The organism is Microbacterium oleivorans, assembly GCF_001691565.1.
GTDB lineage: Bacteria > Actinomycetota > Actinomycetes > Actinomycetales > Microbacteriaceae > Microbacterium > Microbacterium oleivorans_B.
Map to the genome: position 1 here is coordinate 624,029 of NZ_MAYO01000003.1, position 55,022 is coordinate 679,050.

General features: G+C 69.2%; 53 protein-coding genes, 3 tRNA genes and 1 pseudogene (2 of these 57 running past the window's edge). 19 read left to right on the plus strand and 38 right to left on the minus strand.

Annotation, left to right across the window (positions count from 1 at the left end):
* On the minus strand, positions 1 to 1,153 hold the 5' portion of the coding sequence (locus BBA86_RS05805) for a bifunctional folylpolyglutamate synthase/dihydrofolate synthase (RefSeq protein ID WP_065570698.1). 200 nt of this gene lie to the left of the window's left edge; 1,153 of the gene's 1,353 nt are visible here — the first part of the coding sequence; its start codon is at positions 1,151 to 1,153; the stop codon falls past the left edge of the window.
* Positions 1,150 to 4,524: an isoleucine--tRNA ligase gene (ileS, locus tag BBA86_RS05810; protein WP_065572198.1), complete on the minus strand. Its 3,375-nt coding sequence runs from the start codon at positions 4,522 to 4,524 to the stop codon at positions 1,150 to 1,152. Before ileS ends, BBA86_RS05805 begins: the two co-directional genes overlap by 4 nt.
* A 221-nt stretch (positions 4,525 to 4,745) precedes the next feature.
* Between ileS and BBA86_RS05815 the strand changes: the two genes are divergently transcribed.
* Positions 4,746 to 5,408 carry a hypothetical protein gene (locus tag BBA86_RS05815; RefSeq protein WP_065570699.1) on the plus strand — a complete coding sequence of 221 codons (663 nt, stop codon included), beginning with the start codon at positions 4,746 to 4,748 and terminating at the stop codon, positions 5,406 to 5,408.
* The gene (locus BBA86_RS05820) at positions 5,405 to 5,917 is read left to right on the plus strand and encodes a GNAT family N-acetyltransferase (RefSeq protein ID WP_065570700.1); all 513 of its coding nucleotides are present in this window, start codon (positions 5,405 to 5,407) and stop codon (positions 5,915 to 5,917) included. The genes BBA86_RS05815 and BBA86_RS05820 overlap by 4 nt, the downstream gene beginning before the upstream one ends.
* Here BBA86_RS05820 and BBA86_RS05825 read toward each other — a convergent pair.
* The gene (locus BBA86_RS05825; RefSeq protein WP_065570701.1) at positions 5,914 to 6,327 is read right to left on the minus strand and encodes an OsmC family protein; all 414 of its coding nucleotides are present in this window, start codon (positions 6,325 to 6,327) and stop codon (positions 5,914 to 5,916) included. The genes BBA86_RS05820 and BBA86_RS05825 overlap by 4 nt on opposite strands.
* Positions 6,328 to 6,375: 48 nt before the next feature.
* Here BBA86_RS05825 and BBA86_RS05830 point away from each other — a divergent pair, with 48 nt between their 5' ends.
* The 3 genes from BBA86_RS05830 to BBA86_RS05840 are packed head-to-tail and all read left to right on the plus strand — an operon-like array spanning position 6,376 to position 8,662.
* Entirely contained in the window at positions 6,376 to 7,119 is a 744-nt protein-coding gene (locus BBA86_RS05830) for a methionine ABC transporter ATP-binding protein (protein WP_065570702.1), read from the plus strand.
* Positions 7,116 to 7,808, plus strand: a complete 693-nt coding sequence (locus BBA86_RS05835; RefSeq protein ID WP_065570703.1) for a methionine ABC transporter permease — start codon at positions 7,116 to 7,118, stop codon at positions 7,806 to 7,808. The genes BBA86_RS05830 and BBA86_RS05835 overlap by 4 nt, the downstream gene beginning before the upstream one ends.
* A 44-nt stretch (positions 7,809 to 7,852) precedes the next feature.
* Complete coding sequence (locus tag BBA86_RS05840; RefSeq protein ID WP_065570704.1) at positions 7,853 to 8,662, plus strand: MetQ/NlpA family ABC transporter substrate-binding protein; 810 nt, start codon at positions 7,853 to 7,855, stop codon at positions 8,660 to 8,662.
* A gap of 91 nt (positions 8,663 to 8,753) precedes the next feature.
* Here the strand turns inward: BBA86_RS05840 and BBA86_RS14265 are convergent, their stop codons facing one another.
* Complete coding sequence (locus BBA86_RS14265) at positions 8,754 to 9,587, minus strand: type IV toxin-antitoxin system AbiEi family antitoxin domain-containing protein (protein ID WP_141677838.1); 834 nt, start codon at positions 9,585 to 9,587, stop codon at positions 8,754 to 8,756.
* Positions 9,588 to 9,867: 280 nt separating this feature from the next.
* On the opposite strand from BBA86_RS14265, the gene valS reads away from it, so the two are divergent.
* Together valS and BBA86_RS05855 are read left to right on the plus strand one after the other, a co-directional pair.
* Positions 9,868 to 12,444, plus strand: a complete 2,577-nt coding sequence (valS, locus tag BBA86_RS05850; RefSeq protein ID WP_065570705.1) for a valine--tRNA ligase — start codon at positions 9,868 to 9,870, stop codon at positions 12,442 to 12,444.
* A 1-nt stretch (position 12,445) separates the two neighbouring features.
* Positions 12,446 to 12,694, plus strand: coding sequence for a hypothetical protein (locus tag BBA86_RS05855; protein ID WP_065570706.1), 249 nt, complete (start codon positions 12,446 to 12,448; stop codon positions 12,692 to 12,694).
* 7 nt (positions 12,695 to 12,701) lie between these two features.
* Here the strand turns inward: BBA86_RS05855 and BBA86_RS05860 are convergent, their stop codons facing one another.
* Complete coding sequence (locus tag BBA86_RS05860; RefSeq protein ID WP_065570707.1) at positions 12,702 to 12,917, minus strand: hypothetical protein; 216 nt, start codon at positions 12,915 to 12,917, stop codon at positions 12,702 to 12,704.
* Entirely contained in the window at positions 12,914 to 13,516 is a 603-nt protein-coding gene (locus BBA86_RS05865; RefSeq protein WP_065570708.1) for a winged helix-turn-helix domain-containing protein, read from the minus strand. Before BBA86_RS05865 ends, BBA86_RS05860 begins: the two co-directional genes overlap by 4 nt.
* Before the next feature lie 94 nt (positions 13,517 to 13,610).
* Here BBA86_RS05865 and BBA86_RS05870 point away from each other — a divergent pair, with 94 nt between their 5' ends.
* Positions 13,611 to 15,668 (plus strand): M3 family metallopeptidase, encoded by a 2,058-nt coding sequence (locus BBA86_RS05870; RefSeq protein WP_065570709.1) that lies wholly within the window; start codon positions 13,611 to 13,613, stop codon positions 15,666 to 15,668.
* A gap of 12 nt (positions 15,669 to 15,680) precedes the next feature.
* On the opposite strand, the gene BBA86_RS05875 is transcribed toward BBA86_RS05870, so the two are convergent.
* From BBA86_RS05875 to BBA86_RS05900, 6 genes and pseudogenes are all read right to left on the minus strand, one after another.
* Positions 15,681 to 16,178: a hypothetical protein gene (locus BBA86_RS05875; protein ID WP_065570710.1), complete on the minus strand. Its 498-nt coding sequence runs from the start codon at positions 16,176 to 16,178 to the stop codon at positions 15,681 to 15,683.
* Between the two features lie 17 nt (positions 16,179 to 16,195).
* Positions 16,196 to 17,464 carry an ATP-dependent Clp protease ATP-binding subunit ClpX gene (gene clpX / locus BBA86_RS05880; RefSeq protein ID WP_065570711.1) on the minus strand — a complete coding sequence of 423 codons (1,269 nt, stop codon included), beginning with the start codon at positions 17,462 to 17,464 and terminating at the stop codon, positions 16,196 to 16,198.
* A 130-nt stretch (positions 17,465 to 17,594) separates the two neighbouring features.
* Entirely contained in the window at positions 17,595 to 18,260 is a 666-nt protein-coding gene (locus BBA86_RS05885) for an ATP-dependent Clp protease proteolytic subunit (RefSeq protein WP_065570712.1), read from the minus strand.
* A gap of 17 nt (positions 18,261 to 18,277) precedes the next feature.
* Positions 18,278 to 18,874: pseudogene (locus BBA86_RS05890) on the minus strand (ATP-dependent Clp protease proteolytic subunit); the annotation flags it as partial.
* Between the two features lie 165 nt (positions 18,875 to 19,039).
* Positions 19,040 to 20,575, minus strand: a complete 1,536-nt coding sequence (gene tig / locus BBA86_RS05895; RefSeq protein WP_065570713.1) for a trigger factor — start codon at positions 20,573 to 20,575, stop codon at positions 19,040 to 19,042.
* 70 nt (positions 20,576 to 20,645) lie between these two features.
* A tRNA-Pro gene (locus tag BBA86_RS05900) sits at positions 20,646 to 20,719 on the minus strand.
* Between the two features lie 94 nt (positions 20,720 to 20,813).
* Here BBA86_RS05900 and BBA86_RS05905 point away from each other — a divergent pair.
* A tRNA-Gly gene (locus BBA86_RS05905) sits at positions 20,814 to 20,887 on the plus strand.
* A gap of 16 nt (positions 20,888 to 20,903) precedes the next feature.
* Here the strand turns inward: BBA86_RS05905 and BBA86_RS05910 are convergent.
* The 8 genes from BBA86_RS05910 to BBA86_RS05945 form a co-directional block, all read right to left on the minus strand.
* Positions 20,904 to 23,363, minus strand: coding sequence for a DEAD/DEAH box helicase (locus BBA86_RS05910; protein WP_065570714.1), 2,460 nt, complete (start codon positions 23,361 to 23,363; stop codon positions 20,904 to 20,906).
* Positions 23,360 to 24,115 (minus strand): twin-arginine translocase subunit TatC, encoded by a 756-nt coding sequence (gene tatC, locus BBA86_RS05915; protein ID WP_065572200.1) that lies wholly within the window; start codon positions 24,113 to 24,115, stop codon positions 23,360 to 23,362. Before tatC ends, BBA86_RS05910 begins: the two co-directional genes overlap by 4 nt.
* A gap of 61 nt (positions 24,116 to 24,176) precedes the next feature.
* Positions 24,177 to 24,434 carry a Sec-independent protein translocase subunit TatA gene (tatA, locus tag BBA86_RS05920; protein WP_065570715.1) on the minus strand — a complete coding sequence of 86 codons (258 nt, stop codon included), beginning with the start codon at positions 24,432 to 24,434 and terminating at the stop codon, positions 24,177 to 24,179.
* Positions 24,435 to 24,495: 61 nt separating this feature from the next.
* Positions 24,496 to 25,455: a helix-turn-helix transcriptional regulator gene (locus BBA86_RS05925; RefSeq protein ID WP_065570716.1), complete on the minus strand. Its 960-nt coding sequence runs from the start codon at positions 25,453 to 25,455 to the stop codon at positions 24,496 to 24,498.
* Positions 25,452 to 26,450 (minus strand): helix-turn-helix transcriptional regulator, encoded by a 999-nt coding sequence (locus BBA86_RS05930; protein ID WP_065570717.1) that lies wholly within the window; start codon positions 26,448 to 26,450, stop codon positions 25,452 to 25,454. Before BBA86_RS05930 ends, BBA86_RS05925 begins: the two co-directional genes overlap by 4 nt.
* Positions 26,451 to 26,494: 44 nt before the next feature.
* The gene (locus BBA86_RS05935; RefSeq protein ID WP_065570718.1) at positions 26,495 to 27,460 is read right to left on the minus strand and encodes an FKBP-type peptidyl-prolyl cis-trans isomerase; all 966 of its coding nucleotides are present in this window, start codon (positions 27,458 to 27,460) and stop codon (positions 26,495 to 26,497) included.
* 4 nt (positions 27,461 to 27,464) lie between these two features.
* Entirely contained in the window at positions 27,465 to 28,478 is a 1,014-nt protein-coding gene (locus BBA86_RS05940; RefSeq protein WP_065570719.1) for a tRNA (adenine-N1)-methyltransferase, read from the minus strand.
* A complete protein-coding gene (locus tag BBA86_RS05945; protein WP_065570720.1) occupies positions 28,475 to 29,155 on the minus strand; it encodes an HAD family hydrolase in 681 nt (226 codons plus the stop codon). Before BBA86_RS05945 ends, BBA86_RS05940 begins: the two co-directional genes overlap by 4 nt.
* Positions 29,156 to 29,233: 78 nt before the next feature.
* On the opposite strand from BBA86_RS05945, the gene BBA86_RS05950 reads away from it, so the two are divergent.
* Positions 29,234 to 30,097, plus strand: coding sequence for a PAC2 family protein (locus tag BBA86_RS05950; protein WP_065570721.1), 864 nt, complete (start codon positions 29,234 to 29,236; stop codon positions 30,095 to 30,097).
* A 10-nt stretch (positions 30,098 to 30,107) separates the two neighbouring features.
* Here the strand turns inward: BBA86_RS05950 and BBA86_RS05955 are convergent, their stop codons facing one another.
* From BBA86_RS05955 to BBA86_RS05985, 7 genes are all read right to left on the minus strand, one after another.
* Positions 30,108 to 30,941, minus strand: a complete 834-nt coding sequence (locus BBA86_RS05955) for an undecaprenyl-diphosphate phosphatase (protein ID WP_065570722.1) — start codon at positions 30,939 to 30,941, stop codon at positions 30,108 to 30,110.
* A 9-nt stretch (positions 30,942 to 30,950) separates the two neighbouring features.
* A complete protein-coding gene (locus tag BBA86_RS05960; RefSeq protein ID WP_065570723.1) occupies positions 30,951 to 32,249 on the minus strand; it encodes a M20/M25/M40 family metallo-hydrolase in 1,299 nt (432 codons plus the stop codon).
* A 42-nt stretch (positions 32,250 to 32,291) separates the two neighbouring features.
* Positions 32,292 to 33,320: an ABC transporter permease gene (locus BBA86_RS05965; RefSeq protein ID WP_223247035.1), complete on the minus strand. Its 1,029-nt coding sequence runs from the start codon at positions 33,318 to 33,320 to the stop codon at positions 32,292 to 32,294.
* On the minus strand, positions 33,313 to 34,299 hold the full coding sequence (locus BBA86_RS05970; protein WP_020097476.1) for an ABC transporter ATP-binding protein: 987 nt from the start codon (positions 34,297 to 34,299) through the stop codon (positions 33,313 to 33,315). Before BBA86_RS05970 ends, BBA86_RS05965 begins: the two co-directional genes overlap by 8 nt.
* A gap of 147 nt (positions 34,300 to 34,446) precedes the next feature.
* A tRNA-Leu gene (locus BBA86_RS05975) sits at positions 34,447 to 34,531 on the minus strand.
* Positions 34,532 to 34,636: 105 nt separating this feature from the next.
* A complete protein-coding gene (locus tag BBA86_RS05980) occupies positions 34,637 to 35,740 on the minus strand; it encodes a VIT1/CCC1 transporter family protein (protein ID WP_065570725.1) in 1,104 nt (367 codons plus the stop codon).
* A gap of 80 nt (positions 35,741 to 35,820) precedes the next feature.
* Positions 35,821 to 37,665, minus strand: coding sequence for a DEAD/DEAH box helicase (locus tag BBA86_RS05985; protein WP_065570726.1), 1,845 nt, complete (start codon positions 37,663 to 37,665; stop codon positions 35,821 to 35,823).
* A 99-nt stretch (positions 37,666 to 37,764) separates the two neighbouring features.
* Here BBA86_RS05985 and BBA86_RS05990 point away from each other — a divergent pair, with 99 nt between their 5' ends.
* Entirely contained in the window at positions 37,765 to 38,607 is an 843-nt protein-coding gene (locus tag BBA86_RS05990) for an SGNH/GDSL hydrolase family protein (RefSeq protein WP_065570727.1), read from the plus strand.
* A gap of 2 nt (positions 38,608 to 38,609) precedes the next feature.
* Here BBA86_RS05990 and BBA86_RS05995 read toward each other — a convergent pair whose 3' ends face one another.
* Positions 38,610 to 39,401 carry a TrmH family RNA methyltransferase gene (locus BBA86_RS05995; protein WP_065570728.1) on the minus strand — a complete coding sequence of 264 codons (792 nt, stop codon included), beginning with the start codon at positions 39,399 to 39,401 and terminating at the stop codon, positions 38,610 to 38,612.
* Positions 39,402 to 39,477: 76 nt separating this feature from the next.
* On the opposite strand from BBA86_RS05995, the gene BBA86_RS06000 reads away from it, so the two are divergent.
* Both BBA86_RS06000 and BBA86_RS06005 read left to right on the plus strand, forming a co-directional pair.
* On the plus strand, positions 39,478 to 40,323 hold the full coding sequence (locus BBA86_RS06000; protein ID WP_065570729.1) for a Sir2 family NAD-dependent protein deacetylase: 846 nt from the start codon (positions 39,478 to 39,480) through the stop codon (positions 40,321 to 40,323).
* Positions 40,324 to 40,351: 28 nt separating this feature from the next.
* Positions 40,352 to 40,957, plus strand: a complete 606-nt coding sequence (locus BBA86_RS06005) for a histidine phosphatase family protein (protein WP_065570730.1) — start codon at positions 40,352 to 40,354, stop codon at positions 40,955 to 40,957.
* 15 nt (positions 40,958 to 40,972) lie between these two features.
* Here the strand turns inward: BBA86_RS06005 and BBA86_RS06010 are convergent, their stop codons facing one another.
* From BBA86_RS06010 to pdhA, 4 genes are read right to left on the minus strand one after another with little or no spacing between them, the layout of a single operon-like run.
* Positions 40,973 to 42,127 carry an acyl-CoA dehydrogenase family protein gene (locus BBA86_RS06010; RefSeq protein ID WP_083199629.1) on the minus strand — a complete coding sequence of 385 codons (1,155 nt, stop codon included), beginning with the start codon at positions 42,125 to 42,127 and terminating at the stop codon, positions 40,973 to 40,975.
* An 8-nt stretch (positions 42,128 to 42,135) separates the two neighbouring features.
* Entirely contained in the window at positions 42,136 to 43,467 is a 1,332-nt protein-coding gene (locus BBA86_RS06015; RefSeq protein WP_065570732.1) for a dihydrolipoamide acetyltransferase family protein, read from the minus strand.
* Complete coding sequence (locus BBA86_RS06020; protein ID WP_065570733.1) at positions 43,464 to 44,474, minus strand: alpha-ketoacid dehydrogenase subunit beta; 1,011 nt, start codon at positions 44,472 to 44,474, stop codon at positions 43,464 to 43,466. Before BBA86_RS06020 ends, BBA86_RS06015 begins: the two co-directional genes overlap by 4 nt.
* A complete protein-coding gene (gene pdhA, locus BBA86_RS06025) occupies positions 44,471 to 45,592 on the minus strand; it encodes a pyruvate dehydrogenase (acetyl-transferring) E1 component subunit alpha (RefSeq protein ID WP_065572201.1) in 1,122 nt (373 codons plus the stop codon). The genes BBA86_RS06020 and pdhA overlap by 4 nt, the downstream gene beginning before the upstream one ends.
* Positions 45,593 to 45,769: 177 nt before the next feature.
* Between pdhA and BBA86_RS06030 the strand changes: the two genes are divergently transcribed.
* Positions 45,770 to 46,243: an Lrp/AsnC family transcriptional regulator gene (locus BBA86_RS06030; RefSeq protein WP_065570734.1), complete on the plus strand. Its 474-nt coding sequence runs from the start codon at positions 45,770 to 45,772 to the stop codon at positions 46,241 to 46,243.
* Here the strand turns inward: BBA86_RS06030 and BBA86_RS06035 are convergent.
* Positions 46,191 to 47,192, minus strand: a complete 1,002-nt coding sequence (locus BBA86_RS06035; RefSeq protein WP_065570735.1) for an EamA family transporter — start codon at positions 47,190 to 47,192, stop codon at positions 46,191 to 46,193. The genes BBA86_RS06030 and BBA86_RS06035 overlap by 53 nt on opposite strands.
* A gap of 91 nt (positions 47,193 to 47,283) precedes the next feature.
* Between BBA86_RS06035 and BBA86_RS06040 the strand changes: the two genes are divergently transcribed.
* Positions 47,284 to 47,841, plus strand: coding sequence for a CGNR zinc finger domain-containing protein (locus tag BBA86_RS06040; protein WP_065570736.1), 558 nt, complete (start codon positions 47,284 to 47,286; stop codon positions 47,839 to 47,841).
* Here the strand turns inward: BBA86_RS06040 and BBA86_RS06045 are convergent.
* Positions 47,801 to 48,697 carry an alpha/beta fold hydrolase gene (locus BBA86_RS06045; RefSeq protein ID WP_065570737.1) on the minus strand — a complete coding sequence of 299 codons (897 nt, stop codon included), beginning with the start codon at positions 48,695 to 48,697 and terminating at the stop codon, positions 47,801 to 47,803. The genes BBA86_RS06040 and BBA86_RS06045 overlap by 41 nt on opposite strands.
* A gap of 87 nt (positions 48,698 to 48,784) precedes the next feature.
* On the opposite strand from BBA86_RS06045, the gene BBA86_RS06050 reads away from it, so the two are divergent.
* Positions 48,785 to 49,606 (plus strand): exonuclease domain-containing protein, encoded by an 822-nt coding sequence (locus BBA86_RS06050; protein ID WP_065570738.1) that lies wholly within the window; start codon positions 48,785 to 48,787, stop codon positions 49,604 to 49,606.
* Between the two features lie 61 nt (positions 49,607 to 49,667).
* Here the strand turns inward: BBA86_RS06050 and BBA86_RS06055 are convergent, their stop codons facing one another.
* The 3 genes from BBA86_RS06055 to glgA form a co-directional block, all read right to left on the minus strand.
* The gene (locus BBA86_RS06055; protein WP_018186539.1) at positions 49,668 to 49,919 is read right to left on the minus strand and encodes a type B 50S ribosomal protein L31; all 252 of its coding nucleotides are present in this window, start codon (positions 49,917 to 49,919) and stop codon (positions 49,668 to 49,670) included.
* A gap of 80 nt (positions 49,920 to 49,999) precedes the next feature.
* Positions 50,000 to 50,785 carry an ABC transporter ATP-binding protein gene (locus BBA86_RS06060; RefSeq protein ID WP_065570739.1) on the minus strand — a complete coding sequence of 262 codons (786 nt, stop codon included), beginning with the start codon at positions 50,783 to 50,785 and terminating at the stop codon, positions 50,000 to 50,002.
* Between the two features lie 39 nt (positions 50,786 to 50,824).
* Complete coding sequence (glgA, locus tag BBA86_RS06065; protein ID WP_065570740.1) at positions 50,825 to 52,018, minus strand: glycogen synthase; 1,194 nt, start codon at positions 52,016 to 52,018, stop codon at positions 50,825 to 50,827.
* Positions 52,019 to 52,094: 76 nt separating this feature from the next.
* Between glgA and glgC the strand changes: the two genes are divergently transcribed.
* Genes glgC through BBA86_RS06080 form a run of 3 tightly spaced genes read left to right on the plus strand, consistent with a single transcriptional unit; the run spans position 52,095 to position 54,739 of the window.
* A complete protein-coding gene (gene glgC, locus BBA86_RS06070) occupies positions 52,095 to 53,339 on the plus strand; it encodes a glucose-1-phosphate adenylyltransferase (protein ID WP_065570741.1) in 1,245 nt (414 codons plus the stop codon).
* Positions 53,340 to 53,379: 40 nt separating this feature from the next.
* Complete coding sequence (gene serB, locus BBA86_RS06075; protein ID WP_065570742.1) at positions 53,380 to 54,015, plus strand: phosphoserine phosphatase SerB; 636 nt, start codon at positions 53,380 to 53,382, stop codon at positions 54,013 to 54,015.
* Positions 54,016 to 54,055: 40 nt separating this feature from the next.
* Positions 54,056 to 54,739, plus strand: a complete 684-nt coding sequence (locus BBA86_RS06080) for an alpha/beta fold hydrolase (RefSeq protein ID WP_065570743.1) — start codon at positions 54,056 to 54,058, stop codon at positions 54,737 to 54,739.
* A 6-nt stretch (positions 54,740 to 54,745) separates the two neighbouring features.
* Here BBA86_RS06080 and fabG read toward each other — a convergent pair whose 3' ends face one another.
* Positions 54,746 to 55,022, minus strand: the final stretch of a protein-coding gene (fabG, locus tag BBA86_RS06085; RefSeq protein WP_065570744.1) for a 3-oxoacyl-ACP reductase FabG. The gene runs 434 nt beyond the window's last position; the window shows 277 of its 711 coding nt (coding positions 435-711); its start codon lies beyond the right edge, outside the window — the gene reads right to left on this strand; it ends in the stop codon at positions 54,746 to 54,748.

The window sequence follows — 55,022 nt, forward strand, 5'->3', positions numbered from 1 at the left end:
CCGGCTCTTCAGCCCGGTCGGACTCGGGCGCCGTCGCGAACACGTGCGCGACCGCCGGGGCGAGGGCCCCGACGATTCCGGCCACGTCCTTGTCGGCGAAGGCCCCGAGCACGAGACCCCACTCGTCGAAGTCGAACGAGTCGCCGAGCGCAGCCACCAGCGCGCGGGCGCCGTGCGGGTTGTGCGCGCTGTCGACGATCACCGTCGGGGCGATGCCGACGAGCTGGAGCCGCCCCGGGGACGTCACGTTGCCGAGGCCGTCGGCGAGGACGTCCGCCGCGATCGGCTGCGTGCCGCCGCCGATCAGCGATTCGACCGCGGTGATCGCCAGCGCCGCGTTGTGCCCCTGGTGCGCGCCGTAGAGCGGCAGGTAGAGCTCCTCGTAGGTCGCCGCCAGACCGCGCAGGGTGAACAGTTGACCACCCACGGCGAGCTTCTGATCGAGCAAGCCGAACTGCTCCCCCTCCACCGCGAGCGAAGCGCCCTGAGCGCGAGCCGCCGAGGCGAGCACGCTCGCCGCAGCGGGCGTCTGCGAGGCGGAGACGGCGGCAGCTCCCTGCTTGATGATCCCGGCCTTGACGGTCGCGATCTCTCCGATGGTGTCGCCGAGCTTGTCGGCGTGGTCGATGTCGATCGGCGCGAACACGGCGACGTCGCCGTCGGCGGTGTTCGTGGCATCCCACGATCCCCCCATGCCGACTTCGATCACCGCGACGTCGACCGGAGCGTCGGCGAACGAAACGAACGCGAGAACCGTGAGCAGCTCGAAGAACGTGAGCGGCGGCTCATCCTTCTGCTCGAGCTCGTCGTCGACGAGCGCGACGATGGGGGCGATCTCATCCCAGGCGTCGGCGATCGCGGCGTCGGCGATCGGCTCGCCGTCGACCATGATCCGTTCGGTGAAGCGCTGCAGGTGCGGGCTGGTGAACAGCCCGGTCCGCAGCCCGTGGGCCCGGACGATCGACTCGGCGATCCGGCTCGTCGAGGTCTTCCCGTTCGTGCCCGTCACATGGATGACGCGGTACGTCCGCTGCGGGTCGCCGAGGAGCTCGAGGGCGCGCCGCGTGCGCTCGACGCGCGGCTCGACCCAGCGCTCCCCCTGGCGTTCCAGGAGCGCCGCGTAGACGGCATCCGCTCGTGTCCGGTCGCTCATGAGGTCGCTCCGATCCGGCGCACGCCGATCGTGAAGGAGTCGGCATTCGCGTACGTGCCGGCGGGGACGGATGCCGTGTGCTCGGGGGCCGAGCGCAGGGCCTCGCCGCGGAGGGTGGCGCCGTCCGCGGTGGCGACGAGGTCGGCCACCGCGAGGGTCTCTCCCGCGACGTCGGCCACGTCGAACGCGAACGCGACCGCCTCAGCGTCGCCGGCGTCGTCGAACGTGAGCTGCAGCGCGATGCGGTCGCTCACCTCGAACCCGGCCGCCTTGCGGGCGTCCTGCACGGCGCGGATGACGTCGCGCGCGAGACCCTCGGCCTCGAGCTCGGGCGTCGTCGTGGTGTCGAGCAGCACGAACCCGCCGCGCGGCAGGAGCGCGATCGCGGTGCCTTCGGCGACGCCGCCCGCCTCGAGCGTCAGGTCGTACTCCCCCGGCTCGAGCGCGATGCCGTCGACGACGACCACGCCGTCCTCCTCACTCCACAGGCCCGCCTTGGCGCCCTTGATGACGTGCTGCACCTGCTTGCCCAGGCGCGGACCTGCGGCGCGTGCGTTGACGGCGAGGCGCTGGCTGATGCCGTATTGCTCGGCCAGGCCGTCGGTGAGCTCGACGACCTCGACCGCCTTGACGTTGAGCTCGTCGCGCACGATGTCCTCGAACTGCGCGAGTGCGTCGGCACCGCCCACCGCGACTGTGAGGTTCGCGAGGGGCAGACGCACGCGCTTGCCCTCCTTCTTGCGCAGCGCGTTCGCGACGGACGAGACCTCGCGTACGGTGTCCATCGCTTCACGGATGTCGGATGCCGGGGCGAACTCGTCGGCGTCCGGCCAGTCCTCGAGGTGGACGCTGCGCCCGCCGGTGAGTCCCTGCCAGATGCGCTCGGACACGAGCGGGATGAGCGGAGCCGCGACGCGGGTGAGCGTCTCGAGCACTGTGTAGAGCGTGTCGAACGCCTCGGTCGTGGTCGGGTCGGCGGCATCCACCCCCACCCAGAACCGGTCGCGCGAGCGCCGGATATACCAGTTGGTCAGCGCCTCGGCGAACTCGCGGAGCTTCGCCGCCGCCATCGTGGAGTCCAGCGCCTCGAGGTCGGTGGCGACGTCCCGGACGAGATCGCCCGTGAGCGCCAGGATGTGGCGGTCGAGCACGTTCGTGGAGTCGGTCCGTCGCGTCGCCTCATATCCGGAGCCGTCCTGCCCGCCCGCCGCGTTCGCGTACGTCGAGAAGAAGTACCACGCGTTCCACAGCGGCAGCAGGAACTCGCGGACGCCGGAGCGGATGCCCTCCTCGGTGACGACGAGGTTGCCGCCGCGGAGGACCGACGAGCTCATGAGGAACCAGCGCATCGCATCGGAGCCGTCGCGGTCGAAGACCTCGCTGACGTCCGGGTAGTTCCGGAGCGACTTCGACATCTTCTGACCGTCACTGCCGAGCACGATGCCGTGGCAGGCGACGCCCGAGAACGCCGGGCGGTCGAAGAGCGCACCCGAGAGCACGTGCATGACGTAGAACCAGCCGCGGGTCTGGCCGATGTACTCGACGATGAAGTCGGCGGGTGCGTGCTCGTCGAACCACTCGCGGTTCTCGAACGGGTAGTGCACCTGCGCGTACGGCATCGAGCCGGAGTCGAACCACACGTCGAAGACGTCCTCGATGCGGCGCATCGTGGAGTTGCCGGTCGGGTCGTCGGGGTTCGGACGGGTGAGGTCGTCGATGAACGGGCGGTGGAGGTCCACCTCGCCCGCCTCGTTCACCGGGAGCCGGCCGAAGTCGCGCTCGAGGTCCGCGAGCGAGCCGTAGACGTCGACGCGGGGGTACTCGGGGTCGTCGCTCTTCCACACCGGGATCGGCGAACCCCAGAACCGGTTGCGGCTGATCGACCAGTCGCGCGCGCCCTCGAGCCACTTGCCGAACTGGCCGTGCTTAACGTTCTCGGGCGCCCACGTGATCTGCTCGTTGAGCTCGACGAGGCGGTCCTTGATGGACGTGACCCGCACGAACCAGCTCGAGACGGCCTTGTAGATGAGGGGGTTCCGGCAGCGCCAGCAGTGCGGGTACGAGTGCTCGTACGACGCCTCACGCAGGAGCCGGCCCTCTGCCTTCAGCAGGCGGATGAGGGGACGGTTGGCGTCCATCCACAGTTCGCCGGCGACGTCGGTCACCTGCGGCAGGAAGCGTCCGCCGTCGTCGAGGCTCATGATGAGCGGGATGCCGGCGGCCCCCGTCACGCGCTGGTCGTCCTCACCGTAGGCCGGGGCCTGGTGGACGATGCCGGTGCCGTCGGTCGTGGTGACGTAGTCGTCGACGAGGATGCGCCAGGCGTTCTGCGTGCCCCAGGTCTCCTCGTCGGCGTAGTAGTCGAAGAGCCGGTCGTACGCGACGTCGGCGAGATCCGCGCCGCGGACGGTCTGATCGACCGCCTCGCGTGCGTCGTCGGCGGAGGCGTAGCCGAGGTCCTTCGCGTAGTTCGCGAGCAGGTCGGAGGCCAGCAGGTAGCGGTGCGACTGACCCTCGAGGGCATCCTCGTGGACGTCGGCAGCCCCCGCGGGGCCGCCCGGCAGGACGACGTACTCGATGTCGGGACCGACGGCGAGCGCGAGGTTGGTCGGGAGCGTCCACGGGGTCGTCGTCCAGGCGAGGGCGCGGACCGCGGTGAGCCCGAGTGCCTCGGCCTTGGCGCCGACCAGGGGGAAGGTCACCGTCACGGACGGGTCCTGACGCATCTTGTAGACGTCGTCGTCCATGCGCAGCTCGTGGTTCGAGAGGGGGGTCTCGTCGCGCCAGCAGTACGGCAGCACGCGGTGGCCCTCGTACGCGAGGTCCTTGTCGTACAGCTCCTTGAAGGCCCAGAGGACGGATTCCATGTACCCGGTGTCGAGCGTCTTGTAGCCGCGCTCGAAGTCGACCCACCGCGCCTGGCGGGTGACGTAGTTCTCCCACTCCTGCGTGTACTCGAGGACGGATGAGCGCGCCTTCGCGTTGAAGGCGGCGATCCCCATCTCCTCGATCTCGCTCTTCTCGGTGATCCCGAGCTGCTTCATCGCCTCGAGTTCGGCGGGCAGCCCGTGCGTGTCCCAGCCGAAGACGCGGTCGACCTTCTTGCCGCGCATCGTCTGGAAGCGCGGGAAGAGGTCCTTCGCGTAGCCGGTGAGGAGGTGGCCGTAGTGCGGCAGGCCGTTGGCGAACGGCGGGCCGTCGTAGAACACCCACTCGTCGGCGCCGTCGCGCTGCGCGATCGACGCGCGGAACGTGTCGTCCTCCTCCCAGAAGGCGAGGACGTCGCGCTCGAGGTCGGGGAAGCGCGGGCTCGGCACGACGGCCGTGGGGGCGGCGGCGGGGCCGAAGGCGGAAGGTCGGGGGTAGGTCATGTCGCTCCTGCAGGTCTGCTCCTGCGAGGACGATCCGGAGACCGCGGTACCACCCCGCTTGATGCGACCCGGATCCGGGTGCACCCACTCACCTGCGGCGTTGACGGGCCTGCCCCGCTCGGTTCTACTGGGCGGCGGACCGCTGTTCTTCCGAGAGCTCCCCGGTGATGGCCGGATCGGTGCTGATGCAGACGATCATACCGTCGGCATAGCCTGGCGTCATGGCCCGCTCCCGCATCCGTCCCGAGCCGCCCCGGATCCCGGAGCCGGATCTCCCCCGCGAGCTCTCGTCCGCGACGCTCCGCCGGGCGGGCGAGGCGTCCGAAGCGCGCATCGACCTCGACCCCGGGACGACCGATGCCGCGCACACCCGCATCAGCGAGAGCGTCGTGGCCCCGGCATCCGTTCAGACCGTGGATGTGAGCGGCGCGATCCTCGCCGACGTCGTCCTCGACGCCGTGTCGACGGCCGAGCTGATCGCCCGAGAGGGAACGTGGCGGACGGTAGTAGTCCGCGGCGGGCGGATCGGGACCCTCGACCTGTCCCGCGCGCGCTGCGACGGTCTCGTCCTGGACGGCGTGCGGATCGACTACCTGACGGCCAGCGGTGCGACGCTCCGAGACGTCGCGGTGACCGGATGCCGCATCGGCACCCTCGACCTCCCCGGCGCTCGCGTCGAGCGGATGCGGATCGCGGAGTCGTCGGTGGACGAGATGGACGTCCGGGAGTGGCAGGCGAGCGACGTCGACCTGCGCGGCGCCGACGTGCTGTCCTTCACGGACGTCCGGATGCTGCGGGGCGTCACCCTGACCGCCGAGCAGGCGACCTCGCACGCGCTCGCACTCGCGGCATCCCTCGGCATCGACGTGAGGACGGACGCGTGACGCTGCGGACGGCTCGGCTCGTCCTCCGCGACATGGGCGAGGACGATCTGCCCGCGCTTCGCGCGATCCTCACCGACCCCGTCGCGATGACCGCCTATGAGGGGGCATTCACCGACGCGGAGTGCCGGGCGTGGCTCGAGCGCAATCTCCAGCGCTATGCGGAGGACGGGTTCGGGCTCTGGGCCGTCGAGCTCGCCGACGTGCCGGGCGAGATGATCGGGCAGTGCGGCATCACCCGGCAGCGCATCGACGACGACGAGGTCATGGAGGTCGGGTACCTCTTCCACCCGGCGCACTGGCACCGGGGGTACGCGACCGAGGCCGCCGCGGCATCCCGCGACTGGGCGTTCCGGAAGCTGGATGCGCCGATCGTCTGGGCCAAGGTCCGCGACACGAACATCGCGTCGATGAACGTCGCCATCCGAATCGGGATGACGGTTCGTCGCCGCTTCGTCACGCACTACCGAGGCGTCGACATGCCGCACCTCGGATTCGCCGTCGACCGCTAAGAGGCCCACTCCTCTGCACGGATGCCGACGGTCGCCGCGCCCTGCAGCAGGCGCGAGATGGGGCAACGATCGTGCGCGGCCGCGACGAGCTCCTCCGTCTCGGGCATCGTGCGTCCCTCGGCGGAGACGAAAGCCGTGGCGTGGAACTCGTACCCGCCGCGCTCCGGGGAATCGTGGAGCTCGACCTCGACGCGGACTCGCGTGTGGTGCGCGCCCGTCACGATCGCCTGCAGGGTGGCGTCGAGGCAGGTGGCCCAGGCAAGGGCGAGCAGTTGCTCGGGATTGCTGCGAGACAGGTCCGCGTCGGGGCTCAGCGGGTTCGAGACCGCGACCTCCAGGCCGCCCGCGATCCGGCTGACACCGGTCCCGCCGTCGTCGTTGATCGCCTCGGTCCGGTACCTGATGCTCATGGCAGAACTATAGTTGGACGGCATCCAACAACGTTCTGAGGTCCTTCCGTGCTGCCCCCGTCGCCCGTCGAGCTCGCTCGCGTGGGCGTGGCGTACCCCGGCGGCGTGCAGGGACTCGCCGAGGTGGACCTGACCGTGGACGACCGCGAGATCCTCGGCGTCATCGGCGAGAGCGGTGCGGGCAAGAGCACACTCCTGAACCTCCTCACCGGCGAGGTCGCCGCGACCTCGGGGTCCGTCACGGTGCTGGGCGCCGACATCGGGCGCCTCGACCGCGCCGGTCTCCGCCGTCTAAGGCGCGAGATCGGCGTCGTCTTCCAAGGGGTCCACCTGCTGTCGAACCGGACGGTCCGGCAGAACGTCGAGGTGGCCCTCTCGCTGCGCCCCCGACGGGAGCGGACGGCGAGCGCCGTCGACGAGGTGCTGCGCTTCGTGGGGCTCGATCACCGCGCCGATTCGTACCCGGCGCAGCTCAGCGGCGGACAGCGGCAGCGCGTCGGGATCGCCCGGGCGCTGGTGAGCCGCCCCCGGCTGCTGCTGTGCGACGAGCCCACCTCGGCCCTCGATGCGGCGACGGCGGGCGAGGTGCTCGATCTGCTCCGCGATGCGCGGGACCGCTTCGGGACGACGGTCGTCGTCGTCACCCACGACCTCGACGTCGTGCGCAGCGTCTGCGACCGGGTCGCCCTGTTCGAGGACGGCAGGCTCGTCGATGTTCTGACGGTCGCGCCCTCGGCACGCGGCCAGCGCGAGACCTACCTCGATCGCGCGCGGCGGGAGCTCGGCGCATGACCGGCGTCGAGGACGTCTTCGCCTCGTTGGGGGCGTCGCTCGCCGAGCGCGGAGACGACCTCCTCGACGCCCTCGGTGAGACCGGCTACATGCTCGGCGTCTCGCTCGCGGCCGCGGTGGTGTTCGGCCTGCCCCTCGGGGCAGCTGTCTACCTCACCCGTCCCAGTGGGATCCTCCCTCAGCGCATCGTCTGGTCGGTCGCGAACTTCCTGATCAACGTCATCCGCTCGTTCCCGTTCCTGCTGCTCGTCGTCTTCCTCGTCCCCGTGACGCGGGCCGTCTACGGCACGACCTTCGGGACACCCGCGGCGACGTTCTCGCTCTGCGTCGTCGCGGTGGCCGTCTACGGACGACTGGTGGAGCAGATCCTCCGCGAGGTGAGCCCCGGCATCCCCCGTGTCGCGCAGACCCTCGGCGCGACCGTCCCGCAGACGGTCTGGCGCTTCCTGCTGCCCGAAGCCCTGCCGGGTCTCGTCTACGCGCTGACCTCGGCGAGCATCAGCCTGCTCTCGTACTCGACCGTCCTCGGAGTCGTCGGCGGGGGCGGCATCGGCGACTTCGCGCTGCGCTACGGGTACCAGGAGTACGACGACGTGCTCATGTACTTCACGATCCTCGTCATCCTCGTCATCGTCCTGGTCATCCAGGCGGTCGGCCAACGGATCTCGGTCCGCCTCGACCACCGCTGAGTCCGGCTCACCGCCGGCATCCGTCCCCATCCACAAGGAGCACCATGTCCCCGCGCCGCCTCACCCTCGCCGCAGCTCTCACCGCCGCCGCCGTCGCCCTCCTGGCCGGCTGCGCCTCCCCCGCAGGTCAGGGCGGCGCCGACGTCCAGACCATCCGGGTCGGCGCCGTCACCTCACCGATGACCGACATCGTCGACGCCGCCGCAGACGAGATCGAGGACGGCTACGAGATCAAGCTCGTCGAGGTCGCCGACTACGTCACGATCAACAAGATGCTCGCTGCGGGCGACATCGACGCGAACTTCTCGCAGCACAAGCCCTACATGGAGGAGTTCAACGCCGCCAACGACGCGGATCTCACCGCCGTGCAGCCGATCTACAACTTCACGATCGCGTTCTACTCGAAGACCCTCGACGACATCGCCGACCTCCCGCAGGGCGCCACCGTCGCGATCCCCAACGACGCGTCCAACACCGGGCGCGCGCTGAAGATGCTCGCCGACGCGAAGATCATCACCCTCGCCGAGGGCGTCGACCCGTACGCCGCGACGGTGGACGACATCGCCGAGAACCCGAAGGACCTGCAGTTCCTCGAGCTGCAGATCAACCAGCTCAACACCGCCTACGACGAGGCCGACCTCGTCTTCCAGTGGCCCTCGCACATCGCCGCGCTCGGCCTCACCCCTCAGGACGACGGCCTGCTGACCGAGCTCGACGACCGGTTCGCCCTGCAGCTGGTCGTGCCCGGGGAGGACAAGGATGCCGCGTCGACCAAGGCTCTTGTCGACGCGTTCACGAGCGAACCGGTCCGGAAGATCATCGACGGCAACAAGACCATCGAGACCGCTTTCTGAGCCTTGCGCGTCGCTTCGCGAGGAGATGGCGCGTCCCGAGGGCCGGATCCCGGCATCCGCTCCTCGGGAACCTCCATCTCCTCGCGAAGCGTCACCCCTCGGCGAGGTGCAATCCCTGTGCCACGGCGCGGGTGATCGTGTCCTGCACGACGTGCCAGCGGTGGACCACCTGGGCGTATCCGACACGGACCACGTGATAGCCGAGGAGCATCAGTTCGGCATCGTGAGCGTTATCGCCGTCGCGCTGGGCTCCCACGTGAGTGCCGCCGTCGATCTGCAGAACGAGGCGATCGCCGATCAGGAAGTCCACGCGGTGTCCTGCGATCCACGCCTGCGGGACGATGGGCACGCGCAGCCACGCGAGCCGCGGCGGGATGAAGGACTCGAGACCCGATCCGGCGAACGGGGTCGCCTGCGCCAAGACCTCCCGAGCCCGCCCGGGGAACGGGAGCCGGCGCAGAACCGGTAGCTGCACCATCCCGCGCTCGAGGGCCGACTCCCAGATCGCGAGGGCCTCCTCGAACGGTAGGCACGAGGCGGTCAGCGCGAGCACGTTCTCGATCGGATCGACGAGCGCGTCGGGCGCGCGGGGCACGATCGGTTCCGCCCAGTGGACGACCGTGTTCGGGTTCTCGATCCGGACCGAGCCCGAATGAGCGGATGCCGCAACGTGCACGGCATCCGATCGAAACACCCACAACCCGAGCCGCTGCGCCTGCGTCGCGCACGAGAGGACGACTCCCGCGGCGGCTGCCGCTCGGAGCGCGGGATCGCTCCTCGGCGTCGCGACCCAGCCCCGCCTCGGCCTCACCAGCTCGCCCGCGTCCACCGCCACTCGCACCGCTCGGTCGCTGAAGCCCTGTCGGCGCAACGCCGCCGATCGAACGATCCCGCCGCCCTGCGCCACCGCATCCGTCACCCTCATCCGCACAGCCTGGGCGCCCCGACCTTCCTGCGGCGCGCACGGCGGGACGGTGTGCACAGACAGACCCGACCCGTCCGCCCGGGAGGAGGCAGCGCGTCGCTTCGCGAGGAGATGACGCGTCCCGAGGGCCGGATCCCGGCATCCGCTCCTCGGGAACCTCCATCTCCTCGCGAAGCCGCGTCGCGCCTCGGTCCCACCAGCACCCCGGCGGTAGACTGTCTGCCACCCACACTCAGGCACGCTCACACAGTGCCGCACATATCGCTCGAGGAGCCCCACCATGACGAACGCGCAGATTCCCGACAAGCCCGCCCTGGAAGGCCTCGAGCAGAAGTGGGATGCCGCCTGGTCCGGCTCCGGCACCTATCTGTTCGACCGCGACGCGGCCAAGGCCAAGGGTCGCGCAGGCGTCTTCTCGATCGACACGCCTCCCCCGACGGCATCCGGATCGCTCCACATCGGTCACGTGTTCAGCTACACGCACACCGACGTGAAGGTGCGCTACGAGCGCATGCGCGGCAAGACAGTGTTCTACCCGATGGGCTGGGACGACAACGGTCTGCCCACGGAACGCCGCGTGCAGAACTACTACGGCGTGCGCTGCGACACCTCGCTCCCCTACGACCCCGATTTCACGCCGCCCTTCCGCGGTGACGCGAAGAGCCTCAAGCCGGCCGATCAGGTGCCGATCAGTCGTCGCAACTTCATCGAGCTCTGCGAGGAGCTGACGATCGAGGACGAGAAGCAGTTCGAAGACCTGTTCCGCAAGCTCGGCCTCTCGGTCGACTGGACCCAGACCTACCGGACCATATCGGACGACACGATCCGCACGAGCCAGCTCGCCTTCCTCCGCAACCTCGACCGCGACGAGGCGTACCAGGCCATGGCGCCCACCCTCTGGGACATCGACTTCCGCTCCGCGATCGCCCAGGCCGAGCTCGAGGACCGCGACCAGCAGGCCTCGTACCACCGCGTCGCCTTCCACAAGAGCGACGGTTCGGGCGACATCCACATCGAGACGACGCGTCCCGAGCTGCTCGCCGCCTGCGTCGCCCTCGTGGCGAACCCCGACGACGAGCGCTACCAGCCCTACTTCGGCTCGACCGTTCGGACCCCCCTGTTCGACGTCGAGGTGCCGGTCCTCCCCCACCCCCTCGCGGTGAAGGACAAGGGCACCGGCATCGCCATGATCTGCACGTTCGGCGACGTGACCGACATCATCTGGTGGCGTGAGCTCGACCTGCCGAACCGCACCATCCTCGGCCGCGACGGTCGCATCATCGACGAGGCCCCCGACGTGCTCGTGACGGATGACGCGAAGGCGGCGTACGCGGAACTCGCCGGCAAGACGGTGTTCAGCGCCAAGAAGCGCATCGTCGAGCTGCTGCACGAGTCCGGCGAGCTGCTCGAGGTGTCGAAGCCCTTCACCCACCCCGTGAAGTTCTACGAGAAGGGCGACCGCCCCCTCGAGATCGTCTCCACCCGCCAGTGGTACCTCCGCAACGGCGCCCGCGACGCGGAGCTTCGCGAGAAGCTCATCGAGATGGGCCGCGGCATGGGCTGGCACCCGGACTTCATGCGCGTGCGCTACGAGAACTGGACGAACGGCCTCACCGGCGACTGGCTCGTCTCGCGCCAGCGCTTCTTCGGTGTGCCGATCCCGGTCTGGTACGGCCTCGACGAGAACGGCGAGCGGGACTACGACCGCGTGCTGATCCCCGACCTCTCGCGCCTGCCGGTCGACCCGACCACAGACCTGCCCGACGGCTACACCGAGGACCAGCGCGGCGTGCCCGGCGGCTTCGACGCCGAGCGCGACATCTTCGACACGTGGGCGACATCCTCCCTCACCCCGCAGCTCGCGGGCGGGTGGGAGCGCGACCCCGAGCTCTGGGACCTCGTGGCCCCGTTCGACGTCCGCCCGCAGGGCCAGGACATCATCCGCACGTGGCTGTTCTCGACGATGGTTCGATCGGTGCTCGAAGACGGCCGCGCGCCGTGGACGGATGCCGCAATCTCGGGCTTCATCGTCGACCCCGACCGCAAGAAGATGTCGAAGTCGAAGGGCAACGTCGTGACGCCCGCCGACATCCTCGACGCGCACGGCACCGACGCGGTCCGCTACTGGGCGGCCTCGAGTCGCCTGGGCGCCGACGCGGCGTTCGATCCGCAGAATCCGACGCAGGTGAAGATCGGTCGTCGCCTCGCGATCAAGGTGCTGAACGCGGCGAAGTTCGTGCTCTCGTTCCCCGTCCCCGAGGACGCTCGCATCACCCACGCGCTGGACGCGTCGATGCTCGCGACCCTCGACCAGGTGGTCCGGGATGCCACGAAGGCGTTCGACGCCTTCGATCACGCCCGGGCGCTGGAGATCACCGAGGCCTTCTTCTGGACCTTCTGCGACGACTACCTCGAGCTCGTCAAGGAGCGCGCCTACAACCAGTCCGACGCCGGCCAGGCCTCCGCCGCTCTGGCTCTGCGCACCGCACTGTCGACGCTTCTGCGCCTGCTTGCCCCCGTGCTGTCGTTCGCGACGGAGGAAGCGTGGTCGTGGTTCGAGGAGGGGTCGGTGCACACGGCATCCTGGCCCCAGCCGCTGGGCATCGAGGGCGACCCCGCCGTTCTCCGCACTGTGGGCGAGGCACTGATCAGCGTGCGTCGCGCGAAGACCGAAGCCAAGGCGTCGCAGAAGACCCCCGTGGAGTCGCTGACCATCACGGGTCCGGACACCGCGCTCGACGCGATCCGCTCGGCGGAGGGCGACCTCGCCGCGGTCGGACGCATCGCGCAGATGTCGTACGCCGCCGGTGACACCGTCTCGGTCGGCGACATCGTCCTCACCCCGCAGGAGGCCTGACATGCAACTCGGAACCAGGTGGACGAGCGGCGACCAGCCGCCCTCCGCCGTACCGGAGATCCTCCGCGAGCAGATCGCCGCCGTCGACGCCTCGATCGATCAGGACCCGCTCGGCCAGCCGCGGCCGCGCTGGACGCTGACGTGGCTCGAGGGTCGCCCGGTGGCGGAACTCGAAACCGGTGTCGTCGTCCGGGTGGACCGCGAAGGCGGGGTCGTCGTCGGTCACCTGGACGACGACGGCATGGCCTGACCTGGGCTCACGCCCACGGGTGATGCGCGATGTGGGCGACGACGTCAGCCCGAGTACCTTCCGCGTGTCGTGCTGCAGCAGTCCGGTGAACGGCGCGCTCGGCGCGGCGCAGCATCCGGCCCGCGACGGCGCGCTGCACGGCCGTGGCGCCCGCCCACAGCGCGGATTCGAGGCGCGTGGGCCGGGCGGCGAGGTCCAGCGTGGGAATGGTGATGGTGGTCATCGGCCGTCTCCGTCCTCAGGCAGTGCGAATGCGTCCACCCGGACGGTGAACGGCAAGCGATCGGGGTCTTCCTCGTGGCCTCGCGCTGAGGCGACGACCTCGTCGACGATCTCGGACAGGCGACGGATCATGTCCTTCGCCTGATCGGGCGTCAGGCGAATGTTGGCGGTCGAGATGATCGCCGTGCCGTCGTCGTCCTTGTCGGGGTCAGCGATGCTCTCGGTCACGTGCCGCATGAGTTGCTGCTGACGCCGACCGAGGAACTCGTTCATGATCAGCTGAGTCGCCGAGCGACCGGCCGGCGAGGCCATCGCTTCGGGGCTGTCGAACGAGACGGACTTGTCGGATCGCTCCCACCAGCGCTCGCGCGCCGACCCGCGTTCCGGGATCTCGCGGATGAGGTCCTGCTTCGCCAGCGCCCGGAGGTGGTAGCTCGTGGCGCCCGAGGACTCCCCCGTGCGCTCGGCCAGCGAGCTCGCCGTCTGGGGCCCGTACTGCGACAGGATGTCGAAGAGCTGCACGCGGAGCGGGTGGGCCAGGGCACGGAGGGCGCCCGCATCCAGTGTTCGGTCTGCTCTCCGCATCGGTGCCTCGCTCATGTTCCAAAGATACCTTTGCAACGGCATCTTTGCAAGCAACTCTTTGCATCCGGCGGGACACCGTCGGCGCGCGCGGTGGACGTACGCTGGGACGATGACGGACGCCTCGATCAACCCGCTCCTCGCCCCCTCGCCTCTCCCCTTCGAGCTGCCGGACTACCCGAACATCCGCCCCGAGCACTACCTCCCGGCGTTCGAGCAGGCGTTCGCTGCGCACCGTGCGGAGATCGACGCGATCGCGGCATCCCCCGAGGAGCCGACCTTCGAGAACACCCTGGTCTCCCTCGAGCGCTCGGGAGACACGCTGGGACGGGTCGCGCGCACCTTCTACACCGTCAGCTCCGCGCACGCGACGGCTGAGATCCAGGAGATCGACGAGCAGCTCGCGCCGCTCATGGCCGCTCACCACGACGCCGTCACGCTCGACTCCCGGCTCTACGGTCGAGTCGCCGCCGTGCACGCACGCCTCGACGAGCTGGGCCTCGAGGGCGAGGACCGCTACCTCGTCGAACGCACCTACCGCGAGATGACGAGCGCCGGCGCGGGCCTCGACCACGTCGAGAAGACGGTCCTCACCGAGTTGAATCAGCAGCTGTCCGTGCTGACGACGACGTTCGAGAAGAACCTCCTCGCCGACACCAACGACCTCGCTGTCGTCTTCGACGACGCCGTCGAGCTCGACGGGCTCACCGAGGGCGAACTCTCCGCTGCCGCGCGCAACGCCGCCGAGCGCGGCCTCGAGGGCAAGTACGTCGTCACCCTCACCCTGTTCACGGGTCACCCCTACCTCTCCTCGCTGACCTCGCGCGCCAGTCGTGAACGCCTCATGACGGCATCCCGATCACGGGGGCGCCGCGGCAACGAGAACGACAACCGCGAGGTGCTCGCCGAGATCGTGCGGTTGCGTTCGGAACGGGCGCGCGTCCTCGGCTACGAGTCGCACGCGGCCTACGTCACCGCCGACGAGACGGCGGGATCCCCTGAAGCGGTCCACGAGCTCCTGCGTCGACTGGCCGCGCCCGCCGCGGCCAACGCACGACAGGAAGAGGCCGCGCTGCAGGCGATCATCGACGCCGACGGGGGCGGGTTCGACCTCGCCGCCCACGATTGGGCGTTCTACACGGAGCGGGTGCGCGCTGCTCGGTACGACCTCGACCGGACCGCCCTGCGCCCGTGGTTCGAGGCCGAGCGTGTGCTTGTGGACGGGGTCTTCCGCGCCGCCACGGACCTCTACGGGATCACCTTCACCGAGCGCGCCGACCTTCCCGCCTACCACCCCGAAGCGCGCGTCTTCGAGGTTCGCAACGAAGACGGTTCCCACCTCGGGCTCTACGTCCTGGATCTGTACACCCGCGACTCCAAGCGCGGCGGCGCGTGGATGAACTCGATCGTGTCGCAGTCCGCCCTGCGCGGCACGGCGCCGATCGTCGTCAACAACCTCAACGTGCCCCAGCCCGCTCCCGGCAGCCCCACGCTGCTAACCCTCGACGAAGTCACGACGCTCTTCCACGAGTTCGGCCACGCGCTCCACGGACTGTTCGCCACCGTCACGTATCCGCACTTCGCCGGCACCTCGGTCTACCGGGACTTCGTCGAGTTCCCAAGCCAGGTGAACGAGATGTGGATCTTCTGGCCGGAGGTACTCGCCTCCTACGCGCGCCACGTCGAGACCGGCGACCCGCTACCCGCAGACGCCGTGGCCAAGCTCCGCGAGTCCGAGGCATTCAATCAGGGCTTCGCCACGAGCGAGTACCTCGCGGCATCCTGGATCGATCAGGCGTGGCACAGCCTGGATGCCGATGACGCGGCCGTCGGCATCGACGTCGACGCGTTCGAGGCCGAGGCACTGGCCGACATCGGGCTCGACAACCCCGTCGTCCCGACCCGCTACTCCTCGACGTACTTCGCGCACATCTTCTCGGGCGGGTACAGTGCGGGCTACTACTCGTACATCTGGAGCGAGGTCCTCGACGCCGACACCGTGGAATGGTTCCGGGAGAACGGAGGCCTGACGCGCGAGAACGGCGACCGGTTCCGCACCCGTCTCCTGGGCGTCGGCGGATCGAAGGATCCCCTGGAGGCGTACCGCGATTTCCGGGGTCGTGATGCGCGGATCGAGCCGCTTCTGGAGCGTCGCGGCCTGGCCGGCTGACAGCGGACACCCTCAGCGGGGCGGGCAGTCGATCACGTCGGAGAGCGTCCGCCCCGTCGGCAGTGCAACGAATCGATAACACGATTCCGCGTGCCCTTCATCCCAGGACCGATCGCCGAATCCGACCTGCTCACGCGCGGGGACATGAGCGATCAGCCTCACGACGGCGGCGACGGTCCCCCCGTCGCCCTGTTCCACCGACAGGACCGTCGCGGTGACCTTCTCGTCCGACGTGAAGAACCCGTCCCCCCAGCCGGGAAGATCGGCTCCGCCCACCGGCGGGTCCAGGTCCGTCAGGAACTCCTCAGCACGAGATTCGAGCCGCGACTGCGCGACCACATCGCCGTCCCCCGTTCCCGCGACGAGTCGGATGGCAGTGGATCCCAGAAGGGCCGCGACACCGATCACGAGGGCGACGGCGAGGACGACCCCTCCCGCCGTGAGGACCGACGCGAAGGCGATCGCGCCCACCGCGCGACGAACGTCTCGCCCGGTCTCCTCATCGACCACGGCGGAGCCGCCTGGACTCAGGCGCTCTTCCGCTTCTGGCGCAGGACCAGGGTCGGGGGCGCACCCTCCTCGACGGAGGCACGGGTCACGATGACCTTGTCGACGTCCTCGGCCGACGGGATCTCGAACATGATCGGGCCGAGCACGTCCTCGAGGATCGCGCGGAGGCCGCGCGCGCCCGTCTTGCGTGCGACGGCGAGGTCGGCGATCGCGCGAAGGGCGTCTTCCTCGAACTCCAACTCGACACCGTCGAGCTCGAACATACGCTGATACTGCTTGACGAAGGCGTTCTTAGGACCGGTGAGGATCTCGATGAGCGCGGTCTGGTCCAGGGGTGAAACCGTGGTGACCACCGGCAGACGGCCGATGAACTCCGGGATCAGACCGAACTTGTGGAGGTCTTCGGGAAGCACGTCGCGGAAGACGTCGAGCTCTTGCTCCTTGTCCTGCAGCGGAGCGCCGAAGCCGACACCGTGCTTGCCCACCCGCGACGAGATGATGTCCTCGAGGCCCGCGAAGGCGCCCGCGACGATGAACAGCACGTTCGTCGTGTCGATCTGGATGAACTCCTGGTGCGGATGCTTGCGCCCGCCCTGCGGCGGGACGGAGGCGACCGTTCCTTCAAGGATCTTCAGGAGCGCCTGCTGCACGCCCTCGCCGGACACATCTCGGGTGATCGACGGGTTCTCCGCTTTGCGGGCGATCTTGTCGACCTCGTCGATGTAGATGATGCCGGTCTCTGCCCGCTTGACGTCGAAGTCGGCCGCCTGCAGAAGCTTCAGGAGGATGTTCTCGACGTCCTCACCCACGTAACCGGCCTCCGTCAGGGCGGTGGCGTCAGCGACGGCGAAAGGGACGTTCAGCCGCTTCGCGAGCGTCTGTGCGAGATAGGTCTTGCCGCAGCCGGTGGGGCCGAGCAGCAGAATGTTGCTCTTCGCGATCTCGACCTCGTCAGCCCGCTGTTCGGCGGACTGGATGGTCCCGCGGGCGCGGACGCGCTTGTAGTGGTTGTAGACAGCGACCGAAAGAGCGCGCTTGGCGGGGTCCTGGCCGACGACGTACTCCTCGAGGAAGCTGAAGATCTCGCGGGGCTTCGGCAGATCGAAGTCCTTGACCTCGCCGTCACCGGACTCCGCCATGCGCTCTTCGATGATCTCGTTGCAGAGTTCGACGCACTCGTCGCAGATGTACACACCGGGGCCGGCGATCAGCTGCTGGACCTGCTTCTGGCTCTTGCCGCAGAAGGAACACTTGAACAGGTCGGCGCTCTCACCGATGCGTGCCATGGTGTTCCCCCTCAGGAATCGTGCTGGTGCAGTCGAGCCTAATCGCAGATCCGGACACCGGGCGGATTGCGACACGGGTGTGGACGACGACGCCCCGCTGACGGATCAGCGGGGCGTCGTCTGGCGGGCGTCAGGCCGTGATGGCCGGCGGCGTCCGCTTGCGCGAGGTGAGCACCTGGTCGACGATCCCGTACTCCAGCGCTTCCTGCGCGGAGAGGATCTTGTCGCGGTCGATGTCCTTGTTCACCTGCTCGACGGAGCGGTTGGTGTGGTGAGCCATCGTCTCCTCGAGCCAGGTGCGCATGCGGAGGATCTCCGCGGCCTGGATCTCGATATCCGAGGCCTGACCGTGTCCCGACTCGCCGACGGCGGGCTGGTGCATCAAGATGCGGGCGTTCGGGAGCGCGAGACGCTTTCCGGGAGCGCCGGCGGCGAGCAGGACGGATGCCGCCGAGGCAGCCTGTCCCAGAACGACCGTCGACACCTGGGGCGAGATGTACTGCATCGTGTCGTAGATCGCGGTCATCGCGGTGAACGAGCCACCGGGCGAGTTGATGTACATGATGATGTCGCGATCCGGGTCCATCGATTCGAGGACCAGCAGCTGGGCCATGACATCGTCGGCGGATGCGTCGTCGACCTGCACACCGAGGAAGATCACGCGGTCTTCGAACAGCTTGTTGTACGGGTCCTGACGCTTGTAGCCGTAGGCGGTGCGCTCCTCGAACTGCGGCAGGATGTACCGGCTCGAGGGCATCATGTCGCTCTGCGCGCGACCGAAGATGGGGGTGTTCATGCGTTGTCCTCCGACGCTCAGTTCTCGGTCCCGCCGCCGCCGGCGACGTCGGCAGCGTGCTCACGGATGTGGTCGACGAAGCCGTACTCGAGGGCCTCCTCGGCGGTGAACCAGCGGTCCCGGTCACCGTCGGCGTTGATCTGCTCGACCGACTTGCCGGTCTGCGCCGACGTGATCTCCGCGAGACGGTTCTTCATCGAGATGATGAGCTGCGCCTGGGTCTGGATGTCGCTCGCGGTGCCGCCGAAGCCGCCGTGAGGCTGGTGCAGCAGAACGCGGGCATTGGGCGTGATGTAGCGCTTGCCCTTGGTGCCGCTGGTCAGCAGGAGCTGGCCCATGGAGGCCGCCATCCCGATGCCGACGGTGACGATGTCATTGGGCACGAACTGCATCGTGTCGTAGATCGCCATGCCCGCGGTGATCGAACCGCCCGGCGAGTTGATGTAGAGGTAGATGTCCTTCTCGGAATCCTCGGCCGCGAGCAGCAGGATCTTGGCGCAGATCTCGTTCGCGTTCTCGTCGCGCACCTCGGAACCGAGCCAGATGATTCGGTCCTTCAGCAGCCGGTCGAAGACACTGGTCGCCATAAGGGGTTCAGCCATGGATGCTCTCCTGGATTCGTGTTCGTGCTTCGAATCTAGTGGCGCGCTCCGAACGCCTCGCCCGTGTTCGCCGTGGGCATACCACTGGCGGCATCGACGGACTGTCGCGCCTCGGGACGCGCGCGGAAACGGCGACGGGCGGCGGGGCCCGAAAGCCCCACCGCCCGTCGATCGGGTTCACTCGCTGTCAGCGGCCTTCTTGGTGGCGCGCTTGGCGGGAGCCTTCTTCGCGGGCTCCTCGGCCGCATCCGCGTCGGCCTTCTTGGCGGCGGGCTTGCGAGCCGGCGCCTTCTTGGCGGCGGGCTTCTCGTCCGCGGCGTCGTCGGCGTCGTCCGTCTTCTTCGCAGCGGGCTTCTTGGCCGGAGCCTTCTTCGCGGGGGCCTTTTTGGCGGGCTTCTCGTCCGCTGCCTCGGTGGCCTCGTCCGCAGCCTCGTCGTCCTCCGCGGCGAAGCCGGCCAGGTCCACCTTCTTGCCGTTGGTGTCGACGACGTTCACCTTGCCCAGAGCGACGGCGAGGGCCTTGTTGCGGGCGACCTCACCGACCATCATCGGGATCTGGTTGCCCTCCTGCAGCGCGTTGACGAAGTCCTGCGGCGACATGCCGTACTGCGCCGACGACTGGATGAGGTACTGGGTGAGCTCCTCCTGGGAGACCTGAACCTCGTGCTTCTCAGCGATCTTGTCGAGGATCATCTGCGTGCGGAACTGCTTCTCGCTCGCCTCGGTCACCTCGGCGCGGTGCACGTCGTCTTCGAGGCGACCCTCACCCTCGAGGTGGGTGTGGACCTCGTCCTCGACGAGCTTGGCGGGAACGGGGATGTCCGCCTTCTCGATCAGGGCCTCGATGAGCTTGTCGCGCGCGGCGGAGCCCTGCGTGAACACGGCCTGCTCCGAGACGCGCTCGACCAGGCTCTCGCGGAGCTCGTCGATCGTGTCGAACTCGGACGCGACCTGCGCGAAGTCGTCGTCGGCCTCGGGGAGCTCGCGCTCCTTGACGGCCTTGACGGTCACGGCGACCTCGGCCTCTTCACCGGCGTGGTCGCCGCCGACGAGCTTCGAGCGGAACGTGGTGTCCTCACCGGCGGTGAGCGACTCGACGGCCTCATCGATGCCCTCGAGCAGTTCGCCCGAGCCGACCTCGTAGGAGACGCCTTCGGCGCGGTCGATCTCGTTGCCCTCGATCGTGGCGACGAGGTCGAGCTCGACGAAGTCACCGGCCTTGGCGGGACGGTCGACGGTCACGAGCGTGCCGAAGCGGCTGCGGAGCTTGTCGAGTTCGGCGTCCACGGCAGCCTCATCGGTCTCGACGGCGTCGACCTCGATGGTGATCTCGTCGTAGGAGGGAAGGTCGAACTCGGGGCGGACGTCCACCTCGACCTCGACCTTGAGGTCGCCGGAGAAGTCCTTCGTGCTCGGCCACTCGACGATCTCCGCGGCGGGACGGCCGACGATGCGGACGTCGTTGGCCGTGACGGCCTCACGGTAGAAGACGTCGAGGCCTTCGCTGACGGCGTGCTCGAGGACGGCCTCGCGACCGATGCGCTGGTCGATGATCGGCGCCGGGACCTTGCCCTTGCGGAAACCGGGGATCTGCACGTCCTGCGCGATGTGCTCGTACGCGTGGGAGATGCTCGGCTTGAGCTCCTCCGGGGTGACCGTGATGTGGAGCTTCACCCGGGTGGGGCTGAGCTGCTCGACGGTGCTGGTGACCATGCCTGTCGTTCTCCTTGTCCGGCCGCGTACACGCGCGTCCGTTCGGTGATCTGGGTTCGTGGGGCCGTTGTCGGGGCGACAGGATTTGAACCTGCGGCCTCCCGCTCCCAAAGCGGGCGCTCTACCAAGCTGAGCTACGCCCCGGGCGCGCACGCTGGCGAGCGCCGAAAAACGGCCGTTGGTAAGTCTAGCCGACCATGTCCGCTACACTCGTCGAGGCGCTGTCCTCAGCGTCGTCGGGGATGTAGCTCAATGGTAGAGCCTCAGTCTTCCAAACTGATTACGCGGGTTCGATTCCCGTCATCCCCTCCACGTACCGCCCCGCTGCTCACACCGAGCTGTAGGCGACGATCCCCCGCCGGACGGCGTCCAGAGCCTTCCGGGCCGTCACCGCCACGTCGGCGTCCGCGACGATCGAGAGCTGGTCGAGCAGGTCGATCGTCTGCTTCGTCCAGCGCACGAAGTCACCGGCCGCCATGTCCGCCTCCGTGAGGGCGACGTCGAGAGACGCGCCACGCGCCCAGGAGTTCATCGGCTGGGCGAGCCCCGTTGCGAGGGGCTCCGTGCCCGGCAGGCGGTGCTCCTGCTCCAGGTCGTCGAGACGACTCCAGAGGTCCTGCGTCTTGGTGAGCGCGTCGCGGAACGGTCCGCGAGGCAGCCGGAACTCCCCTGCTTCGTCCCGCCGGGGCTCGTACACGAGGCACGACGCGAGGGCAGCGAGTCCCGCAGGGTCGAGGTCTCGCCACAGCCCCCGCCTAAGCGACTCTGCGACGAGCAGGTCCCGCTCACCGTAGATGCGGCGCATCGTCCGTCCGGCGTCCGTCAGAGCCGCGGCGCCGTCGTCGAAGGCGACGTAGTTCAGTTCCGCGAGCACGTCGATGATGCGGTCGAAGATCCGCGCAACGGTCCCCGTGCGGGTTTCGATGTCGCGTCGCGTGCGATCCGTCCGGCGCCTCAGCTTCCAGTACCGCTCGGCCCAGCGCGCGTGATTCTCGCGGTCCGGGCAGGAATGACACGGATGCCGCTGCATCCGACGCCGCAGCGATTCGATCTCGTTCTGACGCTGCTGACGGATGCGGGCGGGAGCAGTGCGGTCGGCTCTGTTGAGCTTCTCCGCGTCGCTGAGATCGCGACGGATGCCGGAGTATTCGGCGAAGTCCCCCCGATCGCACGTCATCGCCTTCTCGTAGCCGGCGAGGGAGGCCTCGGCATCCTTCACCTGACGAGCGAGCCCGACGACGGCGCGGTCCGCTTGGAACTGGGCGAACGAGGACTCGAGGATCTCGCGCGCCCGGTCCCGGCCGAACTGGTCGATCAGGTTGACCGCCATGTTGTAGGTCGGACGGAAGCTCGAGTTCAACGGATAGGTGCGACGGGACGCGAGAGCGGCGACGGCCTGCGGGTCGAGGGACTCGGTCCACTGGACGACCGCGTGGCCTTCGACGTCGATGCCTCGCCGGCCGGCGCGACCGGTCAGCTGCGTGTACTCGCCGGAGGTGATGGCGACGCGCGCCTCGCCGTTGAACTTCTCGAGCTTCTCGAGGACGACGGTACGCGCCGGCATGTTGATGCCGAGCGCGAGGGTCTCGGTCGCGAAGACCACCTTGACGAGCTTGCGGCGGAAGAGCTCTTCGACGACTTCCTTGAACGCAGGCAGCATGCCGGCGTGGTGCGCCGCGACGCCGCGTTCGAGATTCTCCCGCCACTCCCAGTAGCCGAGGACGGCGAGATCCTCGTCCTGCAACGGCTGCAGACGCTCGTCGATGATCGCTCGGATCTCGTCGCGTTCGGCAGTGTCGGTCAGCCGGACTCCCGCGCGGCGCACCTGCTGGACCGCGGCGTCGCATCCGACGCGGCTGAAGATGAAGAAGATCGCCGGCAGGAGGTTGGATCGCCCCAGCAGTTCGACCACCTGCGGCCGGTCCATCCGCTCGATCCGTGCCGCCGTCGACGGCCTGATCGCCCGCTTGCCGCCGCGGTAGGGCCGGCGTCGTTCCTGATCGCCTCCGGAGCGGTACTCCATCGCACGGCGGTTGTTCTCGTAGGTGGCTCCCTTCGGCGAGCGGATGCGCGTGAGCTCCTGATTGACCTGCGCGGTGGCAACGCCGGCGCGGTCGTCGAAGAGCGGCAAGAGGTCGCCGCGAACGAGGACGTGCTGCTCGAGCGGCACGGGGCGGGTCTCGGAGACGATGACGGCAGTGTCGCCGCGCACCGTGTCGAGCCAGTCGCCGAACTCCTCGGCGTTCGACACGGTGGCCGACAACGACACCAGCCGCACGGCGGGTGGCAGGTGCAGGATGACTTCCTCCCACACCGGACCCCGGAACCGGTCGGCGAGGTAGTGCACCTCGTCCATGACGACGTACCGGAGCCCTCGGAGAGCGGGTGAGTCCGCGTACAGCATGTTGCGGAGCACCTCGGTCGTCATCACCACGACGCGGGCGTTGCCGTTGATGTTCGTGTCGCCGGTGAGGAGACCGACCTCGTCCTCGCCGTAGACCTCCTGCAGCTCTCGGAACTTCTGGTTCGACAACGCCTTCATCGGCGTCGTGTAGAAGGCTTTGTCCCCCGGTTCGCGCATCGCGAGGTGGATCGCGAACTCGCCGACGATCGTCTTTCCGGCGCCCGTGGGCGCGGCGACGAGCACGCTCCGACCGTCTTCGAGCGCGTGACACCCCTCGACCTGGAACGGATCGAGGTCGAACTTCTGTGCGTCCGCGAACGACGCCGAGATCGGATGCCGACGGTCGGACGTCGCGCGTGCGTACCGTGCCGCGAAGTCGGTCATGCGATCGAGCCGAGGAGCTCAGTCTCGCGCTTGCGCTTGCGGCGGTCGAACAGCATCGACAGGCCCGCTGCAGCGAAGAAGAGGACCGTGAGGATCGCGGCCAGGATGAGCATGCTGACGACGTCAGCGGAGGGCGTCGCCGCTCCGGCGAACACCGTCGCGATCACGATCGCCACTCGCCAGCCCTTCATGATCTCCCGCCCCGTCATAACACCGGCCAGGTTGAGCGCCACGAGGAAGACGGGCGTCACGTAGGAGACGCCGACGACGATCAGAAGCTTGAAGACGAAGTCGTAGTAGTACTTCGCGTCGTAGAAATTCGAGGCACCATCCGGCGTGAAGCCGGCCATGAGCTCGACCAGGTGAGGGAGGATCAGCCACCCTGTGAACGCGCCGGCGAAGAACAACGGAACGGCTGCCGCGACGAAACCGATCGTGTAGCGGACTTCCTTGCGGGTCAGGCCCGGCATGAGGAAAGCCCAGATCTGCCAGAGCCAGACCGGGGCGGAGATGAGAAGACCGACGGCGAAAGCGATCCGGATGCGGAGGTCGAACGCGGAGGTGACCGTCGCGAACATGAGGGTGACGGCGTTCTCTTGGCCGCGTTCCTCTGCCACGACCCGGATGGGTTCGGTGATCGCCCAGATGATCGCATCACCGAGTGCGAAGGAGACGATCATCCCGACGACGAGCGCCACCGCGGCGATGATGAGCCGCTTGCGGAATTCGCGGAGATGGTCGCCGAGCGACATCCGCTTGTCCCGGAGAGGGGCGTCGTCGGTGGCGGCGTCCCGATCGGTCGTCGTCACCGCGTCAGGAAGAGGTGGGGCCCTGCGACGGGCCCTGCGCGGGCGGAGGCGTCAGGCCGGTCACCGGCGTCGGCGCCTGAGGCTGCTGATGGGTCGGCGTCTCGGCCGTACCGTCCTCTTCCTTCATCGCCTTCATCTCACCCTTGAACACACGGGCGGACTGGCCGACGCTCCGCGCGAGCGCGGGCAGCTTCGCCGCTCCGAAGAGCAGCAGGATCACCAACAGAACGACGATCAGGTGCCATCCTTGCAAGCCGGCCATGTCGAACTCCTCGGGGTCGGGGTTTCACCTCAGTCTAACCGCCTCAGGTGAACAGAGACCCTCAGCTGTACTGGGCGAGCCCGGCATCCGCCCAGGCGCGCGCAGCCTCTCGTGCCGATGCGGGTGAGACGATCTCGACGTCACCCCCGAGCCGCGCCGCGAGCCGCTTGAGACTGCGCTCATCACCGACCCGGAGGCTCACGGTGCGGAACTCGCCCTTGCCGCGCACCACGGCGCGCGCCGCGAACTCGCCGAGAAGAGGCACGACGTCCTTGCGACACCGGAGCTCGACGACCACGTCGGTCTCACCCGGTTCGAACAGTCCGGGCAACGCGTCTGACTGATGGGTGCTCGGGATGTCGGTGAGCACCACATCCGACACGCGATCGAGGTGGAAAGTACGGATCGCCTGACGCAGGTGACACCATCCCTGGAGATACCACTGGCCGTCGGCGATGTGGACCTTGACGGGGTCGACGGTGCGCGTCGTCACGGGCGCGTCGGGGGCGCGGTACGCGAAGGACACCGCCACCCCTCGCTGCACGGCCTCGGCTACGGTCGTTCGCACGTCGTCGACGACCGGTGTCGCGACGATGACCTCCGCGGGTGCGCTCGATGCTCCCGCGGCGAGCTTCGCCAGGAGCCCCTGGACGACACCGCTGTCCCCGACACCCGGAAGACTCGCCGCCATCTGCAGGCCGGCGAGCAACGCCGCCGCCTCGCGGGCGGTGAGCCGCGGGGTCCGCTCGAGTCCGACAGCGTTGGTGATGGAGATCGTGTCCTGCTCGTCGAGGAGGTCCCAGTCGATGTCGAAGAGATCGTTCGCCATCTGCCAGAAACCGCCGTCGCCGGGAAGCCCGATCACCGTCAGCTTCTCGACCATCGACCGCATCTCCGCCGGCTCGACGTCGAAGTCGCGCGCCGCATCGACGACGGTGACCTCACCCTTGGAGATCAGGTAGGGAACGAGCTGCAGGATGAGGGAGGCGCGATCGGTCGCGACCAGCGGTTGCGCCCTCATCCGCCTGCCTCCGTGTGCAGGTCACGTGCGCGACGCAATCGCGCCGCGACCACTTCGGCGAGTTCGGGCGGGTCGATCACACGCACCTCGGGACCGTAGGACGCGAGTTCATCGGCGAAGATCTGGGCGTCGACGTAGGGGACGAGGCATCCGGTGTCGTCTTCGCCCACGGCGCGACGATGAAGACGCAGGACCGCCTCGGTGCCCGGCTCCACCTGCAGTCGCGCCTGCTGCCTGTCGGCGACGGCCCGGAGCCCCGCGAGCGCCTTCTCGCCCGCTCCTTCGCGAAGCGCCAGATCGAACGACGTCCGCGTGACGACGACGTCCGATGCGATGCGCGAGAGCAGGAACGTCCGCTCGGCGTCCTGGCGCGCATCGAACCCGTAGACGTGCCATCGCCCGTCGTACTCGACGAGCGCCCACGGCTGCACGCGCCGACGATGAGCGGCATCCGACCCGCCCTTGATGTAGTCGAACTCGACCACGCGCGCCTGTTCGATCGCACGCTGCAGCGGGGCGAAAGACGGCTCGCGCAAGCTGATGCGCGGCGCGTATCCGATGATCGGCGCGTCGACCTCGATGCCGAGAGCCTGGATCTTGCGCAGTCCGCTGCGCGCGGACGCCGACATGGACGTCTCCCCCCAGACTCCGCTGGCGAGATTGAGGACGGCGATCTCGGCTGGAGTGAAGTCGATGTCCACCGGAAGCGAGTACTCCGATGTGGGGACCCGGTACCGGGCCTCACGGAGATCGTCGGGATCGGCATAGTCGCCGATGGTCTCGATGGGCACACCGAGGGAACGCAGACTGTCCTTGTCGCGTTCGAACATCTTCTCGAGTGCATCCTTCGACGCACCCGCAGCACCCTGCTCCCGGTAACCCGAGACCGAGGAGAGGATCGTGTCCTTCGTCAGGCCCTGTTCCGTGGCCAGCAGGGCGACGACGAGGTTGACGAGTCGTTCCTCGGGCGCGCTGCGGAGCGGTTCAGTGGGCACACGGCAATCCTAGGCGCGGAGCCGCCATGCGGCCCCGCCCGGACTCACTGTGTCGCGCTCTGCGCGTCCTCACTGGTGTCGATCCCGAGGATGTCGATCACGAAGACGAGGGTCGATTTGGCCGGGATGGTTCCCGAGCTCTGGTCGCCGTATCCGAGGCTCGGCGGGATGACGACGAGCACCTGCGAACCCACCGTCTGGCCTTCCAGCGCGTCCGCGAACCCCTTGACGACGTTCTTCATCGAGAGGGTGACCGGCGAGCCCTTCTCCCACGTCGAATCGAACACCTCTCCGGTCTTCCAGAGAACCCCGGTGTACTGCAGTCGGGGGGTGGAGTCGGCGGTGATCTTCTCGCCGTCGCCCTTCTTCAGGGTCTTGACGACCAGGTCCTTCGGCGGGGCCGCATCGGGGACGATGATTCCGGGAGTGCCGTCCGGTGCCAGGACCACGGTCGGGACGTTGCTGCCGTCGACGTACTGAGGAACGCCGTTCGCCGCCGGGAGGAACACCGTGTTCACGTCGACGACGAGGACCACGGATGCACTCTCGGGCAGCCGGGCCTGCTCCGCGAACGCCGGGTTGACGTCCTTCGCGGGCATCGCCGTGACGACGCGCGCACCGGGCCGGGCGCAGTCCAGGGCCTTCCCGATGGTCGGGAAGGACTGCTCGAGGACGCTCAGCTGGATGAGCTTGGTGGGCGCCGAGAGGATCGTCTGGCCCGTCGCCCCGTTCAGCAGCGTGAGGCCGAGCTGCACGTCCTGCTTGCTGGTCGTGATCGGCGTGCCCTCACCCTTGGCGAGATCGGTGTACGAGGTCTTCGTGACGTAGACCGGATCGGTCGTCTTCGCCGTCGGCGATCCCTGCGCACCCGAGACGTCAACGAGGTCGAGCGAGGACGCGGGCGCGGTCACGCGCTCGCAACCGCCGTCTGCGGGACCGGTCGGGGCGCACCCGACGAGGGCCAGGGCGGTCAGGCCGATAACGGCCACGGCAGCGGGGATCTGACGCATTGGTTCAGTCTACGGTCTCGTCGGAGCGATCCTCGGCAGCCTGACGCGCACCCTCCACGGCGCGTTGCGCGTCGCGCACGCGCTTGCGGAGATTCTTGTCGGTGATCTCGCGGTCCCCTACCGCGCCGGGAGTCCAGGCCTCGACGTCCTCATCCGCATAGGACGGCTTCTTGAGCGCACGTTTGCGGACGTCCGGCGGCATCGCGCCGGGTGCGAGGCGTCGAGCCGTGAGCAGGAACCCGGTGTGGGCGACCATGCGGTGGTCGGGGCGCACGGCGAGCCCTTCGACGTGCCATCCGCGCACCATCGTCTCGGTCGCCTCGGGCTCGGTGAACAGCCCCGAATGCCTGATGTACTCCGCGACACGGCTGAGCTGCGTCGCCGTCGCGATGTAGCAGAGGACGACGCCGCCGGGCGTCAGCGCTTCGGCGACGACGTCGATGCACTCCCACGGCGCCAGCATGTCGAGCACGACGCGATCGACGCTGCCCGGCTCGGTGGCCTCCGGGAGCTTCTCCCCCAGATCTCCGACGACGACCTGCCACGATTCCGGGTAGTGCCCCAGAAAGGTCTCGACGTTCGCCTCGGCGACCTCCGAGAACTCCTCGCGCCGCTCGAAGGAGAGCAGACGCCCGGACGGACCGATCGCACGGAGCAGCCACAGCGAGAGCGCGCCCGATCCGACACCGGCCTCGACGACGGTGGCGCCGGGGAAGATGTCGGCGGAGGCGAGGATCTGCGCGGCATCCTTCGGGTAGACGATGGCCGCACCGCGAGGCATCGACATGACGAAGTCGCGGAGCAGGGGCCGCAGCGCCAGGTACTCGTGGCCGCCGCTGTTGACGACGACCGATCCGTCGGGCTGACCGATGATCCCCTCGTGGCGGAGTACGCCGTGGTGCGTGTGCAGCTCGCCGCCCTCGCGGAGGGTGACCGTGTGCAGTCGACCCTTCGGGCCCGTCAGCTGCACGCGGTCTCCGACGCGGAACGGTCCGCTCGGACGCAGATCGGCGGTCATGCCCCGACCCCCTGCCGCACGCGGGCGAGCACCGCGGCGACGTCGGCCACCGTCCGGCCTTCGAGCGTCGGCCAGAGCTCGTGCGCGCCGACCTCGTCGAGGGAGACCATGTGCGGGATGCCGACGGTCGCCGCGCCGGCGGCGATCGCCGAACGTGCGCCGGTGATCGAGTCCTCGAAGGCGACCGTGTCGCCGGGGTCCACGCCCAGTGCCGCGCAGGCCTGCAGGTAGGGGTCCGGATGCGGCTTGGGGCGCGCGACCTCGTCGCCCCCGATGACGACGTCGAACGCCTCGAAATCGATGAGCTCTGTGATGCTCCGCGCCATGCGGCTCATCGACATCGTCACGAGGGCGGTCGGGATCCCGGCGTCGCGCAGTCCGCGCAGCAGTTCGCGCGCGCCGGGACGGAAGGGCACGCCCTCCTCGCGCAACTGGCGCATGACCTCGTCGGTCAGGTGGGCGACGATCTCATGGACCTCCATGCGGACACCGGCGCCCTGCAGGATGCGAGCGGCGTCCTCGAGACCGAGTCCGACCATCCCCAGACCGTCCTCGTGGGTCCAGGTGCCGCCGAACCGCTCGACGAGCGGGGTCTCGGCGGCCATCCAGTACGGCTCGGTGTCGACGAGGGTGCCGTCCATGTCCCAGAGGACTGCGGCGGGGAGGGGGGAAGTCACCGGTCAATGCTACGCGAGGGCATCCGCCCGCCCCGTGGGCAGCGGCGTATCGTGGGGGTACCGACAGAGAGGACGTCCGTGCAGGGACTGGGACAGCGGGTGCTCGTGATCGCCGTCGACGGCTGGAACGATGCCGGAGAGGCGGCGACCGCCGCGGCCTCTCAGCTGCGGACGGCGGGGACGTTCGAGAAGGTGTTCGGTGTCGACCCGGAGCTGTACTTCGACTACCAGTACACGCGGCCGCAGATGCAGCTGGATGCCGACGGCTCCCGTCGCCTGGTCTGGCCCGACGCGACGCTCTGGCGGCCGGTGGCCCCCCGGGAGGACGGACCCGATCTCTGGCTCCTGACGGGAACCGAACCGGCGCGCGCCTGGCAGGCGTTCTCGGCCGAGTTCATCGATGCCGCCCTCCGCGAGGACATCACCGGCATCGTCGCCCTCGGCTCGATGATGAGCGACGTCCCCCACACCCGCCCGATCTCGGTGTTCGCCGGTTCCGAGAACGAGGACCTCCGCTCATCGCTCGGACTCGAGCGATCGACGTACGAAGGCCCCGTGGGCATCCTGTCCGCGCTCGCCGCCGCGGGCGAGGCCGCCGGCATCCCTACCGCCGGGCTCTGGGCGAGCATCCCCCACTACGTCGCCGGCCACACGCCGTCGCCGAAGGCGACGCTGGCCCTCCTCGACAAGCTCGAGGAGATCACCGGCACCACGGTCACGCGCGGCAGCCTGCCCGCGGACGCCCTCGCCTGGGAGGCGTCGGTGGATGCGGCCGCCGCCGACGACGAGGAGATGACGGAGTACATCCGCCAGCTCGAGACCGCGCGCGACGCCTGGGACTCACCCGAAGCATCCGGCGACGCGATCGCGCAGGAGTTCGAGCGCTACCTCCGCCGACGGGGCGACGGCCCGCGCGGGCCGAAGGACGACCCGCGCCGCTGACGGCCCCGGCTCAGTAGGCCTGCAGGACGCCGAAGGCGAGCAGGATGAGAAGCACGACGCCGAGGATCACCCGGTAGAGCACGAACGGCAGGAAGCTGCCGCGCTTGAGGTACCGCATCAGGTAGGCGATCACGACGAGACCGACGCCGAACGAGACCGCCGTGGCGATCGCGGTCTCGCCCAGGGTGAACGGCGACTGACCGGGCTCGCGGATCGCCTGGAGCAGCTCGTACAGACCGCTGCCGAAGACGGCCGGGACGGCGAGGAGGAATGCGACCTCGGCAGCGGCGGGACGCGTGTAGCCCATGGCCAGAGCGGCCGTCGTCGTGGCCCCCGAGCGCGAGACTCCGGGGACGAGGGCCAGCGACTGGGCGACGCCGAGGGTGAGCCCGTGTCCGATGGTGAGGTCCTTCTCGGTGCGAACACGCTTTCCGAGCGCATCGGCGATGCCGAGGATGATTCCGAAGACGATCAGGACGATCGCCACGAGCCAGAGGTTCCGGAAGGTGTCGCGGATGACATCCTGGAACAGGAAGCCGAGCACGCCGATCGGGATCGTGCCGATGATGACGATCCATCCCATACGGGCGTCGGGATCGTTGCGCGGCACCCGCCCGGTGAGCGACTTCGCCCATGCGGCGACGATCCGCACGATGCGGTTCCAGAAGTAGACCAGGACCGCGAGCTCGGTGCCGATCTGCGTGATGGCGGTGAACGTCGCACCAGGGTCCTGCGCGTTGGGGAGGAACTCCCCCACGATGCGCAGATGCGCGCTCGAGGAGATCGGGAGGAACTCTGTCAGGCCCTGGACGATACCCAGGATGATGGCGTCGAGGATCGACATGGGGGCCTTTCAGTACGTGCGGATCAGATCGGTGAGCACACGCTGCCCGAAGACGAGGGCGTCGATCGGGACGCGTTCGTCGACACCGTGGAACATCCCGGTGAAGTCGAGGTCGGCGGGCAGTCGCAGCGGCGCGAACCCGAACCCGGCGATGCCGAGCTCGGCGAGGGCCTTGTTGTCGGTCCCTCCCCCCATAAGGTACGGGATGACCGGGATTCCGGGATCATGGCGCCCCAGCGCGCCGACCATCGCGTCGACGAGGTCTCCGGCGAACGGCACCTCGAGTCCGATGTCGCGGTGGACGACCTCGATGCGGATGTCGTCGCCGACGATCCGCTGCACCTGCGCGAGGACCTCGTCCTCGTGCCCCGGCAGGGTGCGGATGTCGATCGCGGCGGTCGCGGCATCCGGGATCACATTGTGCTTGTACCCGGCGGTCAGACCGGTCGGGTTGGTGGTCGTCCGGAAGGTCGAGCGCAGGAAGGCGGATGCCGCGCCCGCCGTGTCGGCGACGGCGTCGGGGTCGTCGGCCAGGGTCCCCGAGAGGTCGGCGAGCGATCCGACGAGCTGACGCGTCGTCGAGGTGAGTTCGATCGGCCACCCGGTGCGCCCGAGTGCGGCGACCGCCTCGGCGAGCCGGGTCACCGCGTTGTCGGGGTGGTGGCGACTGCCGTGCCCGGCCTGCCCCGTGGCGTGGAGCCGGATCCAGATGAGCGCCTTCTCGCCGACCTGCAGCAGGTAGGCGCGCTCGTCCCCCACGGCGATCGAGTAGCCGCCGACCTCGCTGATCGCCTCGGTCGCGCCGGCGAACCATTCGGCGCGGTCGCGGACGACCAGCTGGGAGCCCTCGACGCCGCCGTTCTCCTCATCTGCGAAGAAAGCGAGGATGAGGTCCCGCTCGGGCCTCTCCCCCGCCCTGAGCAGCTCGGCGACCGAGGTGAGGATCATGGCGTCCATGTCCTTCATGTCGACGGCGCCGCGGCCCCACAGCATCCCGTCCTCGACGACGCCCTCGAAGGGGTCGACGCTCCAGTCGGCCGCCACGGCGGGAACGACGTCGAGATGTCCGTGCAAGATGAGCGCGGGCTTGTCGGGGTTGCGTCCCGGCACCCGTGCGACGACGTTCGTGCGCCGCGGGATCGGCTCGTAGTACTCCGGGACCAGCCCGAGCGACTCGAGGTACGCGCCGACGTACTCGGCGGCCTCGCGCTCGCCGTTCGCGCGTCCTTCGCCGTAGTTCGTCGTGTCGAAGCGGATCAGATCGCGGGCGACGCGCGCGACCTCGGGCAGATCGTCGGGAGCGGACATGCGCCCCACGCTACCCGCGGCGCCCCGCGCGCCGCGTCATGCTCACCGCTCGCGGTCGTCCCAGATGAACAGCCGAGCCGCCAGGATGCCGGCGGCGAGCGTCGTCACGAGCATCAGCCCCCAGTAGAGGAACAGGAGCCCTGCGCTGGTCGCGTCACCCGCGAGGTCGGCTGCGGCGGCGCGCATGTACCAGGTGGTGGGCAGACAGTTGAGCACCCACGTCACCGGCTCGGGTATGAGGTGGGAGGGCAGAACGGACCCCGAAGCGAAGATCGCCATCACCGGCAGCACGGCGGCGAGATTGTTCACCGTCTCCGCGCGCCGCGTCCGAGACGCGAGCAGATAGGCGAGCGCGAAGAACATGGCGACGCCGAGCAGCATCGTGAACAGGAGGCGGAAGAGCTGCCAGAGCTGCGAGTATCCCAGGATCATCGAGGTCGCGTGGATCGTCACGATGACGAACAGCGCGAAGATCAGGCGCGAGGGGGTGAGGGCGGCGATGAAGGTGAACTTGCTGGCGGGCGTGGTTCCGAGGAGACGGAGGGTGCCGTTCTCGCGCATCCTCGTGAGCGGAACGGACGTTCCGATGAAGGTGATGGCCAGCAGCCCGATGCACGACAACGCAGCGAGGTTCGCCCGGAGCAGGTCGATCCACACCTCACCGTCGGTGTCCGTGACCGAGTAGGCAGTCCCGGTGCGCTCCACGGCCGCCGCCACCGCCAGCCATTGCGGGTCCGCCTCGGCGTCCAGGACGATGGCGACACCGTTGCGCGCCGCGGCGATCGTGACGTTGGCCGAGGCTTCCTCCTCTTCGGCCACCATGATGCCGGCCGACTCCAGTTCGCGGGCGATCGGAGCACTCTGCGGCACGGCGCTGTCGATCACGACCACCGGATCCGCTCGGCCGCCGACGTTGACCACGAAGTTGAGCCCGATGATCAGCAGGAAGAAGAAGAAGAAGGTGAACAGGATCGAGAACGCGCCTTTTCGGTCCCGGTAGAGGTCCTTGGCGCTAGCCGTCGCCAGCTCCACGAACGCAGAGCGCGGCTCGTATCTCGCGGTGTCAGGCATCGCCGTCGCGCCCTTCGTCGATCTCACGGGCATCCCGGACGATCGACAGGTAGAGATCTTCCAGCGTGGGACTCACGACGCGATAGGACCGGCCGCGAATCTGACGATCCCGCGTCAACAACTCCAACGCCCCATCCGGGTCGGCTGTCGCGTGGCTGACGTGGAATCCTCGAGCATCCTGGGACCACGTCACGGTGTCGGCAGGGAGCACCGATCGTGTACGACTCAGAGCTTCCTCGCTCACGACGTCGAAGGTCAGCGTCGATCTCCCGCCGTCGATGAGTTCTGCGGGCGGCCCATCTGCCCGGATCCGTCCGGCGACGACGATGACGACTCGATCGCAGATCTGGGCGGCCTCGGCCATGTCGTGCGTGGAGAAGATGATGGTGGTGCCGTCCCGGGCGAGCGATCGGATGAGCTCCAGCAGGTGCTTCCTCGCCTCGGGATCGAGCCCGGCGGACGGCTCATCGAGGATGACGATCTCGGGAATGCCGATGATGGCGACCGCGAGCAGCAGGCGTCGCAGCTGACCACCCGAGAGGTCGCGTGCGCGGACATCGACCTGCTCCGAGAGGCCCAGGTCGGCGATCACCTGCGCAACGTCCCGATGGGACGAGTGGAACGAGGCGTACAACCTGACCGTCTCTCGGACGGACAGGTATCCGAACACGCTGGCTGACTGCGGTTGCACCGACACGCGCCGGGTGGTCTGACGTCGCTCCCGTCGAGGATCCACGCCGAGGACGGAGACCTCCCCCGATGTCGATGCCCGCAAGCCGGCGACGGTCTCCAGCAGAGTCGACTTGCCGGCACCATTGGGCCCGAGTATGCCGACGACCGTTCCTCGGGAGATCTCGAGGTCGACGTCGTCGAGCGCCGTGCGCCGTCCGTACCGCTTCGTCAGCCGCCTCACCGACACCACCGACGCACGTTCGCGGTCGATGGTCGTGAGAGCGGGCAGGGCGGGATCGCGGTCCATGTCCACAGTCCAGGGCAAGGCGCTCGAGAACGCCTCCCCCACGGGGATGACGCCTCTCCCCCTCACAGGGGAGAGGTGCCTCGTCAGCGACACCGCACCGATCCGAAACGAGAAATGGGCCCCTTTCGGGACCCATTTCTTCCTCTGTGCGCGAGGGGGGACTTGAACCCCCACGCCCTATTCGGGCACTAGCACCTCAAGCTAGCGCGTCTACCTATTCCGCCACCCGCGCAGAGTTTTTTCCCTTTGTTTCCTCCGGGATTTCGGTTTCGCAACCGAGGATCGACAGTAGCACGTTCTGGGCGGTGCGAATAATCGGGCAGGCTGCCCGCGCCGCTTACGCGGCGGACACGCCGAACAGGAGACCCAGCACGTACGTGATCGCCGCCGCGCCGAAGCCGATCGCCAGCTGACGCAGTCCGCGGCGAAGGGGCGGTGCACCCGAGAGCAGACCGACGGTCGCTCCGGTCAGGAGCAGCGCCAAGCCCACGAGGGCGAGTGCAAGAGCGACCGCCGCGAGGCCCGAGAGCCCGAAGATCCACGGCAGCACCGGGATGACGGCACCCGAGGCGAAGAACGCGAAGCTGGATGCCGCGGCCCCGAACGCGGAGCCGACGGACTCGAGGTCGGCGGGCGGCTCTGCGGCGCGGCGGTACGGCACGGCGCGGTCGCTCGCCTGTGCCGTGGCGACGACCTGGCGTGCCCGCTCCAGCGCCTCGTCCTCCCCGAGTCCTCTCGTCCGGTACACGAGGGCGAGCTCGTTCGCGTCGAGGTCGAGGTCGGGCAGGACGTGGTCGGTGTCGTTGTTGGGGTGGGTGGCCTCGATCAGCTCACGCTGGGAGCGGACCGAGACGAACTCCCCCGCCGCCATCGACAGGGCGCCGGCCAGCAGGCCTGCGATGCCGCTGAAGAGGACGAACTGCGGCGCCACACCCGTCGCCCCGATGCCCATGACGAGGGCGAGGTTGGACACGAGACCGTCGTTGGCACCGAACACGGCGGCGCGGAAGGTACCCGACAGCCGCATCCGCCCACGGGCTGCGAGACCGCGAACCACCTCGCCGTGGATCTTCTCGTCGGCGCGCATGGCAGGCGTCGCGTGGGGATCGTCGTCGTAGGGCGAGCGGTTCTCGGCGTTCTGCGCGAGGGCGAGCACGAAGATCGACCCGAATCGACGTGCCATCGTGGCCAGCAGTCGCGTCCGTATCGACGCGCTCGGCAGCCGCGCAGGTTCGCCGCCGAGGAGTTCCAGCCAGTGGGCTTCGTGGCGCCCTTCGGCATCGGCGAGGGACGCGAGGATGTCGCGCTCCTCCCCGTTCTTGCGCGCGGCGAGCTCGCGGTACACACGGGCTTCCGCCCGCTCGTCTGCGAGGTACGCGGCCCACCGCCGTCGGTCTCGAGGGGTGGCGTCGGGAACGGGCGTCGCATTCGTCGTGCTCATGTCCCTTTCACGGTAGCCAGCACACCGCCGACAGACCGGCCGGAATTCGGAACTGCCAGCATTTCGGGGATCCGAAGGGATCAGGAGTGCACGCGCTTGCGCAGGACCTCGATGCGCGCCTGCAGCTGCGCGACCGTCGCGCGGGCGACCTCGGGACCGCCGCAGACCCGTCGGAGCTCGGCGTGAACGGCGCCGTGCGGCTCGCCGCTTTGACGGGCGTACAGCCCCACGAGGCTGTTGAGGAGCTGTCGCTGCTCCCGGAGGGTGCGGTGGAGCGCCGGCGGCAGTGTGTTCTCCGGTTCGCCGGTGGCGTCGGCGGTCGTCTTCTCCTTCGCTTCGCGCGCGTGGCGATGGCGCGTCTGCCGGGACTGCCGCTGCATCAGCAGCTCGTGCACGTGCTCCGGCTCGAGGAGCCCGGGGATCCCGAGGAACTCCTCCTCCTCCAGTGTGCCGGGGACGGCGAGCTGCCCGAACTCCTTGCCGTCGTAGAGCACCCGGTCGAAGTGCGCCGTCGAGCCGAGCGCCTGGTAGCTGCCCTCCTCGACGAGCGAATCGGACGCCTTGTCCTCGCGCTCGGCCTCCTCGAGCAGCGAATCCTCGAGGCCGTCGTCGTCGCTCTCCTCGCGGTCGAGAGCATGGTCGCGTTCGCGCTCCATCTCGTTCGCAAGGGCGAGCAGCGGCGGAACGTTGGGAAGGAACACGGATGCCGCTTCACCGCGGCGGCGTGCGCGGACGAAACGTCCGATCGCCTGCGCGAAGAACAGCGGCGTCGAGGCACTGGTGGCGTAGACGCCCACGGCGAGGCGCGGGACGTCGACGCCCTCCGAGACCATGCGGACGGCGACCATCCACCGCGTCGTGGACTGGCCGAAGGTCTCGATGCGACCGGACGCGGCCTTGTCATCGGAGAGCACGACGGTCGTCGGCTCGCCGGTGATGTCGCGGAGGATCGACGCGTAGGCGCGGGCCGCCGTCTGATCCGTCGCGATGACGAGACCACCGGCATCCGGGACGTCCTGACGCACCTCGGTGAGACGACGATCGGCGGATCGGAGGACGGCCGAGATCCACTCCCCCTCCGGGTTCAGCGCCGTCCGCCACGCCTGCGAGTTGATGTCCTTCGTGTTGTCCTGGCCGAGGTGCGCCTCGTACTCGTCCCCCGCCTTCGTCCGCCACTTCATCTGACCTGCGTAGACGTGGAAGAGGACGGGACGGACGACGCCGTCGGCCAGCGCCCGACCGTAGCCGTAGTTGTAGTCGGTTCGCGAGAGCCGGATGCCCTTCTCGTTCGGGTGGTACTCCACGAACGGGATGGGAGCGGTGTCGCTGCGGAACGGGGTCCCCGACAGCAGGAGTCTCCGCGTCGCCCGGCCGTAGGCTTCGCGGAGCGCGTCGCCCCAGCTCAGCGCGTCACCACCGTGGTGCACCTCGTCGAGGATGACCAGGGCGCGGGAGTCGAGCACGAGTCGCTCGTGGACGGACGCCTTGACCGCGACCTGCGCGTAGGTGACCGCGACACCGTGGTAGTGCCGCGCCGGTGAGAAGTGCTTGTTGCTGAACCGGGGGTCGAGGCGGATCGAGACACGGGCCGCGGCATCCGCCCACTGGGTCTTCAGGTGCTCGGTCGGGGCGACGACGATGATGCGGTCGATGATGCGACGACGGAGCAGCTCACTCGCGAGACGGAGGGCGAAGGTGGTCTTGCCTGCGCCGGGGGTCGCGGCGGCGAGGAAGTCGCGCGGACCGCCGCCGACCCCGTCGGGGCCGTCCATCTCGAAGTACTGCTCGAGCGCTTCGGCCTGCCACGCCCGGAGGTTCTGCGCCGTTCCCCACGGAGCGCGCTGCGGGAAGGCGGGAGAGAGGTGCTCGGCGGCGAAACTCCCGAAGTGGGGCTCGTCGGAGCCAGTCCCCTCTTCGCTCGTCATCTCGCTCGTCACGTCGATCCACCCTAATCCCGGTCCCGACATGGAGATGCCGGGATCGAGGAGCCGAACGCCGACGGGTAGCCTCGATGCGGAGGTGCCATGCGCGAGAACGACCAGGTGTCGGACGAGAACCGTTCGCCCTACATCCCGAATGCGACCGCCCACCCGTGGCGACGGATGGTCTCGATCGGCGACTCCTTCACCGAGGGCATCGGCGATCCCTACCCGGATCGCGCCGGAGAGCACCGCGGCTGGGCCGACCGCGTCGCCGCCGTCCTCGCCTCCCAGGTCGAGGACTTCGCGTACGCGAACCTCGCGATCCGCGGCAAGCTGATCCGCCAGATCGTCGACGCCCAGATCGAGCCCGCGCTCGCCCTGAAGCCGGACCTCATCACGATCTCGGCCGGCGGCAACGACGTCATCCGACCGCAGGGAGACCCGGATGCTGTCGCGGAGCTGTTCGAGGATGCCGTCGCTCGACTGTCATCTCAGGGGGCGACGCTGCTCGTCTTCACCGCGATCGACACCGAGTTCACCCCGGTCTTCCGCGGCATCCGCGGGCGCGTCGCGATCTACAACGAGAACATCCGGGCGATCGCCGACCGCTACGACTGCATCGTCGCCGACCAGTGGGCCCTGAAAGAGGTGCAGGACATGCGCTTCTTCGACGACGACCGTCTGCACTACAACTCGCTCGGGCACCACGAGGTCGCGCGCATGGTGCTCCGGGCACTCAACGTGCCCAACGACCTGCAGCCGATGTCACCGGAGGCCCTGCCGCCGACCACGTGGCGCGCGGCCCGGGCAAACGACCTGGTCTGGGCGCGGACGCACTTCGTGCCCTGGGTGCTGCGGCGTCTGCGTCACCAGTCCTCCGGCGACCACGTCACGGCCAAGCGCCCCGACGCGCTGCCGTTCTCGTCGACGCCGTCCGGCGACTGAGCTCAGCGCAGGGCCCAGAGAGCGACCGCGGCGGCCGAGGCGACGTTGAGCGAGTCGACGCCCCGGGACATCGGGATCGTGACGATCGCGTCCGCTGCGGCGAGCGCTTCGGTGGAGAGCCCGTCACCCTCCGACCCCATGAGGATCGCCAGCCTGTCGGGCCGAGCCGCGGCGAAGTCGTCCAACGGCACGGCGTCGTCCGACAGCGCCAGTGCGGCCAGGTGCACTCCCGCTGATGCGAAGAGGGATGCCGCGGCATCCCACTCGGGAAGGCGCGCCCACGGCACCTGGAAGACCGTCCCCATGCTGACTCGGACGCTGCGGCGGTAGAGCGGGTCTCCGCACCGGGGCGAGACGAGCACGGCGTCGGCGCCCAACGCGGCCGCCGCCCGGAACGCCGCCCCGACGTTCGTGTGGTCGACGATGTCCTCGAGGACGACGATCGTACGTGCGCCGTGGAGCAGCGCGACCGGGTCCGGCTGCTCGGGACGGTGCATGGCGGCGAGTGCGCCGCGGTGCACCGCGAACCCTGTGAGCTGTTCGGCCACCGTGTCGGGGACGACGTAGACGGGAGCATCACCCGCGAGAACCGCGACGTCGTCGACCCACTTCTCCTGCACGAGCACGGACCGCGGCCGGTGCCCGGCGGCGACGGCGCGGGAGATGACCTTCGCGGACTCCGCGATGTACAGACCGCCCGCCGGCTCCGCGATCCGGCGCAGGGCGGTGTCGGTGAGACCGCGGTAGTCCGCGAGCCGCGGATCCGCGGGGTCGTCGATGCGGATCGTCGTCATGGTTCCATGCTGTCACGCGCCCTCTGTGACCTCCGCGAAACGGCGACGGCGTAGGCTCGATCCCCTGAGGAGGGCCATGAGCGTGCTGGACCTGGATGCCGCGACGACCGCGGCCGTGGAACGCGCGGCCGACGCGCTCGCCGGACACCGCGTCGCCGTGCTCACCGGTGCCGGTGTCTCGACGGATTCGGGCATCCCGGACTATCGCGGCAAGGGCGCTCCCGTCCGGACCCCCATGACGGCTCAGCAGTTCCTCGCCGACGACACGTCACGACGGCGCTACTGGGTCGGCAGCCATCTCGGGTGGCGGACGTTCGCCGCCGCGGCCCCCAACGAGGGGCACCGGGCGCTCGCGGCACTCGAGCAGGCCGGGATCGCCTCGGGCGTCATCACGCAGAACGTCGACGGTCTGCACGTGCGAGCCGGCAGCCGACGTGTCGTCGAACTCCACGGCACGATGCGGCGGGTGTCGTGCCTGCACTGCGGCCAGGTCTTCGACCGCCGCGACCTGGCGGTCCGGATCGAGCGCGACAACCCCTGGATCACGGTGCCCGAGAACGTCGAACTCGGTCCCGACGGCGATGTGCTCCCCGGCGCGAGCGACGGTTTCGTCATCCCCGACTGCTCCGTGTGCGGTGGGATGCTGAAGCCCGAGGTCGTCTTCTTCGGTGAGTACATCCCGCTCGAGAAGTTCCGCGAAGCCGAGCAGCTGGTCCGCTCGAGCACCGCGTTGCTGATCGCCGGGTCCTCCCTGGTCGTGAACTCCGGCATCCGCCTTCTGGACCGTGCCCGCCGCCGGCGGCTGCCGGTCGTCATCGTCAACCGAGGCGAGACGCGCGGCGACCCCCGCGCCACCGTCAAGATCGACGCGGGGACGTCCGAGGTTCTCACGGTCCTCGGCCGGGAGCTCGCCGGCCGGTGAGGCTGCCGCCTCGTCGTAGGCTCGTCCGGTGACCCTTCTCACCCTCGTGCGCCACGGCGAGACCGACTGGAACCGCACCCGTCGAATCCAGGGGTCGACCGACATCCCCCTCAATGACACCGGGCGGGAGCAGGCTCGCGCCGCAGGACTCGCCCTCGCGGAGAGGCTCGATCGGGGCACGCCCACCGTCGTCGTCTCGAGCGATCTGTCGCGCGCGAACGAGACCGCCCGCGTCATCGCCGCCATCCTCGACCTCCCCGAGCCGCGCGCCTACCCCGCACTGCGGGAGCGCGGATACGGGGATGCCGAGGGTCTCACCGACACCGAAGTCCTCGACCGTTGGGGGCCGTGGCACAGCGCCGAGGTACCGGGCGCCGAACCGTGGCCCGAGGTCACGGCCCGAGCACTGCGCGGGATCCAGGAGGCGGTGGCCGATGCCCGCGCGGTGGTCGCACCCGACGAACCGCACGTCATCGCGGTGGCCCACGGCGCACTCATCCGCACCGTGATCTCCCACGCGACCTCGGGCGAGTACCCAGAGCCGGGCCACAAGCTGGCGAACGGCTCCGCGCACACCTTCCGGGTCGAGGACGACTGGTTGTCGCTCCTGACCTCGTCGGCGCTTCCCGTCTGAGCGGCCGGCCCCGGCTCAGGCGAGCCCGAGCGACCGGGCGATGAGGAGCAGCTGCACCTCGGTCGTCCCCTCCCCCACCTCCAGGATCTTCGAGTCGCGGAAGTGCCGTGCGACGGGGTACTCGTTGATGAACCCGTTGCCGCCGAAGATCTGCGTCGCGTCGCGCGCGTTGTCCATCGCCGCGTCGCTCGAGGTGAGCTTGGCGATGGCGGCCTCGGTCTTGAACGGACGCCCCGCGTCGCGCAGGCGGGCAGCGTGCAGCCAGGCGAGCCGTGAGACGTGGACGCGCTGCTGCATGCGCGCGAGCATGAACTGGATGCTCTGGCGCGTCCCCAGCGTCTCGCCGAACACGACGCGACTCTTGGCGTAGTCGACGGCCGCCTCGAGGCATCCCTCCGCCGCCCCCGTGGCGAGCGCCGCGATCGCGATCCGGCCCTCGTCGAGGATGTGGAGGAAGTTCGCGAACCCGCGCCCGCGCTCGCCGAGGAGGTTGGCCTCGGGCACCCGCGCGCCTGTGAAGACGAGCGGATGCGTGTCGCTGGCGTGCCAGCCGACCTTGTCGTACGCGGGCCCGACGGTGAACCCCGGCGTGCCGTGCGGGACGATGATCGTCGAGATCTCGCGCGTCGCGGCGCCCTGCTCACTCGTGACGGCGGTGACCGTCACGAAGCGGGTGATGGAGGTGCCGGAGTTGGTGATGAACTGCTTCGCGCCGTCGATCACCCAGTCGCCGCCGTCGAGGCGCGCGGTCGTCCGGGTGGCCCCGGCATCCGATCCCGCCTCCGGCTCGGTCAGCCCGAAGCCTGCGAGCGCGCGCCCGGCCAGCAGGTCGGGCAGGTACTCCTCGCACTGCGCGTCGGTCCCGAAGCGGAAGATCGGCATGGCGCCGAGACTCACGCCCGCTTCGAGCGTGATCGCGATCGACTGATCCACGCGCGCCAGCGCCTCGATGGCGAGCCCGAGGGTGACGTAGTCGCCGCCCTGGCCGCCGACCTCCTCGGGGAACGGCAGCCCGAACAGCCCCATGTCGCCCATCTGAGCGACGACGTCCATCGGCAGGGTCTTCGTACGGTCGGCCTCGTAGGAGACCGGCGCGACCACCTCGTCGGCGAACGAGCGGACGAGCCCCGCCAACTCGACCTGCTCCTCCGTGAGGTCGTATCCCGTCATCGGCAGACTCATGCGAACACCATCGCTCTTCCCGGCTCACGCAACACGTCGGCCACGTCGGTGAGGAACCGGGCCGCTTCGGCCCCGTCCACCAGCCGGTGGTCGAACGACAGGCTCAAAGTCATGACGTCGCGCAGGGCGACGCCTCCCTCGTGTTCCCAGGGACGCCGCTGCACCGCGCCGAGGCCGAGGATGCCGGCCTCCCCGGGGACGAGGATCGGGGTCCCGGCATCCACGCCGAACACGCCGTAGTTCGTGATCGAGAAGGTACCGCCCGACAGATCCGCGGGCGTCGCCTTCCCCGCTCGTGCCGTGTCGGCGAGGGTGCGGATCGACTGGGCGAGATCGACGAGCGACAGCGTCCCGGCATCCTTCACCGACGGCACGACGAGCCCGCGGTCGGTCGCCGCGGCGATCCCGAGGTTTACCTGCCCGAAGCGGATGATCTCGCCCGCCGCCTCGTCCCACGTCGCGTTGAGTTCGGGGGTCCGGCGAAGAGCGAGGCACACGGCCTTCGCGGCGACCGCCATGATCCCGACGTGGGCGTCCGCGAAACGTCGATCGGCGCGGAGTCCCGCCGCGAATACGACGGATGCCGTCACGTCGACGGTCAGGAACGTCGCCGCGTGCGGTGCGGTGAAGGCGGACCGCACCATGGCCTCCGCGGTGTGCTTGCGGACGCCGCGGATCGGGATCCGCTGGTCCGACATCGAGCTCGCCGGAGAGCCGGTGGATGCCGGTGCCGTCGCGGCCGGTGCCGGCGACGTGCGGGCCGCGTAGGACTCGACGTCCTCCCGCGTGATCAGACCATCGATCCCCTGAGCGGCCACGAGGTCGAGGTCGACCCCGAGATCTCTGGCGAGCTTCCGTACCGGCGGCGTGGATCGCGGACGCTCGCGCGGCTCGCGCTCGGGAGCGCTGGGCGCGATCGCGTCGTGCGGAGCCGCTTCGCGGACGGCCAGGTCGACGACGTCGCCGCCTGCCCCGGCGCGCGCTCGACGCTGCGGGCGGGCGTCGCTCCGCGGCGCGGCGCCGTACCCGACGAGGTTCGGTTCGCGTCTCGCCTCGGCGGCCGGTGCCGCTGCGGCATCCGTCTCCGTTCCGGCGACGTCGAAGGCGATAAGCACCTCGCCCACCGGCACGACGTCCCCCTCCGCGTGATGAAGTGCCGAGACGGTTCCGGCGAACGGCGACGGGAGCTCGACGACGGCCTTGGCGGTCTCGACCTCGGCGATCGTCTGATTGAGCGCGACCTGGTCGCCGGCGGCGACGTGCCACTGCACGATCTCGGCTTCGCGCAGGCCCTCGCCGAGGTCGGGGAGACGGAACTCGGTGATCACGCGGTCACCTCCGGAACGCCCGAGGGGCGGCCCAGCACCCGGTCGACGGCATCCAGGATGCGGTCGAGGTCGGGGAGGTGATGCTGCTCGAGCTTCGCCGGCGGGTAGGGGATGTCGTGACCCGTCACCCGCAGGGGTGGCGCCTCGAGGTAGTGGAAGCACTTCTCCGTGATGCTGGCGATCACCTCCGCCGCAACGCCTGCCTCGCGGGACGCCTCGTGCGTCACGACGACCCGGCCGGTCCGACGGACGGATGCCGCGACCGTGCCGTAGTCCACCGGAGACAGCGAGCGGAGGTCGATCACTTCGAGCGAGATCCCCTCGTCTTCGGCGGCGAGCGCGGCGTCCAGAGCCGTCGTCACCTGCGCGCCGTACGTCACGAGGGTGGCGTCGGTGCCTTCGCGGACCACCCGCGCGAGGCCGAGCGGAGCGGCGTCGGCGATGTCGGCGTCGAGGTCGACCTCGCCCTTCGCGTGGTAGAGCCGCTTGGGCTCGAAGAAGACGACCGGGTCGTCGCTCGCGATCGCCTGTCGAAGCATCGTGTACGCGTCCTGCGGGTTCGACACCGCCACGACGCGGAGTCCGGCGGTGTGCACGAAGTAGGCCTCGGGCGACTCGGAGTGGTGCTCTGCCGCACCCACGCCGCCGGCCCAGGGGATCCGGATCGTGATCGGCATCTTCACGCGCCCCTGCGTCCGGTAGTGGAGCTTGGCGACCTGACTGACGATCTGATCGAAGGCGGGATAGACGAAACCGTCGAACTGGATCTCGACGATCGGTCGGAATCCGCGGAAGGCGAGCCCTACCGCCGTCCCGACGATGCCGGATTCCGCCAGCGGGGTGTCGACGACGCGACGCGGGCCGAACTCGGACTGCAGTCCGTCGGTGATGCGGAACACGCCGCCCAGGCGTCCGATGTCCTCCCCCATCACGAGGGTCTTGTCGTCGTCGGCGAGCGCGCGGCGCATCGCGGCGGTGAGGGCCTTCCCCATCGTCAGTTCGGTCATCGCGTGCCCCCGTCCGAGAATCCGTCGAGGTACAGGGCGAACCGAGCCCGTTGCTCGTCCAGGCCGCTGTGCGGTTCGGCGTACACGTTGTCGAAGACCCGCAGCGCGTCGGGGGCGGTGGCACCCACGACGGCGGCGCGCATCGCCGCGGTGAACCGGTCGGCATCCGCTGTCAGCGACTGCGCGAAGGCGTCGTCGAATGCACCGAGGGCACGGAGGTACGACTCGACGCGCGCCAGCGGATCGCGGGCCTTCCAGTGCGCGACCTCGTCGGCGTCGCGGTAGCGGGTGGGATCGTCCGAGGTGGTGTGCGGCCCGACGCGGTAGGTGACGGCCTCGAGGTAGGCGGGACCGCGTCCGCTCCGCGCGTGATCGGCGGCCCAGCGCATCGCCGCGATGCAGGCGAGGACGTCGTTGCCGTCGACCCGCATGCTCGGGATGCCGAAGCCCGGCGCGCGGTGCGAGATCGGCGTCCGCGACTGCAGCTGCACCGGCTCGGAGATGGCCCACTGGTTGTTGGAGCAGACGAAGACGACGGGGACGCCGTACGAGGAGGCGAAGATCATCGCCTCGTTGACGTCGCCCTGGCTGGTCGCACCATCGCCGAAATAGGCGACCGCGACCTGATCGCCGCCGTCGCGCTGGATGCCCATGGCATAGCCGACGGCGTGCAGGCTCTGCGCCCCGATGATGATCTGCGGGTTCGCGACGTGGACGTCGAACGGGTTCCAGCTCGCGTGCTGCGCTCCGTGCCAGACCATGACGAAGTCTTTCGGCTGCACGCCGCGGACGACCTCGATCCCGATCTCGCGGTAGCTCGGGAAGAGGAAGTCGTCGTCGTGACAGGCCCATGCGGTGCCGACCTGGACGGCCTCCTGCCCGTGCGCCGGTGCCCATAGGCCGAGGTGCCCCTGGCGCTGGAGGGCGACGCCTTCGGCATCGAGCCGGCGGGAGAGGAACATGTCGCGGTAGACCTGACGCAGCATGGGCGCGTCGACGTCGGCGGCCCACGGACCCAGCCGCTCGTCTCGCACGCGGCGCCCCTCATGGTCGAGCAGGCGGGCCACATCCTCGGTATCGCTCGCCAGCGCGGCGGCGGGGGTCAGAGTGTCGGTCATCATCGTCCCTCTCTGATCGCGGACGCGCGTCTTGTGGACGGACGACCGGCGCAGAACACCGGCCTCGTCGCCGGATGCTGCGAGACTAAGCCGACATCGCACCTCGCTCAAGCATCGCGAAGAACATTGAGCAGGATGCGTAAGCAGCTGGAAACCCTACTGCTATGGTGTGGCACTATGAGCGCCCTGGACCACGTGGACCTCGAGCTGTTGAACGCGCTGGCCGAGGATCATCGCGCCACCGTGGTCGCGCTGGCCGAACGACTCGGGCTGTCCCGCAACACCGTGCAGGCCCGCATGGCCAAGCTGGAGCGGTCGGGAGTCTTCCTCTCCTTCGAGCGTGCCATGTCCCCCGCCGCGCTGGGGTACGCGATCGACGCGATCCTCCACGTGCAGGTCCGGCAGGCCGACCTGCCGCGCATCACCGCCGAGCTGCAGGAGATCCCCGAGGTCGTGCAGTGCCACGGCTTGAGTGGGCCCGTGGATCTCCTGGTCCGCGTCGCCGCACGGGACACGCAGCACCTGTTCGACATCGATGCCCGGATCCTCGCGATCGACGGCGTCGAACGCACCGAGACGTCCCTCGCGATGGGCGAGGTCATCGGGTACCGGGTGCGACCTCTCCTGGCAGCGGCTCGGCGGGAGAGCTGACATCCGCGGGCGCGCGCTCCTCCACCCGGACGAGCACGACGCCCGCGAGGATCAGCGCGCCTCCGATGAACTGCACCGCCGCTGGCGCCTCGCCCAGCAGGAGCCACGCGAAGCTCAGGGCGAAGAGCACCTCCGAGAGCCCGACGAACGACGCGAGCCTGGACCCGATCCGCGGGACGGCCATGATCCCGAGCGCATACCCCGCCGCCGTGCACAGCCCGACGAGAGCGAGGGGAACGAGCGGCGACACCGTCGCTCCCAGCAGATCGACCGCCGCGGCGGAACCCGTCAGCGGGAGGATGCCGATGGCAGCCAGCCCGAGGATCGTCACCGTCCCTACGAGCAGACCGCCGGCGGCGAGAGCGAGGGGCGGAAGATCGTCACCCGCTCGCTCACTCATCACGAAGTAGACGCACGCGCAGACCGCTGCCAGCAACGCGAAGACGGTGCCCAGCACGTCGAACCTGGCGCCCGAGACGTCGACGACGAGGACGAGACCGATCATCGCCACGATCGATCCGAGGACGACGATGCGCGACGGGGCGCGGCGTGTCCTCGCCCAGACGAACAGCACGAGCATGACCGGTGCGAGGTACTGGATCAGGAGCGCGACGCCCACCGGCATCCGTTGCAGCGCGGAGAAGTAGAACACTTGGCAGCCGAGCACCGGGATGAGCCCGAATGCGACGAGCGACACACCGTGCGCGCGGAGGAAATCGGGGCGGCGCAGCAGGGTGCGCACGAGGGCGGGCGAGAGCACGAGACCCGCCACCCCCATCCGGATCGCGAGGACGCTGGCCAGCGACCAACCGCCCTCGAGCAGCGGTTTGGCGATGGGCCCGCTGACGGAGAAGGTGAGCGCACTCGCAACGGCGAGAAGGAGGCCTCGAGACGGCACCGCGCCGCTGGCGGCGGAGGGCGGCACCCTCTCGGGAAGCGTCCGGGTCATGTGGGTTCCTCGCGGATGGGATCGAAACGTCATGAGCTAAAGGCCATTACACTGGTGACAGTACCGACGGCGAGCGTCAGGAGTCAAGATCATGTTCATCCGTGACACGGAGATCTCGCTGCGCGCGGCGACCGCCCTCGTCAACTCGCTTCCCGAGATCGACGACGACCGCATCGACCGCCTCGCGACACTGGAGGACCTGGCGGCGTTCCTGCGCGAGCACCCCTACAGCGGGGTCATCCGCCGAGACGATGTCGAGCTCTCCGAACTGCGAGCCGCGCGGTCGCGCCTGCGGATGCTCTGGACCGGGGACCGCGTCTCGGCCGTTCCGATCGTCAACGCGATGCTCCGCGAGAGCAAGGCGCTCCCCCAGCTGGTCATCCACGACGGGTACGACTGGCACATCCACGCGACCGACGACGCCGCACCGCTCGCGACCCGCATCACCGTCGAGGTCGCGATGGCCTTCGTCGACGTCATCCGCTCCGACGAGTTCGACCGCGTCCGCGTCTGCTCCGCGGACGACTGCGAGGCCGTGTACATCGACTACTCGAAGAACGGGTCGAAGCGCTACTGCGATACCGGCAACTGCGGCAACCGCATGAACGTCAACGCGTACCGTCGCCGGAAGGCCGAAGAAAGCGCGTGATGGCGGATGCCGCCGCCCTCGGCGTCTCGTAGTGGATGAGGTGTCCCACATCGGGGATGACGACGAGGTCGGCATCCCGGAACATCTCCTGCAGCTCGAACTGCGCAGACAGCGGCGTGATGTCGTCGTTCTCCGCGGCGATGAGGAGCGTCGGGACGTCGATACGCCCCGCAGCCTCGCGCACGTCGTGCGAGACCGAGGTGACGAACGCCTCGTGCAGGGTGTCGCGGTCGGCGAACCGCGAGAAATAGGTGTCGTGCTGGTCATGGATGAAGGCGCGAAGGCCACGATCCTTGGTCTTGGCCATCGCCACACTCGTCACCCGCACGATGACGCGGTTGCGCAGCAGGGCATCGCCGAGCGGCCGAGGCAGCCGGGCGCCGGCCCAGTAATAGAAGATCGCGAGTCGCGTGAGGATCCCGCGGGGTCCCTCGAGCGCCGGCGCCCCGATGGGGTTCACGAGGATCAGGCGAGGAGTCCCGAGCCCGCGCGCGACCGCAGCCGACGAGACGATCGAGCCGAAAGAGTGCCCGAGCACGACGGCGCCGGGGGCGACCTCCGCCGCGAAGGCAGTAAGCCACGACGCGTACGCGTCGAGGTCGTGCCGCCCCGGAAACGCGGGGGTCTCGCCGAACCCGGGCAGGTCGGGCGAGACCACCCGGATGCCGTCGAGCTGCGCCACGATCGGCTCGAGACCGTGGTGGTCGCCTCGGAAGCCGTGCACCGCGAGGATCGTCGTCTCGGCATCCACCGGTCCGTAGACCCAGTAGGCCGTCGGTACACCCGCGACGGTCACCTCTCGTCGCTCGACGGGGACGGCCGCGAGGCGCTGCGCGTACGGATTGGCGGCGGTCATCCGTCGAGTCTACGAGGGGGTAGGGCGCCTGCCGCTCGGCGGCGCGTCGTCCGGCACGATGTCGGCGGTCGACCGTAGCGTCGGAGCATGGGCGCCTGGGACGAACTTCCGCTGTGGGATGACGACACCTGGGATGAGCCCACTCCTGTTGAGGTCGCCGCCTCGATCGCTGAGCCTGCCGCCGTGGACTCCGTCGTCGTCGCCGAGATCACGGCGGAGTCCGTCGCGCTGGGTCCGTGCGCGGGTCCGCTGGGCGTCTTCGACCTCGAGACGACGGGCATCGACGTCCGCTCCGATCGGATCGTGAGCGCCCACGTCGGGGTCCTCGACGCGTCCGGCGCCGTGATCGACGCCCGCACCTGGCTCGCTGATCCCGGTATCGAGATCCCCGCGGGTGCGACCGCGGTCCACGGCATCACGACCGATCGAGCACGCACGGAAGGACTCCCTGCTGCGGAGGTCGTCGCCCAGGTGACCGCGTCGCTGCGCGACCTGTTCGCCGCCGGCATCCCCGTCGTCGCCTATAACGCACCCTTCGACTTCTCGCTGCTCAAATACGAGAGCCTGCGGCACGGCATCGCACCCATCGAGGCACCCTCGCCCGTGATCGACCCGCTCGTCGTCGACAAGACCTACGACCGGTATCGGCGCGGCAAGCGCACCCTCGAGGTCGTCGCCGCGCACTACTCCGTCACCCTCGAGGGCGCGCACGACGCCGCCGCAGATGCGATCGCCGCAGGACGCGTCGCGCAGGCGATCGCGGCGCGCTTCGACCTCGACGCGTCGGCCGTCGACTTCCACACCCAGCAGATCGCGTGGGCGCGTGCGCAAGCCGAGAGCCTCAGCGAGTACTTCGCGCGCATCGGCCGGCTCGACGCCGATGTGGACGGCAGTTGGCCGATCCGCTGACGGACCCCGCGTCCGGGAACGACGAAGGCCCCGCCGGAGCGGGGCCTTCGAGGACGGCTGCTTACTTGCTGCCGAAGTTCTTGAAGCGCTGGTTGAACTTCTCGACGCGACCGGCCGAGTCCATGATGCGCTGCTTGCCCGTGTAGAACGGGTGCGAGGCAGACGAGATCTCGACGTCGATGACCGGGTAGGTCTCGCCGTCCAGCTCGATCGTCTTGTCGCTGGAGACCGTCGAACGGGTCAGGAAGGTCTCGCCGGAGCCGAGGTCGCGGAAAACGACGGCGCGGTACTCGGGGTGGATGTCAGTCTTCATTGGGTTCCTCACGAAGTGCCCTGGATTTTGCCAGGAGCGGGTGAAAGTCTGCAGCGCGAACGCGCCAACGCAAGATTCTATCAGGATGCCGCGCGCGCGGCGAACCGACCGTCCTCCGACGTCAGCGTGATCGGCATCCCGAACGTCGCCGTCAGGTTGTCCGCCGTCAGCGTCTCCGCGATGGGCCCCTGCGCGACCGCCGCGCCGTCGCGCAGCAGGAGGACGTGCGTGAAGCCGACGGGGATCTCCTCGACATGGTGCGTGACCATGATCATGGCGGGCGTCGACTCCTCCTTCGCATACCCGCTCAGCAGGCTCAGCAGCTCTTCGCGGGCGCCGAGGTCGAGGCTCGCGGTCGGCTCGTCGAGCAGGAGGAGCTCCGGATCGGTCATGACGGCGCGCGCGATCTGGACCCGCTTCTGCTCGCCGTCCGACAGCGTCCCGAAGGTGCGGTCGGCCAGGTCGGCGAGGCCCCACTCCCCCAGCACGCGTCGCGCACGACGCTCATCGATCGTCTCGTAGTCCTCGCGCCAGCGGCCCACCACAGCGTAGGCGGCGGTCAGGACGACGTCGAGGACGGTCTCATCCTGGGGCACGCGCTTGGCCATCGCCGAGGATGCGAAGCCGATCCTGGGGCGGAGGTCGAAGACGTCCGTGCGCCCGAGGACCTCGTCGAGCACGGTGACGGCACCCGAACTCGGGTGGGTGAGGGTAGCGGCGAGCTGCAGGATCGTGGTCTTCCCGGCCCCGTTCGGGCCGAGGACGACCCAGCGCTGGTCCGCGTCGACGGTCCAGTCGATCCCGTCGACGATGTTGCGGGCATTGCGGCGGACGACGACGTCGGCGAGTTCGAGCACCTGAGGCATGATCCCAGCCTATCGACCGGGCGGAGTCGCGCCGGCAGGCTACCGGCCGGTCGCGGCGACCTCTCGGTACAGCTCTGCCGTGGCATCCGCGATCGCTTCCCAACTGAAATCGGATGCCGCCCGCTCCCGGCCGGCACGCCCGTATGCGCGAGCCTTCTCGGGATCCGACACGACCTCGGTCAGAGTTGCGGCCAGGTCGGCGACGAAGCGATCGGGATCGACGGGGGTGCCGGTGCCGTCCTCGACCTGTTCGATCGGGACCAGACGTCCGGTGACGCCGTCGATGACGACTTCCGGGATGCCGCCGGTCGCCGTTCCCACCACGGCTGCCCCGCAGGCCATGGCCTCCAGGTTGACGATCCCAAGGGGCTCGTAGACCGACGGGCAGACGAACGTGGTGGCGGACGTCAGGATGGCGCAGAGATCGGGCCGCGGCAGGAACTCCTCGATCCAGACAACGCCCTCGCGGGTCTGCTGAAGCGTCCGGACGAGGTCCTGGACCTCGGCCATGATCTCGGGCGTGTCTGGCGCCCCCGCGCACAGGACCAGCTGCACCTCGGGGGGAAGGAGCTCCGCAGCCCGCAGGAAGTACGGCAGGCCCTTCTGCCGCGTGATGCGGCCGACGAACACGACGGACGGGCGGTCCGGGTCGATCCCCCACCTCGAGAGCAGTTCCGGGTCCTCGCGCGGCTGCCAGGCCTCGACGTCGATCCCGTTGTAGATGACCCGCACCTTGGCGGGGTCGAGCGCCGGGTAGCTGCGGAGGATGTCGCGCCGCATCCCGTCGCTCACGGCGACCACCGCGGCCGCGTTCTCGTAGGCGGTCTTCTCGACGAAGCTCGAGACGGCGTACCCGCCGCCGAGCTGCTCGGCCTTCCAAGGCCGGAGCGGCTCGAGCGAATGGGCGGTCACGATGTGGGGGATGCCGTGCAGCTTCGACGCCAGGAACCCGGCGAAGTTCGCGTACCACGTGTGACTGTGCACGACGTCGGCCCCGGCGACGTCGCCGACGATCTCGAGATCGGTGCCGAGGGTCTGCACCGCCGCATTGGCCTCCGAGAGCCCCTCCGGGACGGCGTACGAGGTGGTGTCCGCTTCATCCCGCGGCCCTCCGAACGCGCGGACCTGCACCTCCATGCGCGAGCGCAGCGCCGCGACGAGTTCGGTGACGTGGACCCCCGCTCCGCCGTAGATCTCCGGCGGGTACTCCTTCGTGACGATGTCGACGCGCATGGACCGAACTCTAGGCCACACGGAACACGCACCAAAGTCCTCGCTTGCCCGCTGCAAATCGCCATAGTGTGAGCACATGCCAGCATCACCGAAGGTCCTCGGTATCGTCCTCGCCGGTGGCGAGGGCAAGCGCCTCATGCCGCTCACCCAGGACCGCGCGAAACCCGCCGTCCCCTTCGGCGGGCAGTACCGTCTCATCGACTTCGCGATCTCCAACCTCATCAACTCGGAGCTCCGCCAGATCGTCGTCCTGACGCAGTACAAGTCGCACAGCCTCGACCGCCACGTCTCCCAGACCTGGCGCATGTCCGCGCTCCTGGGCGCCTACGTCACATCGGTGCCGGCGCAGCAGCGGCTCGGCAAGCGGTGGTTCTCCGGCTCGGCCGACGCGATCCTCCAGTCGCTGAACCTCATCCACGACGAGAAGCCCGACATCGTCGCGGTCATCGGCGCCGACCACGTGTACCGCATGGACTTCCAGCAGATGATCGACGCGCACATCGCGTCGGGTGCCCGCGCCTCGGTCGCCGGCATCCGCCAGCCGATCGGCCTCGCGAACCAGTTCGGCGTCATCGACGTCGACCCCGCCGACGGGGTCACGATCCGCGACTTCCTCGAGAAGCCGCAGAACCCCACCGGCCTCCCCGACAGCCCGGGCGAGGTGCTCGCCTCGATGGGCAACTACGTCTTCGACACCGACGCCCTCATCGAAGCGGTCGAGGCCGACGGCGAACTGCCGACGTCGAACCACGACATGGGCGGCGACATCATCCCCTACTTCGTCTCACGTGGCGAAGCGGCGGTGTACGACTTCAAGCGCAACGACGTCCCTGGCTCCACCGACCGCGATCGCGACTACTGGCGTGACGTGGGAACGATCGATTCGTTCTTCGACGCGCACATGGACCTGATCTCCGCGCTGCCGATCTTCAACCTGTACAACATGGACTGGCCGATCCGGTCGCAGTCGGTGAACTCGCCGCCCGCGAAGTTCGTCCGCGACGGGGTGGGGCGCATCGGGAACGCGATCGACTCGATCGTGTCGCTGGGCTGCGTACTGTCGGGCACGCACCTGGAGCGGAGCGTCCTCGGTCCCTGGACGCTCTCGGGCGGCGGATCGACCATCACCGACTCGGTCCTCTTCGACCACGTCAGCGTCGGAGCCGGTGCCCGCGTGCATCGCGCGATCCTCGACAAGAACGTCGTCCTGGAACCCGGCGCGACGGTGGGCGTGGACCGCGAGCTCGACCTGTCGCGAGGCTTCACCGTCACCGACAGCGGGCTGACGGTCGTCGGCAAGAACATCCGCATCACGTCCTGAGCGGACGTGCCTACGGCGTCGGAGCAGATAGCGTGGTCGGGTGCCTGACGCCCGGTTCCTCGTCGTGTTCGACGCCGACTCCACGATCATCCGCAACGAGGTCATCGAACTGATCGCCGATGAAGCGGGCCGCGGCGCTGAAGTGGCCGCTGCCACCGAGGCGGCGATGCGCGGCGAGGTCGACTTCGCCACGAGCCTCCGCTCGCGCGTGAGCGAGCTCACGGGCGTGCCGATCGCGGCCTTCGGTCGCGTGCTGTCGCGCATCGAGCCCACCCCCGGCGTGCACGAGCTGATCGCGGCGATCCATGAGCGCGGCGGCGTCGCCGCGGTCGTCTCGGGCGGATTCCACGAGATCCTCGACACGGTCGCGCCGGACCTCGGCGTGGACGTGTGGCGCGCGAACCGCCTGGCCGTGGCCGACGGCATCCTCACCGGCTCCGTCGACGGCGACATCGTCGACGCCGCCGCCAAGGCTTCGGCGCTGCGCGAATGGAGCCTCTCCTACGGCGTGGCCCCTGAGACGACGATCGCCGTGGGCGACGGGGCGAACGACCTCATGATGATGGATGTCGCGGGCCTCGGCATCGCCTTCAATGCGAAACCCGCCGTGCGCCTCCGAGCGGATCTCGTCGCCGAGCGCGTCGACCTGGCGCAGCTCATCCCGCTGCTCCCCTGAGGGCGAGCGGGATGTCGGAGGCAGGTCGTACCCTGCCGACATGGACATCATCCTGATCCCCGGCCTCTGGCTGACAGCCGACTCGTGGGACGACGTCGTCCCCGCCCTCCGCGACGCGGGGCACACGCCGCGTCCGCTCACCCTTCCCGGCGTGGGCGCTCCCGAGTCCGACATCGGCCTCACCGATTGGGTCGACGCGGTCATCGCCGAGATCGACCGCGTCGATGGGCCCGTGGTTCTCGTCGGTCACAGCGGTGGCGGCAACGTGGCCTGGGCCGCCGCGGAGCAGTGCGCCGATCGCGTCCGCCGAGTCGTCCTGGTCGACACGACACCTCCCCCGCCCGGAGCCGAGATCTCGGAGTTCCCCATCGTCGACGGGGTGATCCCCTTCCCGGGGTGGGACTTCTTCGATGCGGAGGACACTGCGGACCTCGACGAGCAGACCCGCGCTCGCACGGCACCCCTCACGGCATCCGTCCCCCGGCGGGTGCCGACCGATGCCGTCGTGATGGAGGGCACCGAACGCCACCGGGTGCCGGTGACGATGTTGATGGGATCGATGGACGACGAGACGTTCCGTCGGGTCGTGTCGGCGTGGGGCGATTTCGCGGCAGAGTTCGCCGCGATCAAGGACGCCGAGATCGTCCGGCTCGGAACCGGACACTGGCCGCAGTTCTCGGCGCCGGCTGAGCTGTCGCGCCGGATCGTCGAGGCGGTGCGCTGACGCGGGTCAGTGACCCATGCCGAGCCCGCCGTCGACGGGGATGACGGCGCCGGAGATGTAGGCCGCGTCGTCCGAGGCCAACCACACGACGGCGGCGGCGACCTCGTCGGCGACACCGAACCGGCCGGCCGGGATGCTCTTCTTGTAGTCGGCCTGCGTCTCGTCGGGGAGCGCGGCCGTCATGTCCGTCTCGATGAACCCGGGCGCGACGACATTGGCTGTGATCCCGCGTGAACCCAGCTCGCGCGTGAGCGACCGGGCGAAGCCGACGAGGGCGCTCTTG

Bases quoted from the DNA above. Each gene is read 5' to 3' on its own strand.
- ileS (WP_065572198.1), bottom strand. From the start codon at position 4,524: ATGACCTACCCCCGACCTTCCGCCTTCGGCCCCGCCGCCGCCCCCACG.
- BBA86_RS05815 (WP_065570699.1), top strand. From the start codon at position 4,746: ATGGCCCGCTCCCGCATCCGTCCCGAGCCGCCCCGGATCCCGGAGCCG.
- BBA86_RS05825 (WP_065570701.1), bottom strand. From the start codon at position 6,327: ATGAGCATCAGGTACCGGACCGAGGCGATCAACGACGACGGCGGGACC.
- BBA86_RS05835 (WP_065570703.1), top strand. From the start codon at position 7,116: ATGACCGGCGTCGAGGACGTCTTCGCCTCGTTGGGGGCGTCGCTCGCC.
- BBA86_RS05840 (WP_065570704.1), top strand. From the start codon at position 7,853: ATGTCCCCGCGCCGCCTCACCCTCGCCGCAGCTCTCACCGCCGCCGCC.
- BBA86_RS14265 (WP_141677838.1), bottom strand. From the start codon at position 9,587: ATGAGGGTGACGGATGCGGTGGCGCAGGGCGGCGGGATCGTTCGATCG.
- valS (WP_065570705.1), top strand. From the start codon at position 9,868: ATGACGAACGCGCAGATTCCCGACAAGCCCGCCCTGGAAGGCCTCGAG.
- BBA86_RS05855 (WP_065570706.1), top strand. From the start codon at position 12,446: ATGCAACTCGGAACCAGGTGGACGAGCGGCGACCAGCCGCCCTCCGCC.
- BBA86_RS05860 (WP_065570707.1), bottom strand. From the start codon at position 12,917: ATGACCACCATCACCATTCCCACGCTGGACCTCGCCGCCCGGCCCACG.
- BBA86_RS05865 (WP_065570708.1), bottom strand. From the start codon at position 13,516: ATGAGCGAGGCACCGATGCGGAGAGCAGACCGAACACTGGATGCGGGC.
- BBA86_RS05870 (WP_065570709.1), top strand. From the start codon at position 13,611: ATGACGGACGCCTCGATCAACCCGCTCCTCGCCCCCTCGCCTCTCCCC.
- clpX (WP_065570711.1), bottom strand. From the start codon at position 17,464: ATGGCACGCATCGGTGAGAGCGCCGACCTGTTCAAGTGTTCCTTCTGC.
- BBA86_RS05885 (WP_065570712.1), bottom strand. From the start codon at position 18,260: ATGAACACCCCCATCTTCGGTCGCGCGCAGAGCGACATGATGCCCTCG.
- tig (WP_065570713.1), bottom strand. From the start codon at position 20,575: ATGGTCACCAGCACCGTCGAGCAGCTCAGCCCCACCCGGGTGAAGCTC.
- BBA86_RS05910 (WP_065570714.1), bottom strand. From the start codon at position 23,363: ATGACCGACTTCGCGGCACGGTACGCACGCGCGACGTCCGACCGTCGG.
- tatC (WP_065572200.1), bottom strand. From the start codon at position 24,115: ATGTCGCTCGGCGACCATCTCCGCGAATTCCGCAAGCGGCTCATCATC.
- tatA (WP_065570715.1), bottom strand. From the start codon at position 24,434: ATGGCCGGCTTGCAAGGATGGCACCTGATCGTCGTTCTGTTGGTGATC.
- BBA86_RS05925 (WP_065570716.1), bottom strand. From the start codon at position 25,455: ATGAGGGCGCAACCGCTGGTCGCGACCGATCGCGCCTCCCTCATCCTG.
- BBA86_RS05935 (WP_065570718.1), bottom strand. From the start codon at position 27,460: ATGCGTCAGATCCCCGCTGCCGTGGCCGTTATCGGCCTGACCGCCCTG.
- BBA86_RS05940 (WP_065570719.1), bottom strand. From the start codon at position 28,478: ATGACCGCCGATCTGCGTCCGAGCGGACCGTTCCGCGTCGGAGACCGC.
- BBA86_RS05955 (WP_065570722.1), bottom strand. From the start codon at position 30,941: ATGTCGATCCTCGACGCCATCATCCTGGGTATCGTCCAGGGCCTGACA.
- BBA86_RS05960 (WP_065570723.1), bottom strand. From the start codon at position 32,249: ATGTCCGCTCCCGACGATCTGCCCGAGGTCGCGCGCGTCGCCCGCGAT.
- BBA86_RS05965 (WP_223247035.1), bottom strand. From the start codon at position 33,320: ATGCCTGACACCGCGAGATACGAGCCGCGCTCTGCGTTCGTGGAGCTG.
- BBA86_RS05970 (WP_020097476.1), bottom strand. From the start codon at position 34,299: ATGGACCGCGATCCCGCCCTGCCCGCTCTCACGACCATCGACCGCGAA.
- BBA86_RS05980 (WP_065570725.1), bottom strand. From the start codon at position 35,740: ATGAGCACGACGAATGCGACGCCCGTTCCCGACGCCACCCCTCGAGAC.
- BBA86_RS05985 (WP_065570726.1), bottom strand. From the start codon at position 37,665: ATGACGAGCGAAGAGGGGACTGGCTCCGACGAGCCCCACTTCGGGAGT.
- BBA86_RS05990 (WP_065570727.1), top strand. From the start codon at position 37,765: ATGCGCGAGAACGACCAGGTGTCGGACGAGAACCGTTCGCCCTACATC.
- BBA86_RS05995 (WP_065570728.1), bottom strand. From the start codon at position 39,401: ATGACGACGATCCGCATCGACGACCCCGCGGATCCGCGGCTCGCGGAC.
- BBA86_RS06000 (WP_065570729.1), top strand. From the start codon at position 39,478: ATGAGCGTGCTGGACCTGGATGCCGCGACGACCGCGGCCGTGGAACGC.
- BBA86_RS06010 (WP_083199629.1), bottom strand. From the start codon at position 42,127: ATGACGGGATACGACCTCACGGAGGAGCAGGTCGAGTTGGCGGGGCTC.
- BBA86_RS06020 (WP_065570733.1), bottom strand. From the start codon at position 44,474: ATGACCGAACTGACGATGGGGAAGGCCCTCACCGCCGCGATGCGCCGC.
- pdhA (WP_065572201.1), bottom strand. From the start codon at position 45,592: ATGACCGACACTCTGACCCCCGCCGCCGCGCTGGCGAGCGATACCGAG.
- BBA86_RS06030 (WP_065570734.1), top strand. From the start codon at position 45,770: ATGAGCGCCCTGGACCACGTGGACCTCGAGCTGTTGAACGCGCTGGCC.
- BBA86_RS06035 (WP_065570735.1), bottom strand. From the start codon at position 47,192: ATGACCCGGACGCTTCCCGAGAGGGTGCCGCCCTCCGCCGCCAGCGGC.
- BBA86_RS06040 (WP_065570736.1), top strand. From the start codon at position 47,284: ATGTTCATCCGTGACACGGAGATCTCGCTGCGCGCGGCGACCGCCCTC.
- BBA86_RS06045 (WP_065570737.1), bottom strand. From the start codon at position 48,697: ATGACCGCCGCCAATCCGTACGCGCAGCGCCTCGCGGCCGTCCCCGTC.
- BBA86_RS06050 (WP_065570738.1), top strand. From the start codon at position 48,785: ATGGGCGCCTGGGACGAACTTCCGCTGTGGGATGACGACACCTGGGAT.
- BBA86_RS06055 (WP_018186539.1), bottom strand. From the start codon at position 49,919: ATGAAGACTGACATCCACCCCGAGTACCGCGCCGTCGTTTTCCGCGAC.
- BBA86_RS06060 (WP_065570739.1), bottom strand. From the start codon at position 50,785: ATGCCTCAGGTGCTCGAACTCGCCGACGTCGTCGTCCGCCGCAATGCC.
- glgA (WP_065570740.1), bottom strand. From the start codon at position 52,018: ATGCGCGTCGACATCGTCACGAAGGAGTACCCGCCGGAGATCTACGGC.
- glgC (WP_065570741.1), top strand. From the start codon at position 52,095: ATGCCAGCATCACCGAAGGTCCTCGGTATCGTCCTCGCCGGTGGCGAG.
- BBA86_RS06080 (WP_065570743.1), top strand. From the start codon at position 54,056: ATGGACATCATCCTGATCCCCGGCCTCTGGCTGACAGCCGACTCGTGG.